This is a genomic window from Seohaeicola nanhaiensis (genome assembly GCF_042654245.1).
GTDB classification, from domain to species: Bacteria; Pseudomonadota; Alphaproteobacteria; order Rhodobacterales; family Rhodobacteraceae; genus Seohaeicola_A; species Seohaeicola_A nanhaiensis.
This window is the reverse complement of sequence record NZ_JBHSGI010000009.1, coordinates 55700-110962: the sequence shown is the minus strand read 5'-3', so window position 1 is coordinate 110962 and position 55263 is coordinate 55700. Positions and strand designations below refer to the sequence as shown.

The 55263-nt window shown below is 67.1% G+C and carries 56 protein-coding genes (2 of these 56 only partly in view); 25 read left to right on the top strand and 31 right to left on the bottom strand.

What is annotated here, in order from left to right; genetic code table 11:
* From ACFO5X_RS10855 to hslO, 5 genes are all read right to left on the bottom strand, one after another.
* Positions 1–95: the 5' end (the start) of an ABC transporter ATP-binding protein gene (locus ACFO5X_RS10855; protein ID WP_380717464.1), read on the bottom strand. Its footprint begins 1738 nt before the window's first position; only the first 95 of its 1833 coding nucleotides appear in the window; the start codon lies at positions 93–95; its stop codon lies off the left edge, out of view.
* A complete protein-coding gene (locus ACFO5X_RS10850) occupies positions 92–1936 on the bottom strand; it encodes an ABC transporter ATP-binding protein (RefSeq protein WP_380717463.1) in 1845 nt (614 codons plus the stop codon). Before ACFO5X_RS10850 ends, ACFO5X_RS10855 begins: the two co-directional genes overlap by 4 nt.
* A 162-nt stretch (positions 1937–2098) precedes the next feature.
* Entirely contained in the window at positions 2099–3262 is a 1164-nt protein-coding gene (locus ACFO5X_RS10845) for a CCA tRNA nucleotidyltransferase (protein WP_380717462.1), read from the bottom strand.
* Positions 3259–3855, bottom strand: coding sequence for a CoA pyrophosphatase (locus ACFO5X_RS10840; protein WP_380717461.1), 597 nt, complete (start codon positions 3853–3855; stop codon positions 3259–3261). Before ACFO5X_RS10840 ends, ACFO5X_RS10845 begins: the two co-directional genes overlap by 4 nt.
* On the bottom strand, positions 3848–4840 hold the full coding sequence (hslO, locus tag ACFO5X_RS10835; RefSeq protein WP_380717460.1) for an Hsp33 family molecular chaperone HslO: 993 nt from the start codon (positions 4838–4840) through the stop codon (positions 3848–3850). The genes ACFO5X_RS10840 and hslO overlap by 8 nt, the downstream gene beginning before the upstream one ends.
* A gap of 77 nt (positions 4841–4917) precedes the next feature.
* Between hslO and ACFO5X_RS10830 the strand changes: the two genes are divergently transcribed.
* Positions 4918–5367, top strand: coding sequence for an NUDIX domain-containing protein (locus tag ACFO5X_RS10830; protein ID WP_380717458.1), 450 nt, complete (start codon positions 4918–4920; stop codon positions 5365–5367).
* On the opposite strand, the gene ACFO5X_RS10825 is transcribed toward ACFO5X_RS10830, so the two are convergent.
* Positions 5354–6562 (bottom strand): PP2C family protein-serine/threonine phosphatase, encoded by a 1209-nt coding sequence (locus tag ACFO5X_RS10825; RefSeq protein ID WP_380717457.1) that lies wholly within the window; start codon positions 6560–6562, stop codon positions 5354–5356. The two genes, ACFO5X_RS10830 and ACFO5X_RS10825, sit on opposite strands and share 14 nt — an antisense overlap.
* Positions 6563–6763: 201 nt before the next feature.
* Here ACFO5X_RS10825 and ACFO5X_RS10820 point away from each other — a divergent pair, with 201 nt between their 5' ends.
* The 3 genes from ACFO5X_RS10820 (at position 6764) to ACFO5X_RS10810 (ending at position 9031) form a co-directional block, all read left to right on the top strand.
* A complete protein-coding gene (locus tag ACFO5X_RS10820; RefSeq protein WP_380717455.1) occupies positions 6764–7096 on the top strand; it encodes an Hpt domain-containing protein in 333 nt (110 codons plus the stop codon).
* Positions 7097–7171: 75 nt separating this feature from the next.
* On the top strand, positions 7172–8395 hold the full coding sequence (locus ACFO5X_RS10815; RefSeq protein WP_380717454.1) for an argininosuccinate synthase: 1224 nt from the start codon (positions 7172–7174) through the stop codon (positions 8393–8395).
* A 111-nt stretch (positions 8396–8506) separates the two neighbouring features.
* Complete coding sequence (locus ACFO5X_RS10810; RefSeq protein WP_380717453.1) at positions 8507–9031, top strand: hypothetical protein; 525 nt, start codon at positions 8507–8509, stop codon at positions 9029–9031.
* 39 nt (positions 9032–9070) lie between these two features.
* On the opposite strand, the gene leuD is transcribed toward ACFO5X_RS10810, so the two are convergent.
* The 4 genes from leuD to ACFO5X_RS10790 form a co-directional block, all read right to left on the bottom strand.
* A complete protein-coding gene (gene leuD / locus ACFO5X_RS10805) occupies positions 9071–9676 on the bottom strand; it encodes a 3-isopropylmalate dehydratase small subunit (protein ID WP_380717452.1) in 606 nt (201 codons plus the stop codon).
* 61 nt (positions 9677–9737) lie between these two features.
* Complete coding sequence (locus tag ACFO5X_RS10800) at positions 9738–10256, bottom strand: HdeD family acid-resistance protein (RefSeq protein ID WP_380717451.1); 519 nt, start codon at positions 10254–10256, stop codon at positions 9738–9740.
* A 53-nt stretch (positions 10257–10309) separates the two neighbouring features.
* The gene (leuC, locus tag ACFO5X_RS10795) at positions 10310–11713 is read right to left on the bottom strand and encodes a 3-isopropylmalate dehydratase large subunit (protein WP_380717450.1); all 1404 of its coding nucleotides are present in this window, start codon (positions 11711–11713) and stop codon (positions 10310–10312) included.
* Between the two features lie 248 nt (positions 11714–11961).
* A complete protein-coding gene (locus ACFO5X_RS10790; protein ID WP_380717449.1) occupies positions 11962–12195 on the bottom strand; it encodes a hypothetical protein in 234 nt (77 codons plus the stop codon).
* Between ACFO5X_RS10790 and ACFO5X_RS10785 the strand changes: the two genes are divergently transcribed.
* The 3 genes from ACFO5X_RS10785 to rlmH all read left to right on the top strand — a co-directional run bounded on the left by ACFO5X_RS10785 (position 12194) and on the right by rlmH (position 14600).
* Positions 12194–13543 carry a mechanosensitive ion channel family protein gene (locus ACFO5X_RS10785; RefSeq protein ID WP_380717448.1) on the top strand — a complete coding sequence of 450 codons (1350 nt, stop codon included), beginning with the start codon at positions 12194–12196 and terminating at the stop codon, positions 13541–13543. The two genes, ACFO5X_RS10790 and ACFO5X_RS10785, sit on opposite strands and share 2 nt — an antisense overlap.
* Before the next feature lie 150 nt (positions 13544–13693).
* Entirely contained in the window at positions 13694–14083 is a 390-nt protein-coding gene (rsfS, locus tag ACFO5X_RS10780; protein ID WP_380717841.1) for a ribosome silencing factor, read from the top strand.
* 46 nt (positions 14084–14129) lie between these two features.
* Positions 14130–14600 (top strand): 23S rRNA (pseudouridine(1915)-N(3))-methyltransferase RlmH, encoded by a 471-nt coding sequence (gene rlmH / locus ACFO5X_RS10775; RefSeq protein WP_380717447.1) that lies wholly within the window; start codon positions 14130–14132, stop codon positions 14598–14600.
* A 2-nt stretch (positions 14601–14602) separates the two neighbouring features.
* Here the strand turns inward: rlmH and ACFO5X_RS10770 are convergent, their stop codons facing one another.
* The gene (locus ACFO5X_RS10770) at positions 14603–14935 is read right to left on the bottom strand and encodes a hypothetical protein (RefSeq protein WP_380717446.1); all 333 of its coding nucleotides are present in this window, start codon (positions 14933–14935) and stop codon (positions 14603–14605) included.
* Between the two features lie 56 nt (positions 14936–14991).
* Positions 14992–15702 carry a DUF599 domain-containing protein gene (locus ACFO5X_RS10765; protein ID WP_380717445.1) on the bottom strand — a complete coding sequence of 237 codons (711 nt, stop codon included), beginning with the start codon at positions 15700–15702 and terminating at the stop codon, positions 14992–14994.
* 97 nt (positions 15703–15799) lie between these two features.
* Here ACFO5X_RS10765 and ACFO5X_RS10760 point away from each other — a divergent pair, with 97 nt between their 5' ends.
* The 6 genes from ACFO5X_RS10760 to ACFO5X_RS10735 all read left to right on the top strand — a co-directional run bounded on the left by ACFO5X_RS10760 (position 15800) and on the right by ACFO5X_RS10735 (position 21594).
* On the top strand, positions 15800–17248 hold the full coding sequence (locus ACFO5X_RS10760) for an FAD-linked oxidase C-terminal domain-containing protein (RefSeq protein ID WP_380717444.1): 1449 nt from the start codon (positions 15800–15802) through the stop codon (positions 17246–17248).
* Positions 17249–17311: 63 nt separating this feature from the next.
* Positions 17312–18436, top strand: coding sequence for an FAD-binding protein (locus tag ACFO5X_RS10755; RefSeq protein WP_380717443.1), 1125 nt, complete (start codon positions 17312–17314; stop codon positions 18434–18436).
* Positions 18427–18792: a hypothetical protein gene (locus ACFO5X_RS10750; RefSeq protein ID WP_380717441.1), complete on the top strand. Its 366-nt coding sequence runs from the start codon at positions 18427–18429 to the stop codon at positions 18790–18792. Before ACFO5X_RS10755 ends, ACFO5X_RS10750 begins: the two co-directional genes overlap by 10 nt.
* Positions 18793–18803: 11 nt before the next feature.
* Positions 18804–20096: a glycolate oxidase subunit GlcF gene (glcF, locus tag ACFO5X_RS10745; protein WP_380717440.1), complete on the top strand. Its 1293-nt coding sequence runs from the start codon at positions 18804–18806 to the stop codon at positions 20094–20096.
* Positions 20097–20165: 69 nt separating this feature from the next.
* On the top strand, positions 20166–20981 hold the full coding sequence (locus ACFO5X_RS10740) for a trypsin-like serine peptidase (RefSeq protein WP_380717439.1): 816 nt from the start codon (positions 20166–20168) through the stop codon (positions 20979–20981).
* A 145-nt stretch (positions 20982–21126) separates the two neighbouring features.
* Complete coding sequence (locus ACFO5X_RS10735; RefSeq protein ID WP_380717438.1) at positions 21127–21594, top strand: Hsp20 family protein; 468 nt, start codon at positions 21127–21129, stop codon at positions 21592–21594.
* Positions 21595–21652: 58 nt separating this feature from the next.
* On the opposite strand, the gene ACFO5X_RS10730 is transcribed toward ACFO5X_RS10735, so the two are convergent.
* From ACFO5X_RS10730 to ACFO5X_RS10710, 5 genes are all read right to left on the bottom strand, one after another.
* Positions 21653–22267: a pyridoxamine 5'-phosphate oxidase family protein gene (locus ACFO5X_RS10730; RefSeq protein WP_380717437.1), complete on the bottom strand. Its 615-nt coding sequence runs from the start codon at positions 22265–22267 to the stop codon at positions 21653–21655.
* Positions 22264–22845 (bottom strand): TetR/AcrR family transcriptional regulator, encoded by a 582-nt coding sequence (locus ACFO5X_RS10725; RefSeq protein WP_380717436.1) that lies wholly within the window; start codon positions 22843–22845, stop codon positions 22264–22266. Before ACFO5X_RS10725 ends, ACFO5X_RS10730 begins: the two co-directional genes overlap by 4 nt.
* Before the next feature lie 153 nt (positions 22846–22998).
* Positions 22999–24993: a vWA domain-containing protein gene (locus ACFO5X_RS10720; RefSeq protein ID WP_380717435.1), complete on the bottom strand. Its 1995-nt coding sequence runs from the start codon at positions 24991–24993 to the stop codon at positions 22999–23001.
* Complete coding sequence (locus ACFO5X_RS10715; protein WP_380717434.1) at positions 24990–25526, bottom strand: RNA polymerase sigma factor; 537 nt, start codon at positions 25524–25526, stop codon at positions 24990–24992. The genes ACFO5X_RS10720 and ACFO5X_RS10715 overlap by 4 nt, the downstream gene beginning before the upstream one ends.
* A 103-nt stretch (positions 25527–25629) precedes the next feature.
* Positions 25630–28665: an ABC transporter transmembrane domain-containing protein gene (locus ACFO5X_RS10710; RefSeq protein WP_380717433.1), complete on the bottom strand. Its 3036-nt coding sequence runs from the start codon at positions 28663–28665 to the stop codon at positions 25630–25632.
* A 141-nt stretch (positions 28666–28806) separates the two neighbouring features.
* Between ACFO5X_RS10710 and ACFO5X_RS10705 the strand changes: the two genes are divergently transcribed.
* The 3 genes from ACFO5X_RS10705 to ACFO5X_RS10695 are packed head-to-tail and all read left to right on the top strand — an operon-like array spanning position 28807 to position 30150.
* Positions 28807–29193: a DUF3307 domain-containing protein gene (locus tag ACFO5X_RS10705; protein WP_380717432.1), complete on the top strand. Its 387-nt coding sequence runs from the start codon at positions 28807–28809 to the stop codon at positions 29191–29193.
* A 31-nt stretch (positions 29194–29224) separates the two neighbouring features.
* Positions 29225–29335, top strand: coding sequence for a hypothetical protein (locus ACFO5X_RS10700; protein ID WP_380717431.1), 111 nt, complete (start codon positions 29225–29227; stop codon positions 29333–29335).
* The gene (locus ACFO5X_RS10695; RefSeq protein ID WP_380717430.1) at positions 29296–30150 is read left to right on the top strand and encodes a hypothetical protein; all 855 of its coding nucleotides are present in this window, start codon (positions 29296–29298) and stop codon (positions 30148–30150) included. The genes ACFO5X_RS10700 and ACFO5X_RS10695 overlap by 40 nt, the downstream gene beginning before the upstream one ends.
* A gap of 107 nt (positions 30151–30257) precedes the next feature.
* Here ACFO5X_RS10695 and ACFO5X_RS10690 read toward each other — a convergent pair whose 3' ends face one another.
* Positions 30258–31478, bottom strand: coding sequence for a phenylacetate--CoA ligase family protein (locus ACFO5X_RS10690; RefSeq protein WP_380717428.1), 1221 nt, complete (start codon positions 31476–31478; stop codon positions 30258–30260).
* A 110-nt stretch (positions 31479–31588) separates the two neighbouring features.
* Here ACFO5X_RS10690 and ACFO5X_RS10685 point away from each other — a divergent pair, with 110 nt between their 5' ends.
* A complete protein-coding gene (locus tag ACFO5X_RS10685) occupies positions 31589–32419 on the top strand; it encodes a hypothetical protein (RefSeq protein WP_380717427.1) in 831 nt (276 codons plus the stop codon).
* Here the strand turns inward: ACFO5X_RS10685 and ACFO5X_RS10680 are convergent.
* The 6 genes from ACFO5X_RS10680 to ACFO5X_RS10655 all read right to left on the bottom strand — a co-directional run bounded on the left by ACFO5X_RS10680 (position 32416) and on the right by ACFO5X_RS10655 (position 39719).
* Positions 32416–33252: an ABC transporter ATP-binding protein gene (locus ACFO5X_RS10680; protein WP_380717426.1), complete on the bottom strand. Its 837-nt coding sequence runs from the start codon at positions 33250–33252 to the stop codon at positions 32416–32418. The genes ACFO5X_RS10685 and ACFO5X_RS10680 overlap by 4 nt on opposite strands.
* Positions 33253–33317: 65 nt before the next feature.
* On the bottom strand, positions 33318–34610 hold the full coding sequence (locus ACFO5X_RS10675; protein ID WP_380717425.1) for an ABC transporter substrate-binding protein: 1293 nt from the start codon (positions 34608–34610) through the stop codon (positions 33318–33320).
* A 50-nt stretch (positions 34611–34660) separates the two neighbouring features.
* Positions 34661–35737, bottom strand: coding sequence for a branched-chain amino acid ABC transporter permease (locus ACFO5X_RS10670; protein ID WP_380717423.1), 1077 nt, complete (start codon positions 35735–35737; stop codon positions 34661–34663).
* 95 nt (positions 35738–35832) lie between these two features.
* Positions 35833–36786 carry a branched-chain amino acid ABC transporter permease gene (locus ACFO5X_RS10665; protein WP_380717422.1) on the bottom strand — a complete coding sequence of 318 codons (954 nt, stop codon included), beginning with the start codon at positions 36784–36786 and terminating at the stop codon, positions 35833–35835.
* A 10-nt stretch (positions 36787–36796) separates the two neighbouring features.
* Complete coding sequence (locus ACFO5X_RS10660) at positions 36797–37612, bottom strand: ABC transporter ATP-binding protein (RefSeq protein WP_380717421.1); 816 nt, start codon at positions 37610–37612, stop codon at positions 36797–36799.
* A 136-nt stretch (positions 37613–37748) separates the two neighbouring features.
* The gene (locus tag ACFO5X_RS10655) at positions 37749–39719 is read right to left on the bottom strand and encodes an AMP-binding protein (protein ID WP_380717419.1); all 1971 of its coding nucleotides are present in this window, start codon (positions 39717–39719) and stop codon (positions 37749–37751) included.
* 244 nt (positions 39720–39963) lie between these two features.
* Here ACFO5X_RS10655 and ACFO5X_RS10650 point away from each other — a divergent pair, with 244 nt between their 5' ends.
* The 4 genes from ACFO5X_RS10650 (at position 39964) to ACFO5X_RS10635 (ending at position 45163) form a co-directional block, all read left to right on the top strand.
* Positions 39964–41838, top strand: coding sequence for a PAS-domain containing protein (locus tag ACFO5X_RS10650; RefSeq protein WP_380717840.1), 1875 nt, complete (start codon positions 39964–39966; stop codon positions 41836–41838).
* Positions 41835–42536 (top strand): response regulator transcription factor, encoded by a 702-nt coding sequence (locus ACFO5X_RS10645; RefSeq protein ID WP_380717417.1) that lies wholly within the window; start codon positions 41835–41837, stop codon positions 42534–42536. Before ACFO5X_RS10650 ends, ACFO5X_RS10645 begins: the two co-directional genes overlap by 4 nt.
* An 86-nt stretch (positions 42537–42622) precedes the next feature.
* On the top strand, positions 42623–43414 hold the full coding sequence (gene trpA, locus ACFO5X_RS10640) for a tryptophan synthase subunit alpha (RefSeq protein ID WP_380717416.1): 792 nt from the start codon (positions 42623–42625) through the stop codon (positions 43412–43414).
* Between the two features lie 108 nt (positions 43415–43522).
* On the top strand, positions 43523–45163 hold the full coding sequence (locus ACFO5X_RS10635; protein WP_380717415.1) for a Y-family DNA polymerase: 1641 nt from the start codon (positions 43523–43525) through the stop codon (positions 45161–45163).
* Between the two features lie 4 nt (positions 45164–45167).
* Here ACFO5X_RS10635 and ACFO5X_RS10630 read toward each other — a convergent pair whose 3' ends face one another.
* Positions 45168–45896: a Stf0 family sulfotransferase gene (locus tag ACFO5X_RS10630; protein WP_380717414.1), complete on the bottom strand. Its 729-nt coding sequence runs from the start codon at positions 45894–45896 to the stop codon at positions 45168–45170.
* 151 nt (positions 45897–46047) lie between these two features.
* Between ACFO5X_RS10630 and gpmI the strand changes: the two genes are divergently transcribed.
* From gpmI to ACFO5X_RS10615, 3 genes are read left to right on the top strand one after another with little or no spacing between them, the layout of a single operon-like run.
* Positions 46048–47565 carry a 2,3-bisphosphoglycerate-independent phosphoglycerate mutase gene (gene gpmI / locus ACFO5X_RS10625; protein ID WP_380717413.1) on the top strand — a complete coding sequence of 506 codons (1518 nt, stop codon included), beginning with the start codon at positions 46048–46050 and terminating at the stop codon, positions 47563–47565.
* Entirely contained in the window at positions 47562–48701 is a 1140-nt protein-coding gene (locus ACFO5X_RS10620; RefSeq protein WP_380717412.1) for a murein hydrolase activator EnvC family protein, read from the top strand. Before gpmI ends, ACFO5X_RS10620 begins: the two co-directional genes overlap by 4 nt.
* Positions 48702–48707: 6 nt before the next feature.
* Positions 48708–50051 carry a S41 family peptidase gene (locus tag ACFO5X_RS10615; RefSeq protein WP_380717411.1) on the top strand — a complete coding sequence of 448 codons (1344 nt, stop codon included), beginning with the start codon at positions 48708–48710 and terminating at the stop codon, positions 50049–50051.
* A 141-nt stretch (positions 50052–50192) separates the two neighbouring features.
* Here ACFO5X_RS10615 and rsmD read toward each other — a convergent pair whose 3' ends face one another.
* Together rsmD and ACFO5X_RS10605 are read right to left on the bottom strand one after the other, a co-directional pair.
* On the bottom strand, positions 50193–50750 hold the full coding sequence (rsmD, locus tag ACFO5X_RS10610) for a 16S rRNA (guanine(966)-N(2))-methyltransferase RsmD (RefSeq protein WP_380717410.1): 558 nt from the start codon (positions 50748–50750) through the stop codon (positions 50193–50195).
* Positions 50747–51955: an NAD(P)/FAD-dependent oxidoreductase gene (locus ACFO5X_RS10605; RefSeq protein ID WP_380717409.1), complete on the bottom strand. Its 1209-nt coding sequence runs from the start codon at positions 51953–51955 to the stop codon at positions 50747–50749. Before ACFO5X_RS10605 ends, rsmD begins: the two co-directional genes overlap by 4 nt.
* A gap of 84 nt (positions 51956–52039) precedes the next feature.
* Here ACFO5X_RS10605 and ACFO5X_RS10600 point away from each other — a divergent pair, with 84 nt between their 5' ends.
* Positions 52040–52528, top strand: a complete 489-nt coding sequence (locus ACFO5X_RS10600; protein WP_380717408.1) for a peroxiredoxin — start codon at positions 52040–52042, stop codon at positions 52526–52528.
* A 133-nt stretch (positions 52529–52661) separates the two neighbouring features.
* Here the strand turns inward: ACFO5X_RS10600 and ACFO5X_RS10595 are convergent, their stop codons facing one another.
* The 4 genes in view from ACFO5X_RS10595 to ACFO5X_RS10580 are tightly spaced (at most 47 nt apart) and all read right to left on the bottom strand, a layout consistent with a single transcriptional unit that may run on beyond the window.
* Complete coding sequence (locus tag ACFO5X_RS10595) at positions 52662–52979, bottom strand: 4a-hydroxytetrahydrobiopterin dehydratase (protein WP_380717407.1); 318 nt, start codon at positions 52977–52979, stop codon at positions 52662–52664.
* Complete coding sequence (locus tag ACFO5X_RS10590) at positions 52979–54166, bottom strand: GNAT family N-acetyltransferase (protein WP_380717406.1); 1188 nt, start codon at positions 54164–54166, stop codon at positions 52979–52981. Before ACFO5X_RS10590 ends, ACFO5X_RS10595 begins: the two co-directional genes overlap by 1 nt.
* 47 nt (positions 54167–54213) lie before the next feature.
* Entirely contained in the window at positions 54214–54981 is a 768-nt protein-coding gene (locus ACFO5X_RS10585; RefSeq protein WP_380717404.1) for a glycerophosphodiester phosphodiesterase family protein, read from the bottom strand.
* Positions 54978–55263: the 3' portion of a RidA family protein gene (locus ACFO5X_RS10580; RefSeq protein ID WP_380717403.1), read on the bottom strand. The gene runs 173 nt beyond the window's last position; only the last 286 of its 459 coding nucleotides appear in the window; its start codon lies beyond the right edge, outside the window; it ends in the stop codon at positions 54978–54980. The genes ACFO5X_RS10585 and ACFO5X_RS10580 overlap by 4 nt, the downstream gene beginning before the upstream one ends.

Here is a 55263-nt window from a genome sequence, read left to right as displayed (position 1 = left end):
GCGCCGGACAGGCTCCACCGCAGAAACGCGACCAGCGTCTGCGGTGGCGGGCCTTCCGCCGCCCGGAACGGGTCGATCATGTCGCCAAACTTCATTCTGCCGCCTCGGTGTCGGTGTTCAGGAATCCGCCCGACTGCCGGGCCCAGAACCTTGCATATAGCCCGCCCTTCGCCAAAAGCGCCTCGTGATCGCCATCTTCGGCAATCCGGCCGTCTTCCAGCACCAGAATGCGGTCCATCTGCGCGATGGTCGACAGCCGGTGCGCGATGGCGATGACGGTCTTGCCCTCCATCATGCTGTACAGCGTCGCCTGGATCGAGGCCTCGACCTCGGAATCCAGCGCGCTGGTCGCCTCGTCCAGCATCAGGATCGGCGCGTCCTTCAGGATCACCCGCGCCAGCGCGATCCGCTGCCGCTGCCCGCCCGACAGCTTCACGCCGCGCTCGCCGACAAAGGCGTCATAGCCCGTGCGCCCGGCCGAATCCTGCAGCGTCAGGATAAAGTCATGCGCCTCGGCCTTCTTCGCGGCGGCGATCATCTGATCCTCGCTTGCATCCGGGCGGCCATACAGCAGGTTGGCCCGCACTGACCGGTGCAGCAGCGTGCTGTCCTGCTGAACCATGCCGATCTGATGGCGCAGGCTGACCTGCGTCACGCCGCGGATGTCCTGCCCGTCGATCAGGATCGCCCCGGTTTCCGCGTCGTAGAACCGCAGCAGCAGCTTCACCAGCGTTGATTTCCCGGCGCCCGACCGCCCGACAAGGCCGATCTTCTCGCCCGGTTCGATGGTCAGGCTGATCCGGTCCAGACCGCCAGCGCCGCGCCCGTAATGGTGCGACAGCTCGCGCAGCTCGATCCGCCCTTCGGTCAGCTCCAGAGGCTTGGCATCCGGCGCGTCCAGCAGGTCGATCGGCTGCGCGATGGTGCGCATCCCCTCGGCCACCACGCCCAGTTCGCGGAAGAAGGTGGTCAGCGCCCACATGATCCAGCCCGTCATCGCGTTCAGCCGCAGCACAAGGGCCGAGGCGGCGGCGATCACGCCCACGCTGGTGATGCCCTGCATCCACAGCGCGATGCCCCAGCCGACCACCCCCGCGATCAGCAGCCCGTTCAGCGTCACCAGCGCCAGATCCATCGTGGTATAGATGCGCATCTCGGCCTGGAAGGTCGTGCGCGCCTCCTCGATGGCCTCACGGGCATAGCCCAGCTCCTGTTCGTCATCGGCGAACATCTTGACCGTCGAAATATTCGAATACGCGTCCACCACGCGTCCCGTCACCAGCGACCGCGCATTCGACGCCGCCTCCGACGCCGGGCCGACCTTGCGCACGGTCCAGCGGATCAGCACCGCATAGAGCAGGAACCAGATCGCCAGCGGGATCAGCAGCCGGGTTTCGGCCGTCGACAGCAGCACCGCCGCGCCGATCAGATAGGCCAGCGAATAGGAAATCGCGTCGAAGACGTGAAACACCACCTCGCCCGCGGCGGGCGGAGTCTGCATGATCCGGTTGGCGATCCGCCCCGCGAAATCGCTTTCGAACCAGCCGACCGACTGGCGCAGCACATGCCTGTGCGCCCGCCAGCGAATCAGCGTGGCAAAGTTCGGCAGCACCGCGTTGTTCAGCAGCAGCACGTCCACGGTATGCAGCATCGGCCGCAGCAGCACCACGAACAGCCCCACCGCGAAAAGCTCGACCGCATGGGCCGCCCAGACCTCCGCCGGCTCGCCCTTCAGCAGGTCGATCAGCCGGCCCATGTACCAGATCAGCCAGACCTCGACGCCGGCCACGACGACCGACAGCAGCCCGGTCCAGAAGAAGACCCGCCAGAACGGCTGGCAATAGTCGCGCAGGAAGGGCCAGAGCCGGTTCGGCGGCACATCCTTTTCGACATAATCGACATAGGGGTTAACGAGGGATTCGAAATAGCGGAACATGTCGGGGCTCCTGACGAGCAAAAGAACGCAGATGTACTGTGAGGTGAAGACGACCGATCACCCCAAGGCGGGGGGTGAGGTCAGTGCAACCAGATCCCGCGGTACATTCCCTGTTCCTTCCGACGTGTCATGACCGTCCGATAGCCGATAATTCCGCCCTTGTCACCCCTGCGCGGACCCGCCCAGCAGGTCGTCGCGCCCCAGCCGGAATCCCGAGGCGATCCAGCGCGATTCCAGCTCGGCCAGCCGGCGGCCCAGCGCGGCGCCCTCCAGCCCCGGCATCAGGTCGCGCGCCTTGACCGGAAACCGCGCCTGCGCCCCCGCCTCGGCCAGGGCCATCGCGTCGGCCTCCCAGGGCGCGCCCATCAGCGCATGGCGCAGCAACAGAACCTCGCGCGCCTCCTCGACGCCAAGCCGATAGCCCAGCTCGCCCGCCTGCGCCACATCGCCAATCGCCTCGCGCAGCCGCTCCAGCCGCGCCGCCTGCGCGCGGCTCAGCCGCAGCGACTCGGCCAGGTCGCCGCCCAGCACGGCCAGCCGCCGCAGCGGATCCGGCGCAACCCCGGCCTGCGCTTCCAGATGCACCAAAGGCCCCAGCGCGGTGTCATCCGCGCCCGGCAGCAGCCGCGCCAGCGCGCCGGTACTGCGCAGCCCCGCCACCGCCGGCGCCGGGTCGGGCGCCGCCAGCAGCTTCAGCGTCTCCGCGCCCACCCGTTCGCGCGACAGCCGCTCCAGCCCGTCCAGATTGGCCGCAATCGCGGCAATCGCATCCGCGTCCATCCCGTTGGCCGCATCGCCATACCAGGCATGAAACCGGAAGAACCGCAGCGAGCGCAGGTAATCCTCGCGGATCCGGTCCTCTGCGCTGCCGATGAAGCGCACATGCCGCGCGCGCAGATCGGCCAGCCCGCCCAGCGGATCGACCAGCGTGCCGTCGGGGCGCGCATACAGCGCGTTCATCGTGAAATCGCGCCGCGCGGCGTCCTCCTCGACCCGCTTGGAAAAGGCTACCACCGCCCGGCGGCCATCGGTCTCCACGTCGCGGCGAAAGGTCGTGACCTCATGCGGGATACCCTCGGCCACCAGCGTCACCGTGCCATGCGCGATCCCCGTGGGCACCGCCTTGATCCCGGCGGCCCCGGCCAGCGCGATCACCTGCTGCGGTGTCGCGTCGGTGGCGATGTCGATATCGGAAACCGCCGTCTCCAGCAGCGCATTGCGCACGCAGCCGCCCACGAACAGGGTCTGCGCGCCGTCACGGGCGATGGCGGCACAGACGGCCTGCGTGGCCGGAGTGCGCCGCCATGCGCCATCGACGCGGGTCACGGCTGCATCTGCGCCGCCAGGGCCCGCAGCATCCGCGCCGTCGCGCCCCAGATGTAATAGGGCCCCCAGGGCACCACGTAATAACTGCGCCGCATCCCGCGCCAGCGCCGCGACTCGATCAGATAGCGGGCCGGGTCCATCAGATGCGACAGCGGCGTCGCAAAGACCTCGTCCACCTCGCTCGGGTCGAGGTTGATCTCGAAAGGCTCGTGCACCAGCGCCACCACCGGCGTCACGTGAAACCCCGTAACCGTCTCGTGCGAGGGCATCGCCCCGATCACCTCAGGCAGCGATTCCGGCAGTCCGATCTCCTCGCGCGCCTCGCGCAGCGCGGTGGCGATCACGTCGGCGTCGTCCGGCTCGGCCTTGCCGCCCGGAAAGGCGATCTGCCCGGGATGGTGCAGCAGCCCCGAGGCGCGCTTGGTCAACAGCACCCGCGGTTCGGCCCCGCTCACGTCGATGCCGATCAGCACCCCGGCCGGGCGCAGCTGATGCCCCTCCGGCCGCGGCGCGGCCGGGTTCAGGTCGAAATCCGAAGAGGGCGCACCCGCGCGCGCAACCGCCGCGCGCAGGCGCGCCGCCACGTCAGCCATTGCTGGCCTCCTTGGCCTCGAACCCGACCGTCGTCGGGTCCAGCTCGTAATGCGCCGAACAGAACTGGCAATCCGCCGTCACCAGCCCCTCGTCCGTGGTCATCCGCGCGATGTCCTTGGCCGAATAAATCGACAGGCTCTGGCGCACGCGCTCTTCCGAACAGGTGCAGCCAAAGCGCACCGTGGTCGAATCGAACACGCGCGGACCTTCCTCGTGGAACAGCCGCACCAGCAGGTCGGTCGGCGGCACCGAGGGGCCGATCAGCTCCAACTCTTCCACCGTATCCAGCAGGATGTTGACCCGGTTCCAGTTCTCGCCTTCCTCGCCATCGACCAGATCAGCCGCAGCCAGAACCGCGCCCTCGGCCTCGGCCTTGGCCTTGGCCACGAAGGGCGAGGCCTTGGGCATGTGCTGGATCATGATCCCGCCCGCGCGCCAGCTCTCGGCGCCCCCGGGAAACGAGGCGCGCCCGAAACTCAGCGAGAACCGCGTCGGCAGCTGTTCCGACTGCGCGAAATAGGCGCCCGCCGATTCCGCAAGGCTGACCCCGTTCAGCGGGGTGATCCCCTGATAGGGCGTCGTGCCCTCGCCCTGGTCGATCAGCACGGCGAAATAGCCCTTGCCCAGCTGGTCCATCGCGCCGCCATCGGTCAGGCGGTCGGCGTCATAGCTGGCATAGGCGCGGATGCGCGCGGCCTCGCCCTCGGCCTCGGGGGCATAGTAGTCGGTCGCGATCATGCGCACCGGGCCATCGGACTGCACCTGCAGCGACAGCTTCCAGCGCAGCTTCATCGTCTGGCCGATCAGCGCGGTCAGCAAGGCCATCTCGGCCACCAGCGCCTCGACCTGAAGCGGGTAGTTGTGCTGTTTCAGGATGCCGTCCAGCACGCCATCCAGCCGGGCGACCCGGCCGCGGATGTCGCTGGCATCAAGTTGAAAGGGCAGGACGGTATCGTCCCACGCGAGTTTTTGTCCAAACGTCATGGGGTTTCCTTAAGCGCCAAGGCTTGGCATACCGCCGCTATATAGGCGCGACAAGCCGCGGATAAAGGGTTTTGGCCATGATCAGGCGTTTTGGGGACAGGCCGGAGCCGGGCCAGCGCTATATCCGGCGCGCCGGGGCCTATGCGATTCTGCCGCTCGACGGGCAGCTTCTGCTGACCCATCAGTCCGAACCGGAACCCGAGGTGCAGCTGCCCGGCGGCGGCATCGACCCGGGCGAATCGCCCCTCGCGGCGCTGCACCGCGAGGTGTTCGAGGAAACCGGCTGGCGCATCGCCACGCCCCGCCGCTTCGCCGCCTTCCGCCGCTTTGCCTACATGCCCGAATACGATCTCTGGGCCGAGAAGCTCTGTACCATCTACGTCGCCCGCCCCATCGCCTGCATGGGTCCGCCTTCGGAGCCGGGGCACGAGGCGCTCTGGGCCACGCCTGAACAGGCCGTCGCCCTGCTGGGCAATCCGGGCGACGCGCATTTCACCGCGCTCTTCGACCGGCTCAACCGGCGTTGAATTCGAACAAAGCGGCCGAAACGTCGTCTTCCATCTCGCAGTCCGGATCCATCTGCGCCGTCAGATCCCAGAACAGATCCTCCAGCCACTCCTGACCCGACCCGTTCGGCGGGCAGCGCGCCACCATGTCGACCAGCCCCTGCGCATCCAGCATCCCGCCGCCGCGCACCCGCGCCTCGGTGAAGCCGTCGGAATACAGCAGCAGGCGGTCGCCCGGCGCCAGCGTCAGCTCGGTCTGCGCAAAGGGCGCGTCGGCCAGCAGCCCGATGGGCAGCCCGCCCGTCCCGACGAACTCGGCCCGCCCATCCCCCCGGATCAGCAGGGGATGCGGATGCCCCGCCTGCACCAGCGACAGCCGCCCGCTCTCCAGATCGACCGTGGCATAGGCCATGGTGAAATACTCCTCGATCCCCGTATCGGCCATCAGCCGCGCGTTCAGCTCTGCCGCTACGGCGGCGGGCGGGCGCAGGACGTACCCGCCGTCCCCCGGCTCGACCCCCAGGTTCTGGTCGAAGTAGACCGCGCTCAGATAGTTGCCGATCCGCGCCGTCATCATCGCCGAGGTGATCCCGTGCCCCGATACGTCGATGGAATAGACCGCCAGCTGCCCCGCCCGCGGCGAGAACATGCCCACCAGATCGCCGCCGATATGGCCGCACGGTTTCAACAGCAGCCCGACATGCGAGCTACCAAACTCCTGCGACAGGCGTGGCACCAGCGATTGCTGGATTTTGCGCGCCTGCTTCAGATCCCGGTCGATGGAATCGTACACCGCCTGCAACCGTTCCAGCGTGTCGCGGATGATGCGGTTCTTCTCCGACAGCTCGCGCTGCATCGCCAGAATGCGGTCACCGGCGGAAATCCGGGCGCGCAGCTCCTCGGGGTTGACCGGCTTGGTCAGGAAATCGTCCGCCCCCGCGTCCAGCCCCTGCGCGATCTCGATCTTCTCGCTCTTCGAGGTCAGCAGGATGAAATAACCATAGGCTTCCGCCGGCAGCCGCCGGAAGGCGCGGCAGAAATCCAGCCCGTCCATCCCCGGCATCATCCAGTCCGACAGCACCAGATCCGGCGGCGCGACCTCGCAGATCGCCAGCGCGTCGGTGCCGCTTTCCGCCTCGATCACCGACAGCCCCCATTTCTGCAAGAGGCTCGCGAGGATGCGCCGTTGCAGGCGGCTGTCATCCACCACCAGCACAGACCGGACCGAGCCTGTTTCAGCCCCCGCCCGGGCCCGTGATGGCTTGTTGGATCGCAAGGCGCGCGCACCGCCGTGACAAGGGTTGCAGTGCCCATGTCATCGCTCAGCAATCTTAACACCGGCTGAACCCTAAAATTGTCCGCGCCACCGGGCTGCGCTTAACGCCACCTTCACGGATCCCAGGCCAGACTCCGGCGCATGATCGAATGGGTCCGGGTCCACCAGCTGCGCGACGAGATCGGGGAAGACGACTTTTCCGAGGTCGTCGACCTCTTCCTCGCCGAGGTGGAAGAGGTGGCAACCCGCCTGCGCGCCGACCCCGATCCGGCGCGGCTGGAATCCGACCTGCATTTCCTCAAGGGCAGCGCGATGAACCTCGGCTTCGCCCATTTCTCCGCCCTCTGCCAGCAGGGCGAACGCTGCGCCGCCACGGGCCGCCCGGCCGAGGTGAACCTGCACGAAATCCTCACCGGGTTCGAACTGTCGCGCGCCCTCTTCCTCGCCGAACTGCCGTCACAGCTGGCCGGCTAGGCGCTGCGGGCGATGCTTGCCCCGCTGGGCAAAACCGGATAACCCGCTGCCGACCCGTTATCCAAGGAACGTTGCATGTCCGCGCCCAAAAAAGTCGTGCTGGCCTATTCCGGTGGCCTCGATACGTCGATCATCCTGAAATGGCTGCAAACCGAATACGGTTGCGAGGTGGTGACTTTCACCGCCGACCTCGGCCAGGGCGAGGAACTGGAACCGGCCCGCAAAAAGGCCGAGCTGATGGGCATTGCGCCCGAGAACATCTACATCGAAGACGTGCGCGAGGAATTCGTGCGCGATTTCGTCTTCCCGATGTTCCGCGCCAACGCGCTCTACGAAGGGCAATACCTGCTCGGCACCTCCATCGCCCGCCCGCTGATCTCCAAGCGGCTGGTTGAGATTGCCGCCGAAACCGGCGCCGACGCAGTGGCCCACGGTGCGACCGGCAAGGGCAACGACCAGGTCCGCTTCGAACTCGCCGCCGCCGCGCTGAACCCCGAAATCAAGGTCATCGCCCCCTGGCGGCTGTGGGATCTGACCAGCCGCACCAAGCTTCTGGAATTTGCCGAACAGAACCAGATCCCGATCGCCAAGGACAAACGCGGCGAGGCGCCCTTCTCGGTCGACGCCAACTTGCTGCACACCTCCTCCGAAGGCCGCGTGCTGGAAAACCCGGCCGAGGAAGCGCCCGATTACGTGCTCCAGCGCATCACCCGCCCCGAAGACGCGCCCGACGCGCCCGAGATGATCGAGATCACTTTCGAAAAGGGCGATGCCGTCGCGCTGAACGGCGAGGCGATGTCGCCCGCCACGATCCTGACCCGCCTGAACGAACTGGGCGGCAAGCACGGCATCGGCATTCTCGACTTGGTCGAAAACCGCTTCGTCGGCATGAAGTCCCGCGGCCTCTACGAAACCCCCGGAGGCACCATCCTGCTCGAGGCGCACCGTGGCATCGAACAGATCACACTGGACTCCGGCTCGGGCCACCTCAAGGACTCGATCATGCCGCGCTATGCCGAGCTGATCTACAACGGCTTCTGGTTCTCCCCGGAACGCGAGATGCTCCAGGCGCTGATCGACAAGAGCCAGGAAAACGTCTACGGCACCGTCCGCCTGAAACTCTACAAGGGCTCTGCCCGCACCGTCGCCCGCTGGTCCGACCGCTCGCTCTATTCCGAAAAGCACGTGACCTTCGAGGAAGACTTCGGCGCCTACGACCAGAAGGATGCCCAGGGCTTCATCCAGCTCAACGCCCTGCGCCTCCGCCTGCTCGCCGCCCGCAAGCGCCGGCTCGGCTGATCGAAGAAAACGGGCCCCCGGATCACCGGAGGCCCGTCCCATCATTTGATCTGGACGACATCCGCGTCGGCGCCATAGTTTGCCGGATATTCTGATGTCGCGGATTTACCGATGCCGTTCATAATTGCCCTGTTGGGCTCCATAGCCGCCGCCGCGTTTTTCATCCTCCGGGCGCGCAATGCGGCCCATGTCGCGACCGAACTGATGGATGTGGCAAACGACGTCCGCCTCGCGGCCCGGCGGTTCGGGTTCCGGCGCAAGACCAACGTGCACCCGGTCGAATGCATCGAAGACCCCAACCTTGCCACCGTCGCGATTGCCACGGCCTTCCTCGAACTGGACGACCTGCCCACGCAGCAGCAGCGCAACGCTCTGGTCGTGCAGGCGCAATCGGTGCTGGGACTCGGCGAAACCGATGTCGGCGAAATGGTCGTGCTGGGCCGCTGGCTGATGAACGAATGTGGCGGCGCGGCGCCGGCGATCACCCGGATGTCACGCAAGCTCTACAAGATGTCCGGGGCGTCGGCGTTCGAGCCGCTGTTGCGGCTGGTCCAGTCCACCCTCGGCGAATCCGGACTGAACCAGAAGCACCGCGAGGCACTGGACGATATCAGGCGCGCTTTCCGCGTCACCTGAGCGGGGCAACGGGCCGGACAGGTCCGGCCCGCCGGAAAATCACACCCAGGGACGGGCCGCCGCCGCCTTGGCCTCGAAAGCGTCGATCGACGCGGCCTTTTCCAGCGTCAGGCCGATATCGTCCAGACCGTTCAGCAGGCAGTGCTTCTTGAAGCTGTCCAGCTCGAAGTGGAACACCTCGCCGTCCGAGGTGCTGACTGTCTGCGCTTCCAGATCCACCGTGATGCGCGCATTCGCGCCCTTCTCGGCGTCCTTCATCAGCACATCCACCGCCTCTTTCGGCAGCACGATGGGCAGAATGCCGTTCTTGAAGCAGTTGTTATAGAAGATGTCGGCAAAACTGGTCGAGATCACCGACTTGATCCCGAAGTCGGCCAGCGCCCAGGGCGCGTGCTCGCGCGACGACCCGCAGCCGAAGTTGTCGCCCGCGACGAGGATCTGCGCCTCGCGATACTGCGGCTTGTTCAGCACGAAATCCGGGATCTCGTTGCCCTCGCGGTCGTAGCGCATCTCGTCGAACAGGTTCACGCCCAGACCCGAGCGCTTGATCGTCTTCAGGAACTGCTTCGGGATGATCATGTCGGTGTCGATATTGACCAGCGGCATCGGCGCCGCAATCCCGGTCAGTTTGGTGAATTTTTCCATGGTTCAGTCTCCTTGTCTCCGGGTTCGTACCCGTCGACTGGGGTTAAGGGAAGCGCCCGACCTAGCGGTCGAGCCGGCGGCTGAAGAGGCCGATGGCGGCAAGGCCCGCGCCCTCCGCCAGAAGCTGGATGCCCAGCAGGATGCCAAGCAGCGATGTCGCCGCGCTCTGGAAGTCGGTGAAGACCAGCAGGCCGATGGCGACCGAAGCCAGCCCCGACAGCAGCATCAGCCAGAAGAACGGCGTGCCCGACAGCCGCGACGAGATCAGCAGGCGCATGACGCCCATGATCAGGAAGACCACGCCCAGGATCAGCGTCAGCGAGACGGTGCCCTCCAGCGGATTGGTCAGCAGCCAGACGCCCGCCACGATGGTCAGCAGCGCGACAAGTCCGTTCCACAGCCGGTGCTGCGCGCCCGGATCGCGGAACAGGAACCAGGCCTGCAGCACGCCCGAGGCCAGGAACATCGCGCCCACCAGCGTGGTCACCGCGATCGAGGCCGCCAGCGGGTTGGCCAGGGCCAGAATGCCGCCGAAAATCAGCAGGACGCCGATTACCAAAAGTGCCGTGGATGCCTTCATGTTCCGATCTCCTGATCAAGGGAAGGGCGCGGGGTCTCCCCCACGCCCCCGTTTCACATCATCTCGCGCACGTCGGTCAGCTTGCCGGTCACCGCCGCCGCCGCCGCCATCGCGGGCGACATCAGGTGCGTGCGGCCCTTGTAGCCCTGACGCCCCTCGAAGTTGCGGTTCGAGGTCGAGGCACAGCGCTCGCCCGGCGCCAGCTGGTCCGGGTTCATCGCCAGGCACATCGAGCATCCGGCCAGACGCCATTCGAACCCGGCCTCCTTGAAGATCTCGGCCAGGCCCTCTTCCTCGGCTTGCGCCCGCACGAGGCCCGAGCCGGGAACGACCATGGCCCGCTTGACCTTGATCTTCTTGCCCTTCAGCACCTCGGCCGCGGCGCGGAGATCCTCGATCCGCCCGTTGGTGCAGGAGCCGATGAACACCGTGTCGATGGTGACATCCGACAACGGCATTCCCGGCGTCAGCCCCATGTAGTCCAGCGAGCGCTGCGCCGCGCCGACCTTGCCGCCCTGGAAATCCTCGGGCGAGGGCACCTTGGCGGTGATCGGCAGCACGTCCTCGGGCGAGGTGCCCCAGGTCACGACGGGCGCAATATCCTCGCCCTTCAGCGTCACGACCTTGTCCCAATGCGCGTCGTCATCGGAATAAAGCGTCTTCCACCACGCCAGCGCGGCCTCCCACTGGTCGCCGGTCGGCGCATGGGGGCGGCCCTTCACATACTCATAGGTCTTTTCGTCCGGCGCGATCAGGCCGGCGCGGGCGCCGCCTTCGATCGCCATGTTGCAGACGGTCATGCGGCCTTCCATCGACAGATCGCGGATCGCCTCGCCGCAATACTCGATGACGTAACCGGTGCCGCCGGCCGTGCCGGTGGCGCCGATCACCGACAGGGTGATGTCCTTGGCGGTCACACCCGGGCGCAGCTTGCCGGTGATCTCGACCTTCATGTTCTTCGATTTCTTCTGGATCAGCGTCTGCGTGGCCAGCACGTGCTCGACCTCGCTGGTCCCGATCCCATGCGCCAGCGCGCCGAATGCGCCATGCGTCGCGGTATGCGAGTCGCCGCAAACCACGGTCATGCCGGGCAGGGTCCAGCCCTGTTCGGGCCCGACGATATGGACGATCCCCTGACGGATGTCCGAAACCGGGTAATAGTGGATCCCGAAGTCCTTCGCGTTCTTGTCCAGCGCCTCGACCTGGATACGGCTGTCCTCGGTCATGGTCTTGGCATTGGCGCGGTCCAGCGTGGTCGGCACGTTGTGGTCCGGCACCGCGATGGTCTTGTCGGGCGCATGCACCTTGCGGCCCGCCATGCGCAGACCCTCGAAGGCCTGCGGGCTGGTGACTTCATGCACCAGATGGCGGTCGATATACAGAAGGCAGGTGCCGTCGTCGGCCTCATGGGCAACGTGGGCATCCCAGATCTTGTCGTAGAGCGTCTTGGGGGACATCGGTTCTTTCCTCGAATGTCGGAAGCAATGGCTTTCCGGCGCAAGCCGGTGGCGGTCCCGTCAGGGAAGCAGGCGCGTCAGCCGCGCGCCAGAATGGCGCGGGTCGCACCATAAAAGCGCCAGGGCAGGCGCGAATGATCGGCAATGTCGAATACACGGCTCATGACAAGGGCAGATACGCCTGTCCCGCCCGCCGATCAAGAGCCGTCAGCGCCCCACGAAAAAGGCCGCCCGGGTCAGGGCGGCCTTCAAAGCCCGGACGAAGGCCTCAGGCCCGCTTGCGCCATCGCGCCGACACCCGCCACCGGCAACAGCAGCGAGGCGGAAACCGGGACGGTGCCGACCGACGCATTCAGGTTCACATACGCGCCGACCACCAAGGTTGCGCGCTTCACCGCAATACCGGGAAAACCACCGCAAAAACCGCCATCTTGCCCGGCCTCCCCATCCGGTGCATCCTGACCCAAAGGCAGGAGGCGCATGGACGAATTCTTCGGACAGACCACGATCTCGACCCTGCTCGGCGATGTGTGGTCGCTGCTCGTGACCCAGTTCGAGCTGATCCTGCTGCCCGGCTGGCGGCAATACCAGCTGGCCATCATCCTCGGCCTGATCGCCGTGGCCTGGCTTCTGCAAAGGATCGCCCGCCCCCGGCTCGAGGCCTGGGCCCGCAGCCGCGAAGGCTGGCCCAAGTGGCGCCTGCGCCTGCTGGTGCAGATCCGCCAGCGGCTCGGCCTGATCTTCTACGCCCTTCTCGCCTGGGCCGTCTACGGGGTCATGCAATACGTCACCTGGCCCTCGCGCAGCTACCTGGTCGGCGTCGCGGCCTCCATCGTCACCGTCTGGGTGCTGGTCGGCCTGCTCACCCGCTTCGTGCGCAACACCACGCTGCGCCGGATCATCGCCTGGGGCCTCTGGATCTACGGCACGCTCTTCGCCCTCGGCCTCGCCGACGATTTCGCGCGCATCCTGGACGACGCCTCGCTGACGGTCGGCAAGGTCTCCCTCTCGCTGCTGACCTTGCTTCAGGCGGCGGTGCTGATCACCGTCCTGCTGGCCCTCGCGCGGCTGATCACCAACCGCGCCGGCCGCGCCTTTACCCGCAACGAGGATATCTCCCCCTCGATGGCCGTGCTCGCCACCAAGGCGGTGCAGGTGCTGGTCTACGGCATCGTCGCGCTGGTGGCGATCCGCGCGCTGGGCGTCGACCTCACCGGTTTCGCCGTGCTCTCGGGCGCCATCGGCGTCGGCATCGGCTTCGGCCTGCAAAAGGTCGTCTCGAACCTGGTCAGCGGCATCATCATCCTGCTCGACAAGTCCATCAAGCCGGGCGACGTGATCTCGCTCGGCGACACCTTCGGCTGGATCGGCAGCCTCGGCGCGCGCTATGTCTCGGTCGTCACCCGCGACGGCAAGGAATACCTGATCCCGAACGAGGATCTGATCACCTCCCAGGTGGTGAACTGGTCCTACTCCGACGCCTACGTCCGGCTCGACCTGTTCTTCGGCACCTCCTACGCCGACGATCCCCACGCCGTGCGCAAGATCGCGGTGGAGGCGGCCGAAAGCGTCGGCCGCGTCCTGTCTCACCCCGCGCGGCCCGTCTGTCACATCACCGGTTTCGGCGACAGCAGCATCGACTACGTGCTGCGTTTCTGGATCGCCGACCCGGCCGGCGGTCTGACCAACATCAAGGGGCAGGTCTATCTGGCGCTCTGGGACGCCTTCAAGGCGAACGAGATCTCGATCCCCTTCCCCCAGCGCGAGGTGCGCGTGCTCGAAGGCTCCACCCTCGAAACCCGCCCGCGCCGCGGCGAGGTCGCGGATTGACGCCACGTGCCAATTCCCGCGGAACCGCGGGGACATTCGACCGTTTCATTGAAATGACACATCGGAATTGCTAAGTTGAAGCCATACCCGGCGCCGCGGGTTGTCATTCGGCGCACCCCAAAGGAGGACGACGTTCTGACACTCAACACCCTGGCGGCACCTGCCGCTGACGATCGGGCCGCATATCTGGCGGCCGAAACCGCACCCGACAGCGAGACGCTTCTGGCGCACATCCTCTCTTCCCTCGATGACGACAAGGCCGAAGACATCGTGCAGATCGACCTGCGCGGCAAGTCGTCCATTGGCGACTACATGGTGATCGCCTCGGGCCGGTCCACCCGTCAGGTCGCGGCCATCGCGCAGAACATGACCGACCGTCTCAAGCAGGACTTCGGCCTGATCTGCCGGGTCGAGGGCAAGGACATCGGGGACTGGGTCCTCATCGACGCGGACGATGTGATCGTCCACATCTTCCGGCCGGAAGTACGCGAGTTCTACCAGCTGGAAAAGATGTGGATGCCAAAGGCGCCCAACGCCTGACCCATCCGCCGGCACCGCCCCCGCGCGGTGGGAAGGGCCTGATTGAATGCGCATGACCATCTGCGCGGTCGGCCGTTTGCGTGCCGGACCCGAAAAGACTCTCATCGACGATTACCTCACCCGCTTCGACCGGACCGGGCGGCCGCTTGGCCTTGGCCCGGCGAAACTGGCCGAGGTGGACGACCGCAAGGGCGGCGGTATGACGGCCGAGGCCGACCTCCTGCGCCGCGCCGCGCCCCAAGGCGCGCTGCTCTGCGTCCTCGACGAACGCGGCAAGACCCTGACCTCCCCGAAATTCGCCGAAACGCTCGCCGGCTGGCGTGACACCGGCCGCCAGGACGTGGCCATCCTGATCGGCGGCGCCGACGGACTCGACCCCGCCCTGCGCGCCGAGGCCGATTTCGCGCTCTCCTTCGGCGCGATGGTCTGGCCGCACATGCTGGTGCGCGTGATGCTCTCCGAACAGCTCTACCGCGCCGCGACGATCCTCGCCGGCGGCCCCTATCACCGGGCCTGACGCTACTTCAGCCGGACCGGAAACCGCTCGCCGCTCCATCCGTCGACCAGACAGCGCCCCTCGACCCAGACCTCGGTCGTGCCCTCCGGGATCTCCACCCCCGACAGCGACCGCGTGAAGGGCTGCTCCGTCTCATGCGGATGCGCCAGGATCCGCAGGCCCAGCTCGTTTCCCGCGGCATCGACGATCCGCCAAGCATCCGCGTAATGCGCCCACCCCGTATCGGGATGCGTCACCGTCACATCGAACCGCCAGCTGGTCCCCTTGTGCTCGGCCTTGACCGCACGGATCACCGGCGCATCGGCAAGGGCGGGGCAGGCGGCAACCGAGGCCATGAACGCAATTCGGCAAAGCATGGGCGCAGTCTAGCCGATCCGGGCACCTCGCGGCATCACACTCGCGTGGACGGAGGCGATTTGAGCAGGATTGCGCGCGACTGCGACCCCAGCTCGCGTCGCCACAGCAGCCCGGCGGTCGTCACCGCCGCCAGTGCCAGCGCCAGCGGCCCCAGCAGCCAGGCCACCGAGGCCAGTGCGAAATAGGTCGACCGCATCCCCTTGTTGAAGCTGCGCGCGGCGGTATTCGACAGCGCCGCCGTCTGTTCCGCCCGCGTCACCGCCATCGGGTCGTCCACCTCGTTCGGCACCGCCGCCATCAGCACGGCGCAATAGCCGAACAGCCGGTGCGCCCAGACGTATTTCAGAAAGGAATTGGCCAGGAACAGCAGGATCACGATGATCTTGACCTCCCAGACGATCGCCGGCACCCGCGCGGCCGTCAGATCGGCGGCGACGCCCGCCAGCTGCTCGGTATTGCCGATCAGCGCCAGCCCGCCGCCAATCGCGATCATCGCGGCCGAGGCGAAGAACGCCGTGCCCTGCCGCAGGATGCCCAGCATCTGCGAATCCAGAATGCGCGGATTGCGCGCCAGCATCACCCGCATCCACTCGCGCCGGAACCCCTCCATCAGCACCGAGACCGACACCCGTTTGGCCCCGTGGTTCTCGATCCGCCAGTCGATCCACAGCCACAGCACGGCCAGCAGCCCCAGCGCGGCCAGGTCTGCGGCGGAAAAAATGCTCAGCCGTTCGGCCCAGGTCATGCTAGAAATACTCCATTCCCTTCGCGTCCAGCTTGCTAAACCGGGAAACTGGTCATAAAACTTTACCAAATCTGGCGCAACATCGGGAGAGAGCGTCATGGACATGCCCATCCCCAATGCAGCCATTCTTGCCAGGAAATCCGCCCTGGTCGAGCGTTTGCTGAAGGTCCTGCCCCGCGAGGCGGTGATTTCCGATGTCGCCGAGACGCGGGCCTATGAATGCGACGCGCTCACCGCCTACCGCTGCCCGCCGTTGCTGGCGGTGCTGCCCACGACGACGCAACAGGTCTCGGACATCCTCCGCATCTGTCACGAGATGGGCGTGCCGGTCGTGCCGCGCGGCTCGGGCACCTCGCTGGCCGGGGGCGCGCTGCCGACGGCAGACTCTGTCATCCTCGGCGTCGCCCGCATGAATGCGGTGCTGGAAACCGATTACGACAACCGTTTCATCCGGGTGCAGACCGGGCGCACCAACCTCTCGGTCACCGGCGCGGTCGAGGAAGAACGCTTCTTCTACGCCCCCGATCCCTCGTCGCAGCTCGCCTGCGCCATCGCGGGGAACATCGCGATGAACTCGGGCGGGGCGCATTGCCTGAAATACGGCGTCACCACCAACAACCTGATGGGCGTCACGCTGGTGCTGATGGACGGCACCGTGGTCGAGATCGGCGGCGCCCATCTCGACGCCCCGGGGCTCGACCTGCTGGGCGTGATCTGCGGATCGGAAGGGCAACTCGGCGTCGTGACCGAGGCGACCCTGCGCATCCTGCCCAAACCCGAAGGCGCGCGCCCCGTGCTGATCGGCTATGACAGCAACGAGGTTGCGGGCGCCTGCGTCTCCGACATCATCAAGGCCGGCGTCCTGCCCGTGGCCATCGAATTCATGGACCGCCCCTGTATCGAGGCCTGCGAGGCCTTCGCCCACGCCGGCTATCCGATGTGCGAGGCGCTGCTGATCGTCGAGGTCGAAGGCAGCCCGGCCGAGATCGACGCGCAACTGGCTCTGATCAAGGACATCGCCCTCCGCCACAACCCGGTGGAACTGCGCGAGGCGAAGGACGCCGACGAGGCCGGCCGCATCTGGCTCGGCCGCAAGAGCGCCTTCGGCGCGATGGGCCAGATCAACGACTACATGTGCCTAGACGGCACCATTCCCGTGTCCTCGCTGCCGATGGTCCTGCGCCGGATCGGCGAGATGAGCGAGACCTTCGGCCTCAAGGTCGCCAACGTCTTTCACGCCGGCGACGGCAACATGCACCCGCTGATCCTCTTCGACGCCAACAAACCCGGCGACCTGGAAACCTGCGAGGCCTTCGGCGCCGAGATCCTGAAACTCTGCGTCGAGGCGGGCGGCTGCCTGACCGGCGAACATGGCGTGGGGATCGAAAAGCGCGACCTGATGGTGCATCAATACGCGCCCGCGGATCTCGAGGCGCAGATGGCGGTGAAAGACGTCTTCGACCCCGCCTGGCTGCTGAACCCGGCGAAGGTCTTCCCGCTTGCCGCGTCAGAGGCACGGCGCGCCCTGCGGATGGCGGCAGAGTAGGGGGCTCTGCCCCCGCCGCCCGTCGGGCGGCCCCCCCGAGGTATTTGGAAACCAGAGAAGACCATGCGGCCAGAGACAGAAGACGATCTGAGCGAACTGTTGAAGGCGGCGCAGGGGCCGCTGGCGATCCGCGGCGGCGGCACGCGCGGCCTGTCGGTGGCGGGCGAGGCGCTCGACACCACGGGGCTTTCCGGCATCACGCTCTACGAACCCGGCGCGCTGACTCTGGTGGCCCGCGCCGGCACCCCGCTGGCCGAGATCGAGGCCGCGCTGGCCGCCGAAGGCCAGCGCCTCGCCTTCGAGCCGCCCGACCTGCGCGCCCTGCTGGGCACCCGTGGCACCAGCACCATCGGCGGCGTCGTCGCCACCAACGCCAGCGGCCCTCGGCGCGTCAGCTTTTTCGGGGCCTGCCGCGACAGCCTGCTGGGCGTGCGCTTCGTCGATGGCGCGGGGCATGTGGTGAAGAACGGCGGGCGGGTGATGAAGAACGTCACCGGCTATGACCTGGTGAAGCTGATGGCCGGCAGCCACGGCACCCTCGGCGTGCTGACCGAGGTTTCGCTGAAGGTGCTGCCCCGGCCCGAGGTCGCCGGCGTGCTCTCCATCGACGGGCTGAACGTCGCCCAGGCCGTGCAGGCGATGAGCGCCGCGCTGGGCACGCCCTGGGAGGTGACGGCGGCCTGCCACACCGACCTGTCGTCGAACGACCAGCCGTCGACGCAGCTGCGGATCGAGGGGATGGCCGAGAGCGTCACCTATCGCCTCGGCCGGCTGAAAGACCACCTCGCCCGTTTCGGCGCGGTCGACACCGCCACCAGCGAAACCACCGACTGGCCCTGGTTCCGCGATGTGGAGCGCTTTGCCGGCGGGGCAGGGGACGTCTGGCGGCTGCACGTCAAACCCTCGGACGCGCCCGGACTGGTCGCCCGACTGCCCGAGGGCGCGCAGGTCATGCTCGACTGGGGCGGCGCGCTGATCTGGGCCATGGTGCCGCAGGGCACCGACCTGCGCGCCCATCTCGGCCCCTTCCCGGGACATCCCATGCGGGTGCGTGGCAGCGGCAACGGCATTCCCCGCTTCCACCCAGAACCCGCCCCGCTCGCCGCACTGGCCCGCGGCCTGCGCCAGAGGTTCGACCCCAGGGGCATCCTCAACCCCGGCCTGATGGCCTCCGCCGCATGGACCTGATCGTCGGCATGCTGGGCGCGGGCGGGCTCGGGCTGGCCGCGGGCCTTGCCGTGGCGCTGGTGCGCCGCGCCTGGGTTGCGCTGGCCCTCTTCGCGGCGGGGGCCGCGCTGCTCGCCGCGCTGTTCTACGGATGGAGCACCACGCCCTGCACCAGCGATGCCGCCGGCTGCGGCATGTCGCGCGGGTTCGAGGCGCTGATCCTCTTCTCCGCCGCCGCGCCGCTCGGCTGCGGCGCGCTGGCCGCGCTGGGCTGGCGGCTGTTCGCGGGCGCGCAGGCCGGGATCGGCGCGCGCCTGCTCGCCTTCCTGATCGCGGCCGGCGTCACAGCCCTGATCGTCCCCGCGTTCTTTACCTGACAGGACACCCGATGCAGACGACCTTCACCCCGGCCCAGCTGACCGATCCGGCCACCGCCCGCGCCAACGAGATCCTGCGCGCCTGCGTGCACTGCGGCTTCTGCACCGCCACCTGCCCGACCTATCAGGTGCTGGGCGACGAACTCGACAGCCCCCGCGGCCGCATCTACCTGATCAAGGACATGCTGGAGAACGAGCGGGTGCCGGACGAGAAAACCGTCAAGCACATCGACCGCTGCCTGTCCTGCCTCGCCTGCATGACCACCTGTCCCAGCGGCGTGCATTACATGCACCTCGTCGACCACGCCCGCGCCTATATCGAGGAACGCTACCAGAGGCCGCTCGCCGACCGCGCCCTGCGCTGGCTGCTGGCGCGAATCCTGCCCTACCCGGGCCGCTTCCGCCTGGCGCTGCTGGGCGCGAAGATCGGCCGCCCGTTCCGCCGTTTCCTGCCCGACCCGCGCCTGCGCGCGATGCTCGACATGGCGCCGAAACGCATTCCGCCGGTCAGCCGCAACGACGACCCCCAGACCTTCGCCGCCAAGGACGGGACGCGGATGCGCGTCGCCCTGATGACCGGTTGCGCCCAGAAGGCGCTGAATACCGACATCAACGACGCCACCATCCGCCTGCTGACCCGACTGGGCGCCGAGGTGGTGGTGGCGCAGGGCGCCGGCTGCTGCGGTGCGCTGACCCATCACATGGGCCGCAGCGATGAAAGCCGCGCCACGGCCGAAAGGAATATCCGCGCCTGGACTGCCGAGATGGAGCGCGGGCTCGACGCCATCGTCATCAATACCTCGGGCTGCGGCACCACGGTCAAGGATTACGGCCACATGTTCCGCACCACGCCGCTCGCGCCCGAGGCCGCGCGCGTCTCCTCCATCGCCCGCGACATTTCCGAGGTGCTGGTGGCGCTGGGCCTTCCCGAGGGCGCCGACAAGGGCCTGACCGTCGCCTATCACGCGGCCTGCTCGCTCCAGCACGGGCAGAAGATCAAGTCGCACCCGAAGGACCTGCTGAAACGCGCCGGCTTCCGCGTCGTCGAACCCGCCGACAGCCACCTCTGCTGCGGCTCGGCCGGCACCTACAACCTGCTCCAGCCCCAGATTTCGGCCCAGCTGCGCGACCGCAAGGTGCAGACGCTCGAGGCGAAACAGCCCGATGTGATCGCCGCCGGCAATATCGGCTGCATGATGCAGATCGGGGCGGGCACTCAGACCCCCATCGTCCACACGGTCGAACTGCTCGACTGGGCGACCGGCGGGCCGAAACCGCGTGCCCTGGACGGCCTTCAAAGCTAAACCCGAAACACGCCGCATTTTCGCCCCAAGGCGTGGCTACGCAAGGCGGTCAGGAACGGCATCGAAGGAATGACAGTGCGGCGACTGTTCGCGATCTTGCTGGCGATGGCCCTGCCCATGACGGCGGGCGCAGATTCACGGCTGGAAAGCCTGGAAACCACCGAGGCCGGGCGCGCCTGGGAGGCGGTAGGCCGGCTCGACATCAACGGCACCGGCTTCTGCACCGGCGCGCTGATCGCGCCCGATCTCGTGCTGACCGCCGCGCACTGCCTGTTCGACAAGCGCACCAAGGCCCGGATCGACCCGGCCAGCGTCGAATTCCTCGCCGGCTGGCGGAATGGCCGCGCCTCTGCCTATCGCCAGGTCCGCCGCGCCGTGGTGCATCCGGCCTATGTCTTCGACGGCGACGTCTCGCCCGACCGGGTGCGGAACGACGTCGCCCTGCTCGAACTCCAGCACCCGATCCGCAACACCACCGTCGTGCCGTTCAAGACCGCGACCCGCCCCGCCAAGGGCGACCGCATCGGCATCGTCTCCTACGCCCACGACCGCGCCGATGCCCCGGCCCTGCAAGAGGTCTGCAACGTCATGGCCCGCCAGCAGGGCGTTCTGGTCATGTCCTGCAACGTCGATTTCGGCTCGTCCGGCGCGCCGATCTTCAGCTTCGAACAGGGCGAGCCGCGCATCGTCTCGGTCGTTTCGGCCAAGGCCGAGGTCAAGGGCCAGCGCGTCTCGCTCGGCACCGAACTGGAACAGCCGCTGGCCACCCTGATGGCCGATCTCGCCGCCGGGGCCGGGTTCAACACCGCCCCGCCGCCGCGCACCGCGCGGGTGACCGTGGGCGACGGCCGCCACGCCACAGGCGCGAAATTCGTCAAGCCGTAAGGGCGCGCGAACGGGGTCTTGAAACCCGTCCGCGCCTTTCCCATCTGAAGGCTGTCGGGGTGCCTCTGCAGGGCCCCGTCACCGCAAAACCGCCCGTCCGAGTCCGGAGGGCAAACCAGATATCGCTCTAGAAAGAGGATCACTCATGCGTACCTTCGATTTTGCTCCGCTGCACCGTGCCACCGTCGGCTTTGACCAGTTCGCCGACCTGATGGACCGGATCCTGACCACCGAGGTCAGCCAGCCGACCTACCCGCCCTATAACATCGAAAAGACCGCCGCCGATGCCTATCGCATCACCATCGCGGTCGCCGGTTTCTCCGAGGCCGACCTGATGGTCGAGGTCAAGGAAAACGCTCTCGTCGTCTCTGCCCGCAAGGCCGAGGACGAGACCCCGCGCACCTACCTCCACCGTGGCATCGCCACCCGCGCGTTCGAGCGTCGCTTCCACCTGGCCGACCATGTGAAGGTCACCGGCGCGACCCATGCCGACGGGATGCTCCACATCGACCTCGAGCGCGAAGTGCCCGAGGCCCTGAAACCCCGCCGCATCGAGATCGCCAGCCAGAAGGCGCTCGAAAAGGACGTGGTCGAGGCCAAGGCCGTCAACTGAACCGCATAGGTTGGTAAATAGTACAAGGCCCGGGAGCATCCGCCCGGGCCTTTTCACGTCAGCCGGGCGCCAGTGCCGCCAGCTGCGCCTCCAGCTCGTCGATCCGTTGCTGCATCGGCGCCAGCACCGGCATCATCTCCTCCACCGTGAACCGCTGGGCGATGTGCTGCGGGCAGTTCCACTCGAAGGCATCGACCGCGATCACGAACCCCCGCTCGGCCCGGCCGGGATAGTCCGGATCCCGCAGCCTTTCGCGCAGCGCCTCGTCACCCGCCAGATCCACCGCGCGCATGTGCCCCAGCAGCTTCAGCCGCGCCTTGCGCACGTAATCCATGAAGAACAGCGACACCCGGTCGTCCCGCACGACATTGCCCAGGCTTACATACTGCCGGTTGCCGCGATAGTCCGCGAACCCCAGCGTGCCCGGATCCAGCACCTTGAGAAAACCGACCGGCCCGCCCCGATGCTGCAGATAGGGCCAGCCGTCATTGCCGTTGCTGGCGATATAGAAACTGTCCCGCGCGGCAATGAAGGCAGCCTCGTTCTCGCCCAGCCGGTCGGTCTGGTCGCCCCGCGCCTCCAGGTCGCGGGTCCACAGATGGGCGGTGCCCATGTCGCTCTGCGCCGCCCGCACATCGGGTCCGAACAGGGTCGCGCGGTATCTCTCGGTCATGACAGGGCCTCCATCCGGGGGAAAAGATCGCCCTCGATCCGGGTTAGGGCGTTTGCAAACGGCGCGGTCCGCCCGGTGCCCCGGCACATCACCAGACTGCCCTGCACCAGCATCACCGCCCGCTCGCCAAAGGCCTGCGCCGCCGCGACCGGCTGCCCGGCATCGCGGGCCAGATGGGCAAAGGCCGCCGTCAGGGTGTCAAAGGCCGCGCCGATGGCCGGGCGCAGCGGTTCGTCACCCGCCCCCGGCGCCGACAGCATGTTCAGCAGGCAGGCCCGCGTTCCGCCTTCATAGAGCCTGTTGAACGCTCCCAGCGCCCGCGTCAGCCGCTCGCGCGGCGGCCCCGCGCCACACAGGGGCGCGACAACCTCGGCCTCCACCCAGTCGCCCACCGCCTTCAGCACCTCTTCCGCCATCTGCGCCTTGCCGCCGGGAAACCGGTGATACAGGCTCGCCCGCTGCAACCCCGTCCCCTGCGCCAGATGCGCCAGCGAGGCGCCGTCATAGCCATAGGTCGCAAAGACCCGCGCCAGAGCGGCGATCAGGTCGGGTTCCTCGATTGTGCGGGGCCGGGCCATCGTAGGCACCTCCTTTGGATCACGTGCAGGAGTTTTATACTGATCGTTCGGTAATGCAACCCCCACCGCAACCGCACGGAATCGCCGCGCAAACGGAAAAAGGCCCGGACGGGGTGGCGTCCGGGCCTCGGCCTTCCGTCGCGGCTGGGGAGGTTACCGCGCCGAAAGGCTCTGCGCGAGGCGCATCAGCTGCACCGCCTCGGCGCGATAGCCGTAGGGGTCCGCCCCCTTGTTCGCATTGGCCAGCGCAATCGCGTCGCCCCAGCTCCAGTCGCCCAGATAGGACGACCCGCGCAGCAGCTGCCCGAACCCGGCGATGGCGATGGCAAAGCCGGCGTCGCCCTGGGGCGGCAGATCGGCGGTGATCGGCATCTCGATCAGCTGGCTGGTCGCCTCGCCCGGCGCCTTGTAGCGCAGCCGCAGGAACCCCAGTTCCTCTGCATCGCCCTGCGCCACACCCGCCGGCTGATAGCGCAGCGGCTCGGTCAGCTGCGCGGGCGACCCCACCGGCGTGATCTCATAGAGCGCCGTCACCGAAGTGCCCGCGCCGATATCGCCGGCGTCCACCCTGTCGTTGTTGAAATCCTCGCGGTTCAGCGCGCGGGTCTCATAGCCGATCAGCCGGTATTCGGCGACCGTCGCCGGGTTGAACTCCACCTGGATCTTCACATCATCCGCAATCGGGAACAGCGCGCCCGACAGCTGATCCACCAGCACCTTCTGCGCCTCCGACAGCGTGTCGATATAGGCCGCCGTGCCGTTGCCGTTCTGCGCCAAGGCCTGCATCGTCGCATCGTCCAGATTGCCGCGCCCGAAGCCCAGCACGCTGAGATAGGTGCCGCTCTTCCGCTTGCCCTCGATATAGGTCTTCAGCGCCTCGGGGTCCGACAGCCCCACGTTGAAATCGCCATCCGTCGCCAGGATCACCCGGCTCACCTCCCCCTCGGCCTTCATGCTCTCGGCCACGGCATAGGCCTGCTGCAACCCTTCCTGCCCGGCGGTCGACCCGCCCGACGACAGCCGGTTCAGCGCCGCCAGGATCGTGTCCCGCTCGCTCGCCTTCGTCGGCGCCAGCACCTCGCCCGCGCTCCCGGCATAGGCGACGATGGCCACCTGATCCTCGGGCCGCAGCTGGCCCAGCATAAGCGCGAAAGACTGCTTGAGCAGCGGCAGCTTGTCCTGCGCCTCCATCGACCCCGAGGTGTCGACCAGGAACACCAGGTTCAGCGCCGGGCGGTCGGCAATGGCGGGCATTGCCCCCTGAATGCCGATCTGCACGATCTTCGTGCCCGCATTCCAGGGCGTCGGGCTGACGGAAACCGTCGGCCGGAACGCCTGCCCGGCCTCCGGCGCGGCATAGTCATAGGGGAAATAGTTCACCATCTCCTCGACCCGCACCGCATCCGGCGGCGGCAGCATCCCGTTGGTCAGCGAATTGCGCACCACTGAATACGAGGCCGTGTCGACGTCGATCGAGAAGGTCGAAACCGGCTCCTCCGCCGTGATCTTCAGCGGGTTCTGCTTCGCATTGGCGAAGGCTTCGGTATCCTGCTCGGGCGGCGCGATCATGTCGCCCGGCATCGGCCGGGCGTATTCCGCCATCGGCGCCACGTTCAGCTGCACCCCGCGCGACATGCGGTCCGACGGATTGGCCAGCCGCCCCGGCATCGGCGCGGCTGCGGGCGGCGGCGGCGCCTCGGCGCTGACCGCGCCGCCCATGACGGGGGCCGATTCCACCGCCGAGTCGCTGTCCGCCAGCGCCTGCACCTCTTCCCGGGCGCGCGCCGCCTCGGGCTTGGCTGCGACAGGTTCCACTTCCGGCGCGCTCCGCGTGCCGATCACCTCGGACACATCGCGCGGGGTCAGCAGCCGCTCGCCCAGCGGGGTCAGCGAAACGAACCCGATGGCGACAAGGGCGGTGGTTGCGGTCAATCCGCCGCGGGTGGTCATGAAATTCAACATCTGACGTGCTCCTGTCCAGAGGCCCCAACCGGGGCGATCGGACTTAGGACGCGCCTCCTCCCGCGATCCTTGGAGATCGGCAAAATTTTTCTGCGCCAGCGCCAGATGCGCAGCCTTCCTCGCGGCATCCGGGGCCGGCGTCGCGGCCTTCATCGCCGCCTTCAGGTCGTCAAGATCGTCGCTCATCGCTGATCCTCCGTCGCGCGCAGGGCGCGCAGATGTTTGCGGGCCTCCGAGACCCGCCAGCTGACCGTGCCTTCGCTGATGCCCAGTACCTCGCCCGCCTCGCGGTGGCTCATGTCGTCCAGCACCAGCGCCAGCGTGTCGCGCAGGTCATCGGGCAGGGCGCGCATCGCGGCGGTCAGCCAGTCGATCTGCGCCGCCGTCTCGGCCATCTCGGCCTGCCGCGCCAGCTCCCAGTCGCCCCAGCCGTCCGCCGCCTTGCGCGCACTGGCCTGCCGCCGCCTCCGGTCATGCGCCGCATTCACCGCGACACGATACAGCCAGGTGCCGAACCGCGCCTCGCTGCGGTACCCGGCCAGCTTGGCGGGAAGCGCCGCGCAGATGTCCTGCGTCAGATCCTCCGCCTCGGCACGGCTCCCGGTCAGGCGAAAGGCGAGGCGGAACAGCCCGTCATAGCGCAGCTCCAGCAGCGCCCCAAAGGCCGCCGCATCACCCCCCGCCGCCGCCCGGGCAAGATCCTCTTCGCTTGTCACCATGCGCATCACGATCCTTGGACGCGCGCCGGGCGTCAATCCTTGGCGGCGATGCAGAAAATTGTTGTGAGGGTGTTCTCGCCCGGCGCCTGCGCCGTCTGGAGCTCTAGTTCGACACGTATTTCGCCACGACCTGCAACAGCTTGAAGGCCATCGCCGCGTCGTTCTCGACCACGCCCAGGAACTCGGCCGCCCCGATCCGCAGGCAGCGCAGGTCGGTATCGGCCACCATCGACAGCGCGCGCGGCTCGTTGCGGATCAGCCCCAGCTCGCCCACCAGCTTGCCGGGCCCGGCGGTGGCGATCAGCAGGTCGTCCTCCCCCTCGCGCGGCAGATAAAGCCCGGCCTCGCCCTCCAGCACCAGAAAGGCCCCGTCGGTCGGCGGATCGTTCTTCAGGAACACCACCTCGCCCTTCTTCGCATCGTACCAGCGCGCGCCGAAGGCCAGCAGGCGCAACTGCTTGCGGCTGAGGGTCGAAAACATCTCGGTCTGTTCCAGCGCCCGCATCTTGCGGCCCAGGTCGGCGCTTGCGGCGGTATCGTCTTCCGATGACTGGTCCATGTCGTCGCTCAGGATGCGGCCCTGCTGCAACTCGAATATCACATCATAGGCCTTCTCGTCCTCCAGCGATTCCGCCAGATGGATGATCGTCGTCCCCGGCAGCAGCGCGCGCAGTCTGGCCAGGACCGAGACGCGGGTCTCCACCGGATAGCTGGCCAGCACCTGATCCAGGATCAGGACATCCGGCCGCTTGATCGCCGCCCGCGACAGAACCAGCGGCTCGGCGATCAGCGCGGGCAGGTTGGCCCCGCTCAGCGCCACCGGCATGTCATAGATCAGCTGCACCACGCCTTCCTGCGCCCCGCCCGCGATCAGCACCTGCGCGACCTGCCGCTGGATCTCCTCGGTCTTGCCCCCGGCATCCTTCGAGATGATCCCGAACAGCGCGTTCTCCAGCACCGTCAGCCCCGGCGCGAACCTGCGCGGATCCAGCGGCGCGAAGAGATCGCCGAAGGTGCCGACCAGCATCCCCGAATGGCTCTTGCGCAGCTCCAGCACCCGCGCCTTGATGCTGTCGGGAAAGGCCGGGCCGATCTGTTCCGCCGACACCCGCAAAGGCACCGTCAGCAGCGTCGCCAGCTCCTCGTCGCTCAGCGCGGTCGCGGCGGCGTTGCGCGTCTTCTCGACCAGCGCCACGGCGGCCTCGTAACTCTCCGCATCCAGCCCCAGATTGCGGAACAGCGGATGCTCCGTGCCATCCATCCCGAAGATCTGGCGCAGCATGTCGATGATCTCGCGGTTCAGCGCGATCAGCGGCTCCTGCAGATCCAGCTTGCGCAGCTGCCGCAGAAAGGCGCTCTGGCCCGCCATCAGATCCGCGGTGATCGGCCGCCGCGCGGTGGCGAACAGCAGGTTTTCCGCCAGCGGCAGCGCCGGGTTGTAATGCCGCACGTCGAAGAAATGCACGTACCGGCCCAGCCCCGCCTCCTCGATGGCGATCCGCACCGCCACCCGCTGGTCCACCAGCCGCCGCGCCAGATCGGGGTGCCGGTCGGGGTCGAAACTCTGGTCCAGCCCGCGCCGGAACAGCGCATTGCCCGGCCCCATCCCCTCGATCAGATGCAGCCACCAGTCGCGCAGCTCCTCGCGATCGGTGAACCCGCCCGCCTGCACGTCCAGCCAGTCGGCGTCGAAGGGATCGGAGCTGTTCCCCGCCCGCTCGGATTCCGCATGCCGCGCCGGGTCGCCCGCCGCGCTCACCGGGCGGCGCCGGATCGGCATCAGCACGTTGTCGGCGAAACTGCCCAGAAACAGCAGCGGCCGCGACGAGGCCAGCCCGATCCGCCCGGCAATCGCCGCATGGTGCAGGCCGGTCAGATCGGTCTGCCCGATGCGCACCTTGCCCGCCGCGGGCAGAACCTCGCGGCTCAGCAGTTCCGACAGCGCCCGCCGGTCCTCGGAACTCGGCGCGACGATCCCGATGGTCCCGCCCCCCGGCAGCACCACGTTCAGATCCTCCAGCACCGCGTTGCCATCCGCGTCGCGCACCGTCACATGGTCCAGCGTGATGTCGCCGGCCAGTCGCGGCAGCGTCTCGGGCGCGCCCTGGAACAGGCTCTCGTCCATCAGCCCCGCCGGGGCAAAGCGCTCGGTCACAACCTCCCAGCGCAGGCTCATGTCCTGGGTCTGGTTGTAGTAATCCAGCAGCTCCTTCCACGGGCTCGACAGATCCTTGTAGGCCGCCAGCGCTGCCACCAGCGCGCCCAGCGACACCGCGCCCTGCAACACCAGATAGCCGCCGATCGAGAAGAAGAAGAACGGCGTCAGTTGGCCGATGAAGTTGTTGATGAACTTCATGAAGAACTTCTTCTGGTAGATCTCGAAACGGATGTCGAAATTCCGCCCCAGCATCTCGGTGATCTCGGCCAGCCGATACCGCCAGCCGCCATTCGCCCGGATCGCCGTCACCCCCGCTGCGCTCTCCCCGATCGAGGCGGCCAGCACCCGCACCTGCTGGATCCGCTTCTTGTTCAGCTGGTTGATCTGCCGCTGCAGACGCGGGATCAGCCAGGCCTGCAGCGGGATCAGCGCACAGGCCGCCAGCCCGAACCAGAAGCTCTGGAAGAACAGGAACCCCAGGATCGTCGCCATCTGCCCGGCCTGCAGCACCGGCTGGCTGATCGCATCGCCCATCAGCCCGCCCATCGGCTCGCTCTCGGCGGTGATCATCGAGACCAGCTCGCCCTGGCTCACCCGCTCGAAATAGGGCTGAGGAAACAGCAGGATGCGCGAGATCAGCTGATAGCGGAAGCGCCGCAGCATCCGTTCCGACAGCACGCCCTTCATCGTGTTGATGCGCATCTTCACAAGGCCATGCGCCAGCACCGATGCCAGGAAGGCGCCGCAGAGGATCGCCAGGAAGGTGACCTGACTGACCTGATAGCCAAACACGTCGATCACCGAGGATTTCGGCCCGATGGCGTCGTTGATGATCCGCTTGGGCAGCTCCAGAGTCAGGTAGAGCAGCGGAAACAGCGTCGTCGTCACGCCCAGCAGGATCAGCTGGTCGCGCTTCGAGTATTTCCAGATGAATTGGAAAAGCGAAGAATCTATGGCTTTGCCCCGAAGTCCGTCCCGCACTGCTTTGCAGTTGCCGCCGATGGTAACAACGCCGTGCCCTGTGGTGCAAATGGTAAAACACCGCGCCGCCCCGGGGCGGTGGATTGCAGGGCGGCGGCGAAGGCCCTAAGCTGATCCGGCGCAACGATGCCGGAGGCCCCATTGGCCGTGACTGTCAGCACCGTTCTGATCCTGCTCTGCCTCCTGCAGATCAAGCACATGTTTGCCGATTACTTCCTGCAGACGCCCCGGATGCTCGAAGGGCGGGGCACCTACTGGCACCTCGGCCGCGCACAGCACGCCGGCGTCCACGTGCTCGGCTCGGTCCTCGCCTTCCTGCTGGTCGGCGCGCCGATTCCCTTCATCGCGGTGATCGCCGTGCTGGAATGGATCGTCCATTTCAACATCGACTGGGGCAAGGCGCGCTACAGCGAGATCAAGGGCTACGGCCCCCACGAGGCCGGCTACTGGCGCGCCAACGGCTTCGACCAGGCCCTGCACCAGCTCACCTACGTGGCGATGGCCTGGGCCTTTGTGAAGTTCGGATGAGGCCTATGTAGCCGACACTCGCGCTATCGGCGTGCAAGACAGGAAAAGAAATTTTCGCAATATTGTGAGAAGAGGTAAATCCAAGGCGGAGTTCATGCTGCAATGTCAAATGTCGATGGGCGTAACGACACTCCAATTATAGCTTTCGCTCTTATCATCATCACCTTGGTAGTTGGGATGATCGGCTACTCACAAGGCTTGGAAAGCAACTTGGAGCTGGAGCACGACGACAGAGCTGAACTACATAAATATGAAGCCGCACAGAGCATAGAGCGCGAGTGCATCAGAGCATCCGGTGTTTTGGTTCCGGATTGCATAGCAAAAAAGCTGGAATCCTATAGCGACGATTACGGCAGAAGCGAAGACCTCGCGGCTCAGAAAGGCATGGCACTTTGGGCCAAATCTCTTCTGATTCTTACGGTGGTGACGACTGGGACTGCTGTGCTCGCGCTAATTTATGTGCGCCTCACACTTATCGAGACGCAAAAGATGGCCAAGGACACTAGAGAAATTGGGGAAGCGCAAGTCAGGGCCTACGTATCCATAGATGAAGCCACAGTAGATATTTCCGAAAAAGACGGAGTTTTCATTGGTGTGTTCAGTCTAACTGTAAGAAATAGCGGACAATCTCCGGCTCGGGGGGTCAACGTGCAATTTGCATGGGAGAAGGATGCAAGTCAAAGTAGCGGGCCGGTCATGGGAGACCTTGCTTCCGGAATGACGTACAACGTGATAGATTACTCGACTCAGCTTCCCGGAAAAAACGTCATGTTCTTCGAGAATCCAGATCTTAAGACAGTAGTTAGGCTATTTATTTGGATCCAGTACGCCGATGTGTTCGCGAGACAGGGACAAAAGATACTCGAGGGCGGTGAATTTGTTGGCTCGCTGGAAAAGAAGAGTGACGACGTGTTCAAACTTACTCAAATCACTACCGAAACCAAACATCGAAACTAAGACTGAAGGCAGGACATAGATTCCCTCATTCTTCCTCCATTAGGTTCGTGGCATTTCATAGTGGGTCGGGATTTTGAACCATAGAAGTGGCGCCCCAACCACCCCCCTCAATCATACCGCCGCTGGTCCTCGATCACCAGGCCGTCCCGCGGCAGGGTGCCGGGGGCGACGACCTCGACCGCGCCCTTCAGCTTCAGCACCTCGGCCACCGAGCGCAGATAGACCGAACCGTCGCTGCCGGGCGCCTCGAGCTGCACCGTCATCGTGTCCATCTCGCCCTCGCGCCGGGCGATGACGCGGGCCTTGACCACCTCAGAATGGCGCGCGACCAGGGCGGCGACCTGCTCGGGGCGGATGAACATGCCCTTGATCTTGGTGGTCTGGTCGGCCCGGCCCATCCAGCCCCGGATGCGCTGGTTGGTGCGCCCGCAGGGGGACGGACCCTCCATCACCGCGCTCATGTCGCCGGTGGCGAAGCGGATCAGCGGATAGTCGGGGTTCAGCGTGGTGACCAATACCTCGCCCACGTCGCCCGGCGCCACGGGGGTGCCGGTGCCGGGGGTGACGATCTCGACCACCACCTGCTCGTCCAGGATCATCCCCTCCATCGCTGGGCTTTCATAGGCGATGTTGCCGATGTCGGCGGTGGCATAGGACTGCAGGCAGAGGATCCCGTGATCCTTGTAATGCTGGCGCAGCGAGGGGAACAGCGCGCCGCCGCCCACGGTCGCCTTGGTGATGGCGAGCGAAATGCCCATCTCCTCGGCCTTGTCTAGGATCACCTTCAGGAAATCCGGCGTGCCGGCATAGGCCGTCGTCCCCACGTCGCGCGCGGCGATCACCTGCAGCTCGGTCTGCCCGGTGCCGGCGGGCAGCACGGCGGCCCCCACCGCGCGGGCGCCGTTCTCGAACAGCATCCCCGCCGGGGTCAGGTGATAGCCGAAACAGTTCTGCACGATGTCGCCCGGCCCGATGCCGGCGGCATGCAGCACCCGCCCGAAGCGCCACCAGTCGCAGTCGCCGCCGCCCGGCTCGTAGATCGGCCCGGGCGACTGGAAGACATGCGCAAACCCCGAGGCCGGGCGCGCCGCATAGCCGCCGAAGGGCGGGCGCGCGGCCTGGGCCTTGCTCAGATCCGACTTGCGCAGCACCGGCAGGGCGACCAGATCGGCGGCCGAGGTGATCGTGGCCGGATCGACGTCCTTCAGACTCTCGGCATAGCCGGGCAGGGCCTTGGCCCGGGCGATCTGCGCGGGCAGGGCGCGGGCCAGGTCGGCGGCCCTCTCATCGGCGCTGCGGGTTTCAAGCGCGTCGAAATAGCGGGTCATCTTCCCCTCCCTGCGGGTCGGCGCGGCAACGCGCGCATTGATCTGGAACAAGGCCGGCCGCGGCGGGCCGGTGATAGATAAGACAGCCACATGCCAGGGGAGGAACCCTCATGCCGCACCGCGACCACGACCGCCGCATCCGTTTCGACGACGCCCGCGCGATCATGGAGGTCGATTTCTCGGGCTTCGTGTTCGACAGCTCGGCCCGGGTCAACGCCTTCTACGACCGCATCGAAGAGCGTATCGCCGCGACCGGCGAAGACCTCTGGTTCTTCCTGGTCAACCTGCACGACATGCGCATCGACCCGAATGCCTGGCTGGCCTATTCCCGCCGGGGCCGGGCGCTGAACCACGCCCATTCCATGGGCTCGGTGCGCTTTGACGGATCCGAGATCACCCGCGCGCAGATCCTGCGCGCCGCCGATACCGAGGCCTTCGACCCCAACCTCTTCGCCACCCGCGACGAGGCACTGGCGCGCATCGCCACGATGCCCAACACCCGCCGTCCGCGCGTGGTGCACGACCGCTCGCACGCCTTCACCGACTACGTGCGCCGGCTCGCCTTCGACGAGGCGCGGCGCATCATGGAGGTCGATTTCTCGCATTTCACCTTCAACAACAGCCGCGACGTGAACGAGTTCTACGACTACATCGAGGGCCGCATCCGCGAGACCGACAAGCGCTGGTTCTTCCTGGTCAACCTCAACGGCTGCGAAATCCTGCCGGCCGCCTGGGTGCAATACGCCCATCGCGGCAAGCGGCTGAACACCGCGGCCTCGCTTGGCACGGTGCGCTTTGCCGCCGGGGCGCAGACCGAAACCGACATCCGGCTGCGGGCCGAAAGCCAGGGCTTCGATCCGAACCTCTGCAACACCCGTGAAGAAGCTTTGGACCGGATTGCCGGAATGTATGCGGCGCGGTTGCAAGGCGTAACCCCCTAGCTCAGCCACCGCTTGCGGCGCCGGTACGACCGCACGTCGCGGAACGACTTGCGCCCATCGTCGGACATGCCGAGGTAGAATTCCTTCACGTCCGGGTTCTCGCGCAGGTCGGCGGCGGGGCCGTCCATCACCACGCGGCCGGATTCCAGGATATAGCCGTAATGCGCGAACCGCAGCGCCACGTTGGTGTTCTGCTCGGCCAGCAGGAAGGACACGCCCTCCTTCTCGTTCAGATCCTTCACGATGCCAAAGATCTCTTCGACCAGCTGCGGCGCCAGGCCCATCGACGGCTCGTCCAGCAGGATCGTCTCGGGCTTGGCCATCATCGCGCGCCCTATGGCGCACATCTGCTGCTCGCCGCCCGAGGTATAGCCCGCCTGGCTCTTGCGGCGCTCGCGCAGCCGCGGGAAATAGGTATAGACCTTCTCGAGGTCGGCGGCCATCTCGGCCTTGTTCATCTTGCGAGTATAGAACCCGGTCAGCAGGTTTTCTTCCACCGTCAGGTGGGAAAAACAGTGCCGCCCTTCCATCACCTGGATTACGCCCTTGCGCACGATCGCCGCCGGATCGGCATGCTGGATGCTGGCGTCGCGATACTTGATCGACCCCTTGGTGACTTCGCCCCGCTCCGAGGCCAGCAGCCCCGAAATCGCCTTCAGCGTCGTCGTCTTGCCGGCGCCATTGCCGCCCAGCAGGGCGGTGATGCCACCCTTGGGCACCTTCAGGCTCACGCCCTTCAGCACGAGGATCACGTGGTTATAGATCACTTCGACGTTGTTCACGTCGAGCAGGGTGTCCTGCGTGGTCGGGGCTGCGGTGGCGGTGTCCAGCATGGCGGTGTTTCCCGATGGTCCGAATGGTCCCCCGGCGGACGCGCCGCCGGGGGAGGGGTTTGTGGTTACTTGCACTCTTCGTTCATCGGCCAGGGCGCGTTGGCGGCGGCATATTCCGCGGCCTTCTCCGCCTCCAGCGGCTGGATCGAGGCCGAATCCGGCGTCAGGTGGTCCGAGGCTTCGACAAAGGCCTTGCCGTCCCATTCCAGGATCCAGCCACCCGAGTGGCCGGTGTGATCGGCGCAGCTCGTCTTGAACGGCGCGACCATGCCGGTCATGCCCAGCTCGGCCAGACGCTCTTCGGTCACGTTCAGGTTCTCGAGACCCCAGCGCAGCTGTTCCGCGTTGATCTCGCCCACCTTGAAGTGATCCTGCGCCGACTTGATCCCCTCGGCCAGGATCATCGAGATCACCAGGCCGCGGTTGTAGAAGACGCCCGACATTTCCTCGGGGTTCGACTGGCTCTTGCCCGCATCGACCACGTATTTCTTGATGTCGGCCTGAACCGCCGCATCCAGCATCGGACGCGAGAAGCTGATCGACTTGTAGCCCTTGCCGTCCTCGCCGACGATCCTCAGGTCGGCGTCATGCCCCGACCACCAGGTGCCGATGAAGTTCTCCATCCGGAACTTGGTCTTGACCGCCTCGGTGATGGCCCCGGCGTTCATCGCGCCCCAGCCCCACATGATCACATAGTCCGGACGCTCGCGGCGGATCTGCAGCCATTGCGCCGACTGGTTCTGCATCTCCTTCAGACCAACCGGAATCGGCAGCAGTTCGAACCCGTGCTGGGCGGCCTTGGCTTCCAGGAAGGGCAGCGGCTCTTTCCCGAAGGGATGGTCCAGGTGCAGGAAGGCGATCTTCTTGCCCTTGAGGTTGTCGAGATTGTCCTCGCTGATGAACTTCAGGATCATCGAGGCCGCATCCCAATAGGATCCGGGCGTGTTGAAGGCCCACTGGAAGACCTTGCCGTCGGCCATCGGCGAAAAGCCATAGCCCGGCGCCAGGATCGGGATCTTGTCGACGTTGGTCTTCGGCAGCACCTGCAGCGTGATGCCGGTCGACCAGGGCTGGGTCACCACCGCGCTGCCCTTGGTCTTTTCATAGCATTCCACGCCCTTTTCGGTGGAATAGCCGGTCTCGCATTCATCGAACTGGATCTTCACGCCGCCGATGCCGCCATCGCGCTCGTTGATCATGGTGAAATAGTCTTTCTGACCATTCATCAGCGGAATGCCGGTCGCGGCGAAGGGTCCGGTCCGATAGCTGAGGTTCGGCGCGTAGATGTCAGCCGACGCGCTGCCGCAAAGCCCGGCCGCGACCGTCGCGGCGAGTGCCATTTTGGTAAAGTGCTTCATAAAGGGTTCCTCCCGTTGGTAGTCTGCTTGCCTTCTGCCGACCGCCCCGCTCAGTGCGGGAACGGCCAGATGACCAGTTTTTCCCGGATCAGCGCCCAGAGCCGGGCCAGCCCGTGCGGCTCGATGATCAGAAAGAAGATGATCAGCGACCCGACGATCATGATGTTGAGATGTTCGACCAGCGACGAGTCGATGTGGATGCCCAGCGCCTCGGGCACGATGTTCAGCATCACCGGCAGGCCGACGATCAGGATCGCCCCCAGATAGTTGCCCATGATCGACCCCAGCCCGCCGATGATGGCGATGAACAGGATGCGGAAGCTCAGCGGAATGTCGAACAGGTTCGGCTCGGCCGCGCCGCGCCACATGAAGACGAACAGCGCCCCCGAGACCCCGACGATATAGGACGAGATGGCGAAGGCGGTCAGCTTGGACTTCATCAGGTTGATGCCGATCAGCTCGGCCGCGAAATCCATGTCCCGCGTCGCCTTCCAGGTCCGCCCCAGCGTGCCGCGCGTCAGGTTGATCGTCAGCCAGGTGATCAGCGTCACGATCGCCAGCACCACGTAATACTGCACGATCGACGCGGCCTGCGGCCCGGCAACATAGATGCCGAACATCGTCAGGTTCGGCACCTGGATCGCGCCGCTCGAATTGTAGTTGTACAGCCAGCCCCACTTCTCGAACAGCCAGACCAGGAAGAACTGCGCCGCCAGCGTCGCGATGGCGAGGTAGAACCCCTTGATCCGCAGGCTGGGGATGCCGAAGGCCACGCCGATCCCGGCGCTGAAAAAGCCCGACAGAAGGATCGCCACCACCGGATTCATCCAGGGCATCAGCGTCACCATCTTGTAGCAGGCATAGGCGCCCACGCCCATGAAGGCGGCGGTCCCGAGCGAGAGCTGCCCGGCATAGCCGGTCAGCACGTTCAGCCCCAGCGCGGCCAGCGAATAGATCAGCACCGGGATCAGCAACGTCTGAAAGGTGAATTCGTTCGCCGTCAGCGGGAAGACGACCCAGGCCAGCACCAGGATGATCCCCAGCAGGATCGCGTCCTGCCGCACCGGAAACACCGCCTGATCGCTGGCATAGGAGGTCTTGTATTGGCCGGCTGTACGATACAGCATCTCGTCTCTTCCTTCCCGTGGGCGGGCCCTTCCCCGCCGCGATTTCCTGTCCGGACCCCGTCAGCCCGCGTTCCGGCAGCGCGCCCCGCGCTGCCTCAGACCCGTTCGATGATCTTTTCCCCGAACAGCCCCTGCGGCCGGAACAGCAGCACCAGCAGCGCCAGCACGAAGGCGAACCAGGTCTCGGTATTGCCGCCCATCAGCGGCTGGCCCCAGTAGATCTCGAACAGCTTCTCCAGCAGCCCGATCATCAGCCCGCCGATGATCGCCCCCGCGATGCTCTCCAGTCCGCCCAGCATCAGCACCGGCAGCGCCTTGTAGGCGATCACCTCCAGCGCAAAGGACACACCGGCCCGCGCGCCCCAGGCGATGCCCGTGACCAGCGCGATGATCCCGGCGATGAACCAGACCAGCACCCAGATCGTGTGCAGCGAGATGCCGACCGACAGCGCCGCCTGGCTGTCGTCGCCCAGCGCCCGGATCGCCCGGCCCATCTGCGTGCGGCTCAGGAAGACCAGCAGCCCGACCACCAGCAGCGCGGCGACCACCACGGCGGTCACGTCCTTCTGCTCAAGGATCAGCAGCCCGCCAAAGGGCTCCAGCGTCCAGGATCCGGTCGGAATGCCCAGCTCCTCGGTGATCATCACCTTGTTCTCGCCGCCGAAGATGATCTCGCCCAGCCCGATCAGGAACAGCGTGATCCCGATGGTGGCCATGAACAGGATGATGTCCGGCTGCCCCACCAGCGGGCGCAGCACCACCCGCTCGATCGCCACCGCCAGCACGAACATCACGCCCAGCGTCAGCAGCACGCAGATCCAGGCGGGCACGCCCATCGCATGCAGCCCCACCAGCGTCAGCGCGGCAAAGACCACCATGATGCCCTGGGCAAAGTTGAAGATCCGCGACGACCGGTAGATCAGAACGAAGCCCAGCGCGATCAGCGCATAGAGGATGCCCGAAACCAGCCCCTCCCACAGCACCTGCAACAGGAAATCGGGGGCCGCGAACATGTCCTGAAACGGCGCGATGAAGATATCGTGGAGCATTGTCGGTTCCCTAGTGCTGCACGCCGAGATAGGCGTCGATCACGTCCTGATTGTTGCGCACCTCGTCCGGGGTGCCGTCGCCGATCTTCTTGCCGTAATCCATCACGACCACCCGGTCGCTCAGATCCATGACCACGCCCATGTCGTGCTCGATCAGCGCGATGGTGGTGCCGAACTCGTCGTTCACGTCGAGGATGAAGCGGCACATGTCCTCCTTCTCCTCGACGTTCATGCCCGCCATCGGCTCGTCCAGCAGCAGGATCGTCGGCTCCGCCGCCAGCGCGCGGGCCAGCTCGACCCGCTTCTTCAGGCCATAGGGCAGGCGGGCGACCGGAGTCTTGCGGATGTGCTGGATCTCGAGGAAGTCGATGACCTTCTCGGCGATCACCCGGTTGGCGGTCTCCTCGGCCTCGGCTTTGCCCTTCCAGATCATCTGCGGCAGGATGCCCGCGTGCATATGGGTCAGCCGCCCGGTCATCACGTTGTCCAGCACCGACATGCCCTCGAACAGCGCGATGTTCTGGAACGTCCGCGCGATCCCCTGCCGGGCCACCTCATAGGGCTTCATCGGCGGCCGCTTGCTGCCCTTGTACCAGACCTCGCCCTCGGACGGCGTATAGAACCCCGAGATCACATTCAGCATCGACGACTTGCCCGCACCGTTCGGCCCGATGATCGCCCGGATCTCGCCCTCGCGGATGTCGAAGGAAATGTCCTGGATCGCCACCACCCCGCCAAAGCGCAGCGTGATGTTCTTCATCTCCATCACCACCGCGCCGATCTTGCGGCCATCGGCGGTCGTGTATCCCTCGATCTGGTCCTTCATGCCGCCCCCCGCTTCTCTTCTTCAAAAATACTCCCGCCGGAGGCTCCCGCAGGCACCACACGCGCCGCCGCCCGGCAATCGCGCTTTTCCCCTCTCCCCCCGGGGGAGAGGGTCAGGGTGAGGGGGCGCGCGCCGCTCATTCCGCCGCCATCCGCTGCGCCACCGGCATCACCTTCGCGTCGCGGATCTCCAGCGTCGCGCTGATGTGCCCCTTGCGGCCGTCCTCATAGGTCACCTCGGTCCGCGTGCTGACGGTCTTCGACCCGTCGTACAGCGCCCCGATGATGTCGGCGTATTTCTCCTCTATTATCCGCCGGCGCACCTTGCGGGTGCGCGTCAGCTCGCCGTCGTCCGCATCCAGCTCCTTGTGCAGCACCACGAACCGATGCACCTGGCAGCCGGCCAGCATCTCGTCCTCGGCCACCGACCGGTTGACCTCCTCGACATGCGCCTGCACCGCCTCCAGCACCCGAGGATGCCCCGCCAGCTCCTGATAGCTCGCATAGGCGATATTGTTGCGCTCGGCCCAGCTGCTGACCGCCGACAGGTCGATGTTGATGAAGGCACAGCAGCGGTCGCGGTTGTTGCCGAACAGCACGGCCTCCAGGATATTCGGATAGAACTTCAGCTTGTTCTCGACGTATTTCGGCGCAAACATCGACCCGTCGGCCATCTTGCCCACGTCCTTCGCGCGGTCGATGATCCGCAGGTGCCCGGTGCCCTCTTCGATGAACCCGGCATCCCCCGTCGCCACCCAGCCCTCGGCATCCTTGGTCGAGGCGGTGCTTTCCGGGTTCTTGTAATATTCGACGAAGACCCCGGGCGAGCGATAGAAGACCTCGCCGTTCTCGGCGATCTTCAGCTCCACCCCCGGGCTCGGCACGCCCACCGTGTCCGAGCGCACCTCGCCATCGGGCTGCGCGGTGATGAACACCGTCGCCTCGGTCTGGCCGTAGAGCTGCTTCAGGTTGATCCCCAGCGAGCGGTAGAACTCGAAGATCTCCGGCCCGATCGCCTCGCCCGCCGTATATCCGACGCGCACCCGCGAAAACCCCATCCGGTTCTTCAGCGGCCCGTATACCAGCAGCGACCCGATGGCATAGCCGATCCGGTCGCCCAGACCGACCTCCTTGCCGTCCAGGATCGCCGGCCCGACCCGGCGCGCCAGCGCCATGTAGCGGTCGAACATCCGCTTCTTGAACCGCCCCGCATCCTCCATCCGGATCATGACCTGCGTCAGCAGCGTCTCGAACACGCGCGGCGGGGCAAAGAAATAGGTCGGCGCGATCTCGCGCAGATCCTGCATCATCGTCTCGGCGTTCTCGGGGCAGTTCACGCAGAACCCGGTCCAGTAGGCCTGACCGATGGAAAAGATGAAATCGCCCACCCAGGCCATCGGCAGATAGGCCAGCACGTCATCCGTGCGCGCCAGCTTGTCGAACTCGGACGAGGCCTTCGCGCTTTCGATCACGTTGCGGTTGGACAGCACCACGCCCTTGGGCTTGCCCGTGGTGCCCGAGGTATATAGCATCACCGCCCGGCTGTCGTAATCCAGCTTGGCCTCGCGCGCCGCCAGCTCGGCCTGCAGCTTGTCCCGCACCGCGCGGCCCTTGTCCTGCACCTGGCTGTACTGGTGCAGGTGGCCGTGGTCATATTTCCGCAACCCCCGCGGATCGAGATAGATCAGGTGTTCGAAGACCGGCAGGCGGTCCTTCACCTCGATCACCTTGTCGACCTGCTCCTGATCGCTGACCACCGCGAACCGCGCGCCGCAATGCTCCAGAACATAGGCCATCTCCTCGGCCACCGCGTCCTGATACATCGGCACCGGCACCGCGCCCGCCATCTGCGCGGCGGTCATCGCCCAGTAGAGATACGGCCGGTTGCGCCCGATGATGGCGACGAAATCGCCTTCCTGCACGCCCAGATCGATCATCCCCAGCGCCAGCGTCTCGATCTCGTCCAGCGTCTCGGCCCAGGTCCAGCTCTGCCAGATCCCGAATTCCTTCTCCCGATAGGCAGGCGCCGCGCCGAACTCGGCGGCGTTGCGACGAAGAAGCGCCGGAACGGACCGAAGTCCTCCGACGCCGGAAAGCGTCTGGGCCAAATTAGTCTCCTCCCCTTCAGCCTGGTTCGGCTGTCGTGCTGATCGCTGTCCGCGATTCTGACCCCTAGCCAAGCGACTGTGACCATCGGCGTCAACTTTTTCCTCAGCGTTTCCCAAATCTAACGAATTGTTACAGCGCGCCCCGGATCGTCAGGTGATCGACAGGGGGCCACTCCCGGCGCTAAGAACAGGGGCGACCAACAGCGAGGGCGGCGTGGCAATCGGCGAACGGCAGAAACAAGGCATGATGACCTCGGGGCTGAACCTGATCGGTCAGGCGCTCTCGATCTACGACCGCGATCTGCGGCTGGTGATCTGCAACCGCCCCTTCCGCACCATGTTCGACCTGCCCCAGTCGCTCGTCACCCCCGGCGCGCATTTCGAGGACACCATCCGCCATCTCGCCGAAACCGGCGATTACGGCCCGGTCGACGATATCGAAAGCTTCGTGCTCAACCGGGTGAAACAGGCGATGGCCTTCGAGCCGCACTACATGGAGCGCACCCGCGCCAACGGCCGTACCATCTCGGTCGAAGGCTCGCCGCTGCCCGAGGGCGGCTGGATCACCGTCTACACCGACATCACCCGCACCAAGCGGATCGAGACGCTGCTGCGCATCCGCTCGGAGGAACTCTCCGACCAGCTGCTCGCCCATACCGACGAACTCTCGGCCACCAACCGCGAACTGGCCGCGACCAACTCAGCGCTTCAGGAGGCCAAGCGCTACCTGACCGAACTCGAGGCCCGCGCCCGCGTCACCGCCGAGATGATGCCGGCCCACATTTCCCACGTCGATGCCGGCGGGCGCTATGTCTATTCCAACCGCCGCCTCTCCTCGGTCATCCCCGGCTGCCCCTCCGACATCGTCGGCCGCCCCATCGACGAGGTGCTCGGCCCGGTCAACTTCAGCCGCATCGCGCCGCATCTCGAGATGGCCTACAACGGCGGCAGCGCGACGTTCGAGTTCACCGAAAACACCGCCTCGCGCCGCATCCGGGTGGCGCTGACGCCCGATGGCGCGGCGGGCGTCTTCATCCTCTCGATGGACGTCACCGAGGAAACCCAGGCCCGCGCCGCCCTGCAACAGACCCGCCGCCGGGCGATGGCCGCGCAGCTGACCAACGGCCTCGCCCATGACTTCTCGAACCTGCTGACCATCATCCTCGGGATGCAGTCCAAGCTCGCCAAGATGGACCTCGGCCCCGAACCCGCCGCGCTGATCGAGGCAACGCTGACCACCGCCCGCCGTGGCGGCCGCCTGCTGAACCGCATCGCCGACATGACCGGCAACCGCACGCTGCGCCCGCAGCCCACCGACATCCACGCGCTGCTCTCCGACCTGACGCTGCTGGCCACCCCCAGCCTGCCGCGCGACATGGGCCTGTCGATCGTCGACACCGCGCCGGACACCCCCCTGATGCTCGACCCCGGCATCCTGCAGGATGCGCTGCTGAACCTGATCCTGAACGCCCGCGACGCCTGCGGCACCTCCGGCCTGATCACGATCAGCGCCAATGCGGTCGGCCAGACCTGGCTCGACCTCACCGTCTCCGACACCGGCCCCGGCTTCTCGCCCGAGGCGCTGGCCCGCGCGACCGAACCCTTCTTCACCACCAAGGGCGGCGAAGGCTCGGGCCTCGGCCTGCCCATGGTCTACGACATGGTCAAGATGGCCGGCGGCGACCTGCGCCTCGCCAACAATACCGCCGGCGGGGCCAGCGTCACGCTGCGCCTGCCCTACCGCGCCGCCCCGGCGGGCACCGGCGGCCTGGCCCTGCTGGTCGAGGACAGCGAAGACCTGCGCGCCATGTTCCGCGACATGCTGGTCGGCCTCGGATTCTCCGTGATCGAGGCCACGTCGGCCGACGAGGCGGCGGCGCTCGCCGCCGACATTCCCGACATCGCCTTCGTCCTCTCCGACATCCAGCTCGCCGGCTCCGGCACCGGTCTCGACCTGCTCGACCGGGTGCAGGGCACCGGGCTGCCCTGCGTGCTGATGACCTCGCTGCCGTCTTCCGATCCGCTGCACCGCGCCGCGCGCGCCCGCGTGCCGGTGCTCAAGAAACCCTTCGCCGCCGAACAGCTCGCGGCGCTGCTCCGTCCCAAGGCCGCCGAATGACCGCACCGCTTGTGACCATCCTCGACGACGATGCCGACATCCGCCAGATGCTCACCGAGGTGCTGGAAGAGGCCGGCTTCCGCACCCAGTCCTTCGCCCGCGCCCGCGAATTCGAGGCCGCGCTGAACCACGTCGCCCCCGATGTCTGCCTGGTCGACCTCTCGCTGCCCGGCTCCGACGGTCTCGCCCTGGTGCACCGCCTCGCGCTCGAACGCGGCGCGGCGGTCATCATCATCTCGGGCCGCGCGCAGGTGCAGGACCGCATCACCGGCCTGGAGCTCGGGGCCGACGACTATATCACCAAACCCTTCGAACCGGCCGAGGTCGTGGCCCGCGTCCGCGCCCGCATCCGTTCCTCCCGCCCGGTGCACCCGACCGGCAACACCGCCCGCTTCAACGGCTGGACCGCCCATTTCGACCGCTACGCGCTCGAAGACGACAGCGGCGCCGAAACTCCCTTCAGCCATGCCGAGGGCGAGGTGCTGCGCCTCTTCCTGGAAAGTCCCAAACGTCTCATCAGCCGCCAGCAGATGCAGGAAACCCTCGGCGGCGCGGCGGGCGAAAGCTTTGACCGCGCGATGGACGTGCGCATCTCGCGCCTGCGCACCAAACTGCGCGAAGACCCCAAGAACCCGCGCCTGATCAAGACGATCTACGGCGCCGGCTACATCTTCCTCGGCGACGTCCACTGGAGCTGAGGGCGACCCGTCCCCCAAACGTGGCGCATTGATTTCCACGGGCACATTTGGCATGGCAGTCGGAACAACCGAAGGACACCCGCAGCATGAGCCGCATCGACGCCCGCTTTCACGAACTCAAGTCGCAAAAGCGCAAGGCCTTCGTGGCCTATGTGATGGCGGGAGATCCGGACTTCGACACCTCGCTGGAACTGGTCAAGGGCCTGCCCGGCGCCGGCGTCGACATCATCGAACTGGGCGTGCCCTTCACCGACCCGATGGCCGACGGCCCGACGATCCAGCTGGCAGGCCAGCGCGCGCTTGCCGGCGGCATGACGCTCGACAAGACCCTGGGCCTCGCCCGGGCCTTCCGCGTGACCGACCAGAAGACCCCCATCGTGATGATGGGCTATTACAACCCGATCTATTCCCGCGGGGTCGAAACCTTCCTCAAGCAGGCCACTGATGCCGGCATCGACGGGCTGATCGTGGTCGACCTGCCCCCCGAAGAGGATGACGAACTCTGCATCCCGGCCCAGAAGGCCGGGCTGAACTTCATCCGCCTCGCCACGCCCACCACCGACGACGAACGCCTGCCGCGCGTGATGCAGAACACCTCGGGCTTCGTCTATTACGTCTCGATCACCGGCATCACCGGCGCGGCCGAGGCACAGGCGGCCGATGTCGGCCCCGAGGTCGCCCGCATCAAGGCGGTAAGCGACCTGCCCGTGATCGTCGGCTTTGGCGTCAAGACCCCCGACACCGCCCGCGCCATCGCCGGCGTGGCCGACGGCACCGTGGTCGGCTCGGCCATCGTCGCCCAGATCGAGGCCGGCAAACCGGTGCCCGAAATCCTGGACTTCGTCCGCTCCCTCGCCGACGGCGCCCACTCGGCCTGAGCCGGGGGGTAAAGCCTCTCTGAACGTTCCCGCAGGACGGCCGCGCGCCGCCGCTCGACTCGTCCATCGCGGCCGGTGTATCTTGAACAAAACAAGAACATCCGACTCATGCCCGACAGACGCATCCTTTCCCTGTGGTTTCCGTGCCTTGCGGCCGAACGGCTGATTCGCGCCCGCAACCTTGCCGTCCAAGGCCCGCTGGCGGTGGTGGCCCCGCAGTCGAACACCCAGGTCATCACCTCGCTGAACGGCGCCGGTCTGGCCGCCGGGCTGCGCGTGGGCCAGACCCTGGGCGAGGCCAATGCGCTCTGCCAGGGCCTCGTCACCCAGTCCGCGGACCCGCTGGCCGAGGCTGCCTTTCTCGCCCGGCTCCGGCGCTGGGCGGGCAAGTTCAGCCCCGCCGTGGCGGAAGAGCCGCCCGACGCGCTGGCCATCGACCTCACCGGATGCGCCCATCTCTTCGGCGGCGAGGCGGCGGTGATGGCGGCGGTCGACTCCGACTGCGCCGGCATGGGCCTCACGGTGACGAGCGGCATCGCCGACACCAAGGGCGCCGCCTGGGCGCTTGCCCGCTACGCCGGCCAGCCGGTGGCGGTGGCGCGCAGCGGCGACAGCATCGACCAGGAGGCGCGGGCGACCCGCTCGCGCGCCGCCAAACGGCACTGGACGCGCGGCGGAACCGCGCCGCAGCGGGTGGCGGTGCCCGATCATCTCGCCCGCATCGCGCCGCCCGGCCGCACCTACAGCGCGCTCAGCCCGCTGCCGGTGGCGGCGCTGCGGATCGACCCGAAGATCACCGCCCAGCTTGCCCGCCTTGGCCTGCGCCGCATCGGCGACCTGCTCGGCCAGCCGCGCGAGGGGCTGGCCCGCCGCTTTGGCACCGGCCTCGTGCTGCGGCTCGACCAGGCCATGGGCCATGTGGCCGAGCCGATCTCGCCCGCCCCGCCGCCCGATCCCTTCGCGGTCAGCCTGCGCCTGCCCGAACCCATCGGCCTGACCGACGATCTGATGGCCGCGCTCGACCGCCTGCTGCCCCACCTCTGCGCCCGGCTGGAAGAGCGGGGGCGCGGCGCCCGCAGCCTGCGGCTGGAGGCGCATCGCATCGACCAGCCGCCCGAGGTAGTCACGGTCGGCCTCGCCGCGCCGGGCCACGACATCACCCGCATGAGGCCCTTGTTAGAGCTGAAAGTCGCCGACATCGACTCCGGCTACGGCATCGACATGTTGCGGCTGACGGCGGTGGTCACCGAACCGCTGGACAAGCGCGGCACCGATGGCATGTTCCACCCCGGACGCCCCGCCGCCGAACGTCCGACGCTCGACGATCTGGTCGGCCGGCTGGGCGTGCGCATCGGGCTCGAGGCGATCACCCGCCGCCATCCGGTCGACACCCATATCCCCGAAAAGACCTCCAAGACGCTGGCCGCCGCATGGTCGGAACCGGCGCGCGACTGGCCGCCGCCGCCCGCGCCCCGGCCCCTGACGCTCTGCCGCCCCGAGATGGTGCAGGCGCCCGAACGCCCCGAGGTGCCCGCCGAATTCCGCTGGCGCGGGCGCCTCTGGCACCTGGCCGAGGCGCGCGGCCCCGAACGCATCGCCCCCGAATGGTGGCTCGACGACCCCGAATGGCGCAGCGGCCTGCGCGACTACTGGGTTGTCACCACGGCCGAGGGCGCGCGGCTCTGGCTGTTCTACGCCCACGGCGCGGCGCTCTCGCCCGGCTGGTTCTGCCAGGGCAGCTTCGCCTGACCGCTCAGCCGGCCTCGGCCCGGTACCGCCGCGCCCATTCCGCGCTCACCGCATCCGACAGCCGCGCCACACCGGGGCGCAGCTCCCCGGGCGCGGGCAGGCCCAGTGCCGCGCAGATGCGGGCCATCGCCGCCCCCGGATCGGCCGAAAAGTCCTCGTAGACCAGCCGCAGCGGCGCGATCCCCTCCGCCGCGAACCACTCCTCCCAGGCCGCGCCGAACCGCTCCAGCTTGTCCACCTCCGCCCGGATCCGCGCGAAGTCGTAACGCGGCTCGGCCGGCGGGGCCAGCCGCTCCACCTCGCGCCCGTCCGGCGCGATGTGCCACAGCCCGGTCTGCTCGGCCTTCACCCGCGAAATCGCCTGCGCCACCCTGTCCCGCCGCGACAGATGCAGGAACAGCGTCGGCCCGAAGGCCGCCTCGATCCGTCCCCGCCCCGTCGGATGCCCCGGGTAGAGCCTGTCGAGCAGCTCCAGCATCTCCTCCAGGTTCTCCCGCATCAGCCGCAGCCCGAAGACCTCCGTGCCGCCCTTGCCCTCCCGGATCGCCGCATCGACATAGTCCCGCTCGAACCCGTCCGCTCCCGGGGTCAGCCCCCACTCTTCCGCCCAGTCGCCCACCGACTGCCGGCGAAAGAAGGAATCCGGCGCGCCCGCCCCGGCATCGGCCAGCAGGCCGCACAACAGCGTGCTGCCGCTGCGCGGGGTGCCGCAGATTACATAACTGTGAGCCATCGGTCAGCCTCCTGTCGGAATTGCGCCGCACCCTAGGCCAAAGCCGAAGGCGCGGCAAACCGGCCCGCGACCTGCGGCAATGGCAGGGGTTTCCCCGACCGGCCCAAAGGGCTAGAACGCCCGCGAGCAGACAATGGCGGAGACCGCAACCATGAGCGCCCCGAAACCGGTGGTCCTTTGCATCCTCGACGGCTGGGGCCTGTCGGATGCTACCGCAGCCAACGCGCCCTATCTCGCCCATACCCCGACCTATGACGCGATCATGCAGGGCCCGCATGCCACGCTGGTGACGCATGGCCCCGATGTCGGCCTGCCGCGCGGACAGATGGGCAACTCCGAGGTCGGGCACACCAATATCGGCGCCGGCCGCGTGGTGGCGATGGATCTCGGCCAGATCGACCTCGCGATCGAGGACGGCAGCTTTTTCACCAACCCCCGCCTCGTCGCCTTCGCCGAGGCGATCAAGGCCAGCGGCGGCGCGGCGCATCTCTTCGGCCTCGCCTCCAACGGCGGCGTGCATGGCACCATGAACCACACCATCGCGGCGGCCGAAATGCTGACCCGCGCGGGCGTCCCCGTTCTGGTCCATGCAATCACCGACGGGCGCGACGTGGTGCCGGGCTCCGCCACCCGCTATGTCGCCGAACTGGAACAGCGCCTGCCCGAAGGTGCGAAGATCGTCACCGTGATCGGCCGCTACTGGGCGCTCGACCGCGACAACCGGTGGGAACGGATCGCCAAGGCCTATGACGCCATCGTCAAGGGCCAGGGCGAATACCAGACCGCCACCGCCGCCGAAGCGATGGAAGGCGCCGTCGCCCGCGGCGAAAGCGACGAATTCACCGCCCCCACGATCATCGGCGACTATGCCGGGGCCCGCGACGGCGATGGCGTCTTCTGCCTCAACTTCCGCTCGGACCGCGCGCGCGAGATCATGGCCGCCTTCGGCGCACCGGGTTTCGACAGCTTCGACACCGGCCCGCGCCCGAAATGGGCCGGCCTGCTCGGCATGTCGCCCTATTCCGACGCGCACGAGACATTCATGACCACGGCCTTCCCCAAGAGCAAGATCGTGAACACCCTGGGTGCATGGGTCTCCAAACAGGGCAAACGCCAGTTCCGCCTGGCCGAAACCGAGAAATACCCGCACGTGACCTTCTTCCTCAACGGCGGTCAGGAAGTGCCCGAGGAAGGCGAAGACCGCCACATGCCGCCCTCGCCCAAGGTCGCCACCTATGACCTCAAACCCGAGATGTCGGCCGCCGAAGTCACCGACAAGTTCGTCGAGGCGATCGAGGCCGGCTACGACCTGATCGTGACCAACTACGCCAACCCCGACATGGTCGGCCACACCGGAAGCCTCGCCGCAACGATCAAGGCCTGCGAGGCGGTGGATCAGGGTCTGGCAAGGGTGGTTCAGGCTCTGAACAAGGCCGGGGGCGTGATGATCGTCACCGCCGACCACGGCAATTCCGAACTGATGATCGACCCGGAAACCGGCGGGCCGCACACCGCCCATACCACCAACCTCGTGCCCGTCGCGCTGGTCGGCGGCCCGGCGGGGGCCACCCTGCGCAACGGCCGCCTCGCCGATCTGGCGCCGACGCTTCTGGCCCTGATGGGCCTGCCCAAGCCGCCCGAGATGACCGGGGAAAGCCTGCTGGCATGATGCTGCGCCCGGTCCTCGCCCTCGCGATTGCTCTGTTCGCCACCGGCGCGGCCGCGGCGCAGGACGACCCGGGCAAGGCCGCCAGCGCCGCCGCGCGCCAGCTCGAACGCGCTGCGCAGTCGCTCGACGCCGCCGCCACCGCCCGCGACCGGGTGCGCGCCCTGACCGAAACGGTTCAGGCCTACGAGGCCGGGCTGGCCGCGATGCGCGAAGGCATGCGCCGCGCCGCCACCCGCGAAGCCACGCTCAGCCGCCGCCTCGCCGCCCGCGAACAGGATGTCGCCCGACTGATCGGCGTGCTGCAGGTGATCGAAACCGCGCCGCCGCCCGTGCTGCTGCTGCACCCCTCCGGCCCGCTCGGCAGCGCCCGCTCGGCGATGATGCTGGCCGATGTGACGCCGGGTCTGAACGCCCAGGCCGCCGAGCTGCGCCGCGATGTCGAAGAGGTGCGCACCCTGCGCACGCTCCAGGCCAATGCCGCCGACACATTGCAATCCGCGCTCGCCGGCATCCAGCAGGCGCGCACCAATCTCAGCCAGGCGGTGGCCGAACGCACCGACCTGCCGCGCCGCTTCACCGAGGATCCGGTGCGCACCGCGATCCTGCTGGGGTCGACCGAAACGCTCGACGCCTTCGCCAGCGGCCTGTCCGAAATGGCCGACACGCCGATCCCCGAGACCGAGGCCGACATCAGCGCCGACAAGGGCGCGCTGCCCCTGCCGGTGCAGGGCGTGCTGCTGCACCGCGCGCGCCAGGCCGACGCCGCCGGGATCCGCCGCGCGGGCATGATCGTCGCGACCCGGCCCCGCGCGCTCGTCACCTCGCCCACGGCCGCCACGATCCGCTATCGCGGGCCGCTGCTCGACCTTGGCAACGTGGTGATTCTCGAACCGCAGCGCGATACGCTGTTCGTCTTTTCCGGCCTCGCCGAAGTCTTCGGCGAAGCCGGCGAAGTGGTCCCCGCCGGCTCCCCGGTGGGGCTGATGGGCGGCCAGACGCCCGAAAACGGAGCGATTCTGTCACTAAGCAGTGATGGCACTGGAACTGATCATTCAGAAACGCTCTATATTGAGGTCAGACAGGGTGGCGCCCCGGTGGATCCGGAGACGTGGTTCCAAACCGACAAGGATGGATAACAGAACATGAGAAAATTCGTGATGGCCGCGCTGGGCGGATCGCTGGCGGGCATAATCGCCACGACTCAGATCGCCGGACCGCTTCTGGCCCAGGAGAGCGCGAAGAACTCGAACGTCTACGAACAGCTCGACCTGTTCGGCGATATCTTCGAACGCATCCGCGCCCAATACGTCGAAGAGGTCGATCCGTCCAAGCTGATCGAAGCCGCCATCGCCGGGATGCTCACCTCGCTCGACCCGCACTCCAGCTACCTGTCGCCCGATGACGCCGCCGCCATGCGGGTGCAGACCCGTGGCGAATTCGGTGGCCTGGGCATCGAGGTCTCGCAGGAAGAAGGCTTCGTCAAGGTCGTCTCGCCCATCGACGGCACCCCCGCCGCCGCCGCCGGGATCGAGGCGGGCGACTTCATCACCCACGTCAACGGCGAAAGCGTCCTGGGCCTCACGCTCGACAAGGCGGTGGAGCTGATGCGCGGGCCGGTCGGGTCGGAAATCGTCATCACCGTCGTCCGCAAGGGCGAGGACGAACCCTTCGACGTCTCGATCATCCGCGACACGATCAAGCTGACCGCCGTGCGCTCGCGCTCGGAAGGCAAGGCCGTGGTGCTTCGCATCACCACCTTCAACGAACAGACCACGCCCAACCTCGAATCCGGCCTGAAAGAACAGCTCGAGGCCGCCGGCGGGCTCGACAAGATCGACGGCATCGTGCTCGACCTGCGCAACAACCCCGGCGGGCTGCTGAACCAGGCGATCAAGGTGGCCGACTCCTTCCTCGAATCGGGCGAGATCGTCTCGACCCGCGGCCGCAACCCGGAAGACGGCGAACGCTTCAACGCCACCCCCGGCGACCTCGCCGGCGGCAAGCCCATCGTGGTGCTGATCAACGGCGGCTCGGCCTCGGCCTCGGAAATCGTCGCCGGCGCCCTGCAGGACCACCGCCGCGCCATCGTCGTGGGCACCAAGTCCTTCGGCAAGGGCTCGGTCCAGACGGTGATGCAGCTGCGCGGCGACGGTGCGATGCGCCTGACCACCGCGCGCTACTACACCCCCTCGGGCCGCTCGATCCAGGCGCTGGGCGTCTCGCCCGACATCGTCGTCGAACAGCCCAAGAAACCCGCGACCGAGACGGAAGAGCCCGAAGCCAAGAGCGCCGTCTCGCGCTCGCGCTCCGAGGCCGACCTGCGCGGACGGCTGAACAACGACAGCCTGACGCCCGACGAAATCCGCCAGATCGAGGAAGACCGCGCCAAGGCCGAGAAATCCGCCGAACTGCGCGAGTCGGACTATCAGCTGGCCTATGCCATCGACATCCTCAAGGGCCTGTCGGCCTTCTCGCCGACCAGGTAAGCCTGCCAGTTACCTCGGGGAAGGGGGCGCCTGCGGGTGCCCTTTTCTTTTGCGCCCTGCCGGCGCGAAGCCGCGCGGGACGCGCGGCTGCCTCCGGCGGAGGTATTTTCAAACCAGAGAAGCCAGGGGCACGTGCCCCGCTCAGGCGCCGTCCCGCCACAAGAGCGTGACATGGGTGTCGCCATAACGCCGCGCGTCGTGCAGCGCAAAGCCCGGCGGCGCCTCTTGCGCGGAGGTTTCCTCCCAGACGACCAGCGCGCCGGGGGCGATCCAGCCGCCATCGACGGCGGCCGCCAGCGCCGCGGCGCCCAGACCCTTTCCATAGGGCGGATCGAGAAAGACCAGCGAACAGGGCGCGCCCGGGTTCGGCCCGATCCGCGCCGCCTCGCGCCGGATCAGCGTGCTGCGATCCCCGGTGCCGGTCAGCGCGACGTTCTTGCCGATCAGCCCCGCCGCCACCCGCCCGCTGTCCACGAAGGTCACGAAGGCCGCGCCGCGCGACAGGGCCTCCAGCCCCAGCGCACCGGTGCCGGCGAAGAGGTCCAGCACCTGCGCGCCCTCGATCACGTCGAGATGGGTCAGCACGCTGAACAGGCTCTCGCGCACCCGGTCGGCGGTCGGGCGCAGATGCGCCCCGGCATCGCCCTTGCCGACCGAGGCCAGCGCCCGCCCGCGGAACTGCCCGGCGATGATCCTCACGCCAGCAGCGACTTGAGGTCGGTCGCGGGGTTGGCCACGGCCTCGGGGTCGGGCGACCGGCCCGCCTCGATCAGGCGCTTGCCGATCATGTAGCCGCGCGGATCGTTCATCGCATCCACCGCCAGCAGCGTCGCGCCCCTGTAGTACCAGAACGAAATCGCCGGCCCTTCGCCCGGGCGCGTCACGATCCGGTCATAGCCGGTGTTCAGCCCGGCGATCTGCAGCTTGACGTCATACTGGTCGGACCAGAACCAGGGTTTCGGCACATAGTCCACCGTGCCCCCCAGCATGTTGTGCGCCACGCATTCGGCATGGTCGATGGCGTTCGGCACGCTTTCCAGCCGCAGCCGCCCGCCGCGATAGGGGAACGAGGCACAGTCGCCCGCCGCCCAGATCGCCGGGTCGGACGTGCGGCCCAGCGCGTCGACCGCGATGCCGTTGTCGAGGCTCAGCCCCGCCAGTTCGGCCAGCGTGGTCGCGGGCGCGATGCCGACGCCCACCACCACGAAATCGGCCTCCAGCTGCGTGCCGTCCGCCAGTTCCGCGCCGGTCACGTGACCCTCCGCGCCCAGCAGCCGTTTCAGCCCTGTGCCCTCGCGGATATCGACGCCATGGCCCCGGTGCAGCTTGCGGAAATACTCCGAGGTCTCGGGCGCGGCGACCCTTTGCAGGATGCGGTCCGCCATCTCGACCAGCGTCACCTGCACCCCGCGCTTGGCGGCGACGGCGGCGGCCTCCAGACCGATATAGCCCCCGCCGACGATCAGCGCCCGCTTGCCCTCGGTCACATAGGGCGCCATCGCATCCACATCGGCCAGCGTGCGTACCACGAAGACGCCGCCCAGATCGCCGCCGATTGCCGCCGGCAACCGGCGCGGATCGGATCCGGTGGTCAGCGCCAGCATGTCATAGCCCAGCGTCTCGCCCCCCAGCGTGACGGTCTGCGCCGCGCGGTCGATGGCCGTCACCGGCGCACCGAGGCGCAGGGTGATGTCGTTCTCGGCGTACAGCGCCTCGGGCCGCAGGAACAGCCGCTCCAGCGTCATGTCGCCCAGCAGATAGGCCTTGGACAGCGGCGGGCGCTGGTAGGGCACCACCGGCTCGGCCCCGATCAGGGTGATCGGATCGGTATATCCCGCCTTGCGCAGCTTCAGCACCAGCGAGGACCCGGCCTGTCCGGCCCCAACCACCACGGTTCCGCTCATCGTCATTCCTTTTCCGTTCGTCTTCTTGTGAACGCCGACTATATGCGCCACAACAGCAACATCAATTCCATCAAGGGGGACAAGATGCCTATTTCCAAGGGCGACACTCTGCCGGACGCCACGCTGGTGCAGCTGGGCGAAAAGGGACCCGAGGCCGTTTCGCTGGCCGACAAGGTGAAGGGCCGCAAGGTCGTCATCTTCGCGGTTCCCGGCGCCTATACGCCGACCTGCTCGATGGCCCATGTGCCAAGCTTCATCCGCACCCATGACCAGCTGGCCGCCAAGGGCGTCGACGAGGTCATCTGCGTCTCGGTCAACGACCCCTTCGTGATGAAGGCCTGGGGCGAGTCGACCGGCGCGACCGCCGCCGGCATCACCATGCTGGGCGATCCCTCGAGCGCCTTCACCAAGGCCATCGGCATGGATTTCGACGCCCCGCCCGCCGGGCTGATCGCGCGGTCCAAGCGCTATGCGATGCTGGTGGACGACGGCAAGGTCAGCGTGCTGAACGAAGAACCCTCGCCGGGCCAGTGCGACGTCTCGGGCGGCGAGTCGATGCTCTCCGAACTCTGATCCCTGTTACCGGACCCCGCGGTTCACGCGGGGTCCCTCTTCGCGATCCGGCAGGAATGCTGCATCGCGGCGGTGCACGCAAAGTGCACGCCCTGTGCACGGGTTGTGCATCACCGGATCTGCTGCAGCTGCATCATTCCTCGACCGCCTCCGCCACCGGCGCGAGCGCGTCCATCTTGCGGGCCAGCTTGGCGTCCAGCGCGCTCAGCCCGTTCACGTCATGGGTCGCCAGGACCACCTTCACCGACTTGTAGACGTTGAACCACTCGGGATGGTGGTTCCATTTCTCGGCCCAGAAGGCCACGCGGGTCATCCAGCCGAAGGCATCGACGAAATCATTGAAATGATAGGTTTTCGTGATCGCGTCGCGGCCGTCCACCATCTTCCATCCCGCTTGGAAGAGCGGTTTGAGCAAGGGCCCACGCGTCTCTTCCGACAGTCTTTCGGTCATTATTCCTGTTCCTCTACCTCAATATGCCTGAACGGGCCGTAACTGGTCAGCACGTCGATCTCCTCCTCCACCGCGGCCCGCTCGGCCTCGAGAAACCGGGCCACCGCCTCGGCAAAGCCCGGATCGCCGATCCAGTGCAGCGAATGCGTCTGCGTCGGCAGATACCCCCGCGCCAGCTTGTGTTCACCCTGCGCCCCGGCCTCGACGCGGGCCAGCCCATGCGCCAGAGCAAAGTCGATGGCGCGGTAATAGCACAGTTCGAAATGCAGGAAGGGGTGATGCTCCACACATCCCCAATAGCGCCCGAACAGCGTCTCGCGCCCGATGAAGTTCAGCGCCCCGGCCACCGCGCGCCCGTCGCGCTCGGCCAGAACCAGCGCGATATCCCCGCGCAGGGTCTCGTGCGCGATGTCGAAGAAGGCGCGCGTCAGGTAGGGCGTGCCCCATTTGCGCGAGCCGGTGTCCTGATAGAACCGCCAGAAGGCATCCCAATGCTCGGGCTCGATCTCGTCCCCGGTCAGGGTGCGGATGGTGCCGCCGAAGTCCGCCGCCCCCTCGCGTTCCTTGCGGATGTTCTTGCGCTTGCGCGACGACAGGCTGGCGAGGAACCCGTCGAAATCGCCATAGCCCTCGTCCTCCCAGTGGAACTGCTGCGAGGCGCGCGCCATCAGGCCCATGGCGACTCCCGCCTCGGCCTCTGCCTCGGTGCAGAAGGTCGCGTGGATCGTCGAGATGTCATTGGCATCCGCCACCCGCACCGCGCCTTCCAGCAGGGCGGGCATCCCGATCGCCTCGTATCCCGGACGCACCAGAAACCGGCGCCCCGTCGCGGGGGTGAAGGGCACGGCGATCTGCAGCTTGGGATAGTATCGCCGTCCGGCGCGCTCAAAGGCATGGGCCCAGGAATGGTCGAAGATATACTCGCCCTGGCTGTGGCCCTTGGCATACATCGGGGCGCAGGCCACGGTCATCCCATCGGCGCTGGCCACCAGATATTGCGGCTGCCACCCGGTCCCGCGCCCGACCGATCCGCTGTCTTCCAGCGCCTTCAGAAACCGGTGCGTGGTGAAGGGATCAACCGGCCGCCCGCCGTCGGCGGCCTCGGGGCAGGCGCAGGCGTCCCACTCTTCCGCCTCGATCTGCGAGAGAGAGCCGAGCACCCGGATTTCGATCTGTGCCTGGTCCATGCCGTCCTCGTCGCACCCCTCCTTATCTGGGTTGCCACGCGCCGCGATCAAGCCGGAAGAGCCGCCAGATACCCCTCAAAGGTGACGTTGTCGGCAATCTTGCGCGCCTCTGCCTCTGCTTCGGGCGATCTGATGGTCCAGCACAGGATCGGCACGCCGGCCGCCTTCAGCTCGGCCACCCGCGGCCGCCCCAGATCGCGCGCCTCATGGCTGATGAAACAAGATCCCGTGCGCTCGAAATCCGGGATTTCCCGCAGCCTGTCACAGGTCGCCTTGTCCAGCGGCCAGTCCTCCGGGTCATAATCCGATGTGGTGATGCCCCTGGGCAGGCCGGGCAACAGCTCCGCCATCTCGGCCACCGCATGCGGGTTGAACGACATCAGCGCCACCGGCCCGTCATAGCCCGCCAGCGCCGCCGCCGTGGCCGCGCCCAGCCCGCCGATATCCGGGCCCATCGCGCCGTCCTGATCCTTCAGCTCAATCAGCAGCGGCACGCGGCCCCCGACCAGCTCCAGCACCTCGGCCAGTGTCGGGATGCCCTCGCCATCGCTATGCAGAAGGGCAATGCGCCCCAGCTCGGCGGCGGTGCGCAGGCGCAGCGCACCCTTTTCCCCGGTCAGCCGCTCCAGATCGTAATCGTGCAAAACCATCGCCTGCCTGTCGGCGGACAGCTGCAGATCCATCTCGATGCCATAGCCTGCCGCGATGGCCGCGCGGATCGCCGCGCGGCTGTTCTCGGGGCGCTTGTCGGCTTTGTCGTGCAACGCCCGATGGGCGATGGGAAGCTGCCGGAAAACCGAGGGAAGCGTCGTCATTTGATCTGGAAAATCCCCTCGATCTCGACTGCCACGCCCAGCGGCAGCGCCGCCGCCGACACGGCCGAGCGCGAATGCCGCCCGGCGTCGCCCAGCGCCTCGACCAGGAAGTCGGACGCGCCGTTGATCACCTTGGGCTGGTCCTTGAAATCCGGGGTCGAGTTGACAAAGCCGGTCAGCTTGACCACCCGGACCAGTCGGTCGATGTCGCCGCCGCAGGCCGCCTTGACCTGCGCCAGCAGGTTCAGCGCACAGCTTTTCGCCGCCGCCGCGCCCGCCGCG

Bases quoted from the DNA above. Each gene is read 5' to 3' on its own strand.
- ACFO5X_RS10770 (WP_380717446.1), bottom strand. From the start codon at position 14,935: ATGGCCTCGGTTGCCGCCTGCCCCGCCCTTGCCGATGCGCCGGTGATC.
- ACFO5X_RS10665 (WP_380717422.1), bottom strand. From the start codon at position 36,786: ATGCTCCACGATATCTTCATCGCGCCGTTTCAGGACATGTTCGCGGCC.
- ACFO5X_RS10730 (WP_380717437.1), bottom strand. From the start codon at position 22,267: ATGACCGAGAGATACCGCGCGACCCTGTTCGGACCCGATGTGCGGGCG.
- ACFO5X_RS10590 (WP_380717406.1), bottom strand. From the start codon at position 54,166: ATGGACCAGGCACAGATCGAAATCCGGGTGCTCGGCTCTCTCTCGCAG.
- ACFO5X_RS10820 (WP_380717455.1), top strand. From the start codon at position 6,764: ATGATCGAATGGGTCCGGGTCCACCAGCTGCGCGACGAGATCGGGGAA.
- ACFO5X_RS10635 (WP_380717415.1), top strand. From the start codon at position 43,523: ATGCCCGACAGACGCATCCTTTCCCTGTGGTTTCCGTGCCTTGCGGCC.
- ACFO5X_RS10670 (WP_380717423.1), bottom strand. From the start codon at position 35,737: ATGCTGTATCGTACAGCCGGCCAATACAAGACCTCCTATGCCAGCGAT.
- ACFO5X_RS10675 (WP_380717425.1), bottom strand. From the start codon at position 34,610: ATGAAGCACTTTACCAAAATGGCACTCGCCGCGACGGTCGCGGCCGGG.
- ACFO5X_RS10755 (WP_380717443.1), top strand. From the start codon at position 17,312: ATGCGGCCAGAGACAGAAGACGATCTGAGCGAACTGTTGAAGGCGGCG.
- ACFO5X_RS10680 (WP_380717426.1), bottom strand. From the start codon at position 33,252: ATGCTGGACACCGCCACCGCAGCCCCGACCACGCAGGACACCCTGCTC.
- ACFO5X_RS10630 (WP_380717414.1), bottom strand. From the start codon at position 45,896: ATGGCTCACAGTTATGTAATCTGCGGCACCCCGCGCAGCGGCAGCACG.
- ACFO5X_RS10735 (WP_380717438.1), top strand. From the start codon at position 21,127: ATGCGTACCTTCGATTTTGCTCCGCTGCACCGTGCCACCGTCGGCTTT.
- ACFO5X_RS10585 (WP_380717404.1), bottom strand. From the start codon at position 54,981: ATGACGACGCTTCCCTCGGTTTTCCGGCAGCTTCCCATCGCCCATCGG.
- ACFO5X_RS10600 (WP_380717408.1), top strand. From the start codon at position 52,040: ATGCCTATTTCCAAGGGCGACACTCTGCCGGACGCCACGCTGGTGCAG.
- glcF (WP_380717440.1), top strand. From the start codon at position 18,804: ATGCAGACGACCTTCACCCCGGCCCAGCTGACCGATCCGGCCACCGCC.
- ACFO5X_RS10725 (WP_380717436.1), bottom strand. From the start codon at position 22,845: ATGGCCCGGCCCCGCACAATCGAGGAACCCGACCTGATCGCCGCTCTG.
- ACFO5X_RS10850 (WP_380717463.1), bottom strand. From the start codon at position 1,936: ATGTTCCGCTATTTCGAATCCCTCGTTAACCCCTATGTCGATTATGTC.
- ACFO5X_RS10800 (WP_380717451.1), bottom strand. From the start codon at position 10,256: ATGAAGGCATCCACGGCACTTTTGGTAATCGGCGTCCTGCTGATTTTC.
- ACFO5X_RS10790 (WP_380717449.1), bottom strand. From the start codon at position 12,195: ATGCGCCTCCTGCCTTTGGGTCAGGATGCACCGGATGGGGAGGCCGGG.
- ACFO5X_RS10840 (WP_380717461.1), bottom strand. From the start codon at position 3,855: ATGGCTGACGTGGCGGCGCGCCTGCGCGCGGCGGTTGCGCGCGCGGGT.
- ACFO5X_RS10815 (WP_380717454.1), top strand. From the start codon at position 7,172: ATGTCCGCGCCCAAAAAAGTCGTGCTGGCCTATTCCGGTGGCCTCGAT.
- ACFO5X_RS10695 (WP_380717430.1), top strand. From the start codon at position 29,296: ATGTCAAATGTCGATGGGCGTAACGACACTCCAATTATAGCTTTCGCT.
- trpA (WP_380717416.1), top strand. From the start codon at position 42,623: ATGAGCCGCATCGACGCCCGCTTTCACGAACTCAAGTCGCAAAAGCGC.
- leuC (WP_380717450.1), bottom strand. From the start codon at position 11,713: ATGTCCCCCAAGACGCTCTACGACAAGATCTGGGATGCCCACGTTGCC.
- ACFO5X_RS10620 (WP_380717412.1), top strand. From the start codon at position 47,562: ATGATGCTGCGCCCGGTCCTCGCCCTCGCGATTGCTCTGTTCGCCACC.
- ACFO5X_RS10615 (WP_380717411.1), top strand. From the start codon at position 48,708: ATGAGAAAATTCGTGATGGCCGCGCTGGGCGGATCGCTGGCGGGCATA.
- ACFO5X_RS10760 (WP_380717444.1), top strand. From the start codon at position 15,800: ATGGACATGCCCATCCCCAATGCAGCCATTCTTGCCAGGAAATCCGCC.
- ACFO5X_RS10810 (WP_380717453.1), top strand. From the start codon at position 8,507: ATGCCGTTCATAATTGCCCTGTTGGGCTCCATAGCCGCCGCCGCGTTT.
- ACFO5X_RS10645 (WP_380717417.1), top strand. From the start codon at position 41,835: ATGACCGCACCGCTTGTGACCATCCTCGACGACGATGCCGACATCCGC.
- ACFO5X_RS10660 (WP_380717421.1), bottom strand. From the start codon at position 37,612: ATGAAGGACCAGATCGAGGGATACACGACCGCCGATGGCCGCAAGATC.
- ACFO5X_RS10650 (WP_380717840.1), top strand. From the start codon at position 39,964: ATGATGACCTCGGGGCTGAACCTGATCGGTCAGGCGCTCTCGATCTAC.
- ACFO5X_RS10690 (WP_380717428.1), bottom strand. From the start codon at position 31,478: ATGACCCGCTATTTCGACGCGCTTGAAACCCGCAGCGCCGATGAGAGG.
- ACFO5X_RS10830 (WP_380717458.1), top strand. From the start codon at position 4,918: ATGATCAGGCGTTTTGGGGACAGGCCGGAGCCGGGCCAGCGCTATATC.
- hslO (WP_380717460.1), bottom strand. From the start codon at position 4,840: ATGACGTTTGGACAAAAACTCGCGTGGGACGATACCGTCCTGCCCTTT.
- ACFO5X_RS10785 (WP_380717448.1), top strand. From the start codon at position 12,194: ATGGACGAATTCTTCGGACAGACCACGATCTCGACCCTGCTCGGCGAT.
- ACFO5X_RS10685 (WP_380717427.1), top strand. From the start codon at position 31,589: ATGCCGCACCGCGACCACGACCGCCGCATCCGTTTCGACGACGCCCGC.
- ACFO5X_RS10595 (WP_380717407.1), bottom strand. From the start codon at position 52,979: ATGACCGAAAGACTGTCGGAAGAGACGCGTGGGCCCTTGCTCAAACCG.
- gpmI (WP_380717413.1), top strand. From the start codon at position 46,048: ATGAGCGCCCCGAAACCGGTGGTCCTTTGCATCCTCGACGGCTGGGGC.
- ACFO5X_RS10720 (WP_380717435.1), bottom strand. From the start codon at position 24,993: ATGAGCGACGATCTTGACGACCTGAAGGCGGCGATGAAGGCCGCGACG.
- leuD (WP_380717452.1), bottom strand. From the start codon at position 9,676: ATGGAAAAATTCACCAAACTGACCGGGATTGCGGCGCCGATGCCGCTG.
- ACFO5X_RS10750 (WP_380717441.1), top strand. From the start codon at position 18,427: ATGGACCTGATCGTCGGCATGCTGGGCGCGGGCGGGCTCGGGCTGGCC.
- ACFO5X_RS10740 (WP_380717439.1), top strand. From the start codon at position 20,166: ATGACAGTGCGGCGACTGTTCGCGATCTTGCTGGCGATGGCCCTGCCC.
- ACFO5X_RS10605 (WP_380717409.1), bottom strand. From the start codon at position 51,955: ATGAGCGGAACCGTGGTGGTTGGGGCCGGACAGGCCGGGTCCTCGCTG.
- ACFO5X_RS10765 (WP_380717445.1), bottom strand. From the start codon at position 15,702: ATGACCTGGGCCGAACGGCTGAGCATTTTTTCCGCCGCAGACCTGGCC.
- ACFO5X_RS10715 (WP_380717434.1), bottom strand. From the start codon at position 25,526: ATGGTGACAAGCGAAGAGGATCTTGCCCGGGCGGCGGCGGGGGGTGAT.
- rlmH (WP_380717447.1), top strand. From the start codon at position 14,130: ATGCGCATGACCATCTGCGCGGTCGGCCGTTTGCGTGCCGGACCCGAA.